This window comes from Fulvimarina endophytica, assembly GCF_003403015.1.
GTDB classification, from domain to species: domain Bacteria; phylum Pseudomonadota; class Alphaproteobacteria; order Rhizobiales; family Rhizobiaceae; genus Fulvimarina; species Fulvimarina endophytica.
The window spans coordinates 111,842-169,512 of record NZ_QURL01000006.1 but is presented as its reverse complement, the minus strand read 5'-3'; the positions used below and the strand labels follow the sequence as shown (position 1 = coordinate 169,512).

The window sequence follows — 57,671 nt, the reverse complement described above, 5'->3', positions numbered from 1 at the left end:
ACGCGTTCCTGGTCTACAACATCTCGGATGCGGCGCGTTTCCGCCAGACGGTTTCGGGCTCGATCCCGCAGGCCGAACAGCGCCTGCGCACCCGTCTCGACGCGGCCCTGCGCCGGGTCTACGGCCTTCGCGGCTTCGAGGCGGCGCTGTCGAACGAGCGCGCAGAGATGATGCGCCAGGTGCGCGACGAGATCGTGCCCGACGCGCAGACCCTCGGCATCACGGTGGACGACGTGCGCATCCGCCGCACCGACCTCACCGAGGAGGTGTCCGAACAGACCTATGAGCGCATGCAGGCCGAGCGTCTCGCCGAGGCCGAGCGCCTGCGGGCGCGCGGTCAGGTGGCGGCGCGGCAGATCCGCGCTTCGGCCGATCGCGAAGTGGTCGAGACCACGGCGGGCGCCCGGCGCGACGCGGAGATCCTGCAGGGTGAAGGCGATGCCGAGCGCACGCGCATCTTCGGCCAGGCCTTCGGCGAGGACCCCGAGTTCTTCGACTTCTACCGGTCGATGGGCGCCTATCGTCAGGCCCTGGAGAATTCCGGCACGACCCTCGTCCTGTCGCCGGATTCGGAGTTCTTCCGCTACTTCCAGAGCGACGGCCTGGGCGGCAGCTCCAATTCCGGCACGGATACGCTCCGCAACCTCGCGCCGACCTCGCAGGGCGGCGGGTCCGGCGGTGCTGCGAGCGGCGCTGCGAACACCGGCCAGTCCGGGGCCGCGTCCGGCTCCGGCTCCGGTGGTGGTGATGCAGGCGGCTCGGGCGGGCAGGCGAATGCCGCGCCCGGCCAGGGCGCGCCGGCCGCGACCGGTTCGCAGGCACCTGCTGCCGTTCAATAACTGACATCGTGAGCGCCCCCGGTCTCCATTCGGTGACCGGGGGCGCTTTTTTGTGCGGCCTTCCCCCCGCGCGCAACGCGCAACGGCGGCTCCGGCATCGGACCGAAACGTGGACCCGGTTTTCGGGCCATCCGATGCGTCGGCAGGAAACAGGAGTTTCGGACCCGATTCTGAAATCGGGTCCGAGGCTCCAAGCTGTGCGGGAGAAACTTATGCCACACTTGCACTCGAGACTTGCCGCATGAATTCTTGAGCGGCCGCGCCCGTGCGCCCGACCACAGAGGACGACGAGACCGATGACGCAACGCCTGCAGCGCCTCCTTCTGACGAGCGTCGCCCTTTGCGGCCTCGCAATCGCAGCCCCGGCCGTCGCCCAGACCGATATGGGGCAGGACAGCGGGCAGACCGAACTCCCCCCGGCGCCGCCGGAAATCCCCGCGCCGGCACCGGACGCGGCTCCGCCTTCCGACGCAGCGCCCGCCCCGGGTGAAACGCCCGCCCCGCCGGCCGCGCCATCGGCTCCGGCCCCGAACGAGGGCGCGCCCTCCGGCACCATGCCACCTGCGGCGCCCGCCGATCCGGCCCCGAGCGCTCCGCAGGTGCCCGCGCCCGAGGAGGGAGCCGGCGCTCCCGCCGCACCGGGCGAGGAGGCCCCTGCCCCGGGCACGGGCGCCGAAGAGACGCCCGTGCCGGCGCTTCCCGCACCGCCCGCCAGCGAGAACAAGACGGGTTCGCAGGCCGGCGACGTCAGCCGCGCGACCGTGACGCCGCCGACAACCCCGCAGGGGCCCCAATCGGTTTCGGCCCTCGCCGAAAGCCTGCTCGACGCGGTGGTCAACATATCGACCGCCCAGCGTGTCGAGCGTCCGGGCGGCGGCATCCCGCCTCTCGAAGCCCCCGAGGGCTCGCCTCTCCAGGACTTCTTCGACGATCTCCTGCGCGGCGACGAGGGCCCGGCCGGACGCCGGGTCCAGTCTCTCGGTTCGGGTTTCGTCATCGATCCGTCGGGGATCGTCGTCACCAACAATCACGTGATCCAGGATGCCGACGAAATCACCGTGAACTTCGCGGACGGCACGCAGCTCGAGGCCGAACTCCTCGGCCGCGATCCGAAGACCGATCTCGCCGTCCTGAAGGTCTCGGCCGACGAGCCGCTGGCCTCGGTCGCCTTCGGGGACTCGGAAGCCGTCCATATCGGCGACTGGGTGATGGCGATCGGCAATCCCTTCGGCCTCGGCGGCTCGGTGTCGATCGGCATCGTCTCGGCACGCGGGCGCAACATCAATGCCGGCCCCTACGACAATTTCATCCAGACCGACGCCGCCATCAATCGCGGCAATTCCGGCGGCCCGCTCTTCGACATGAACGGCAATGTGGTGGGCATCAACACGGCGATCATGTCGCCCACCGGCGGTTCGATCGGCATCGGCTTCTCGGTTCCCTCGAACCTCGCCCTCAACGTGGTCGATCAGCTGCGCCAGTTCGGCGAGACCCGCCGGGGCTGGCTCGGCATCCGCCTCTCGGCCGTCACCGACGACATCGCGAGCGGGCTCGGCATCGAGGGCACCAAGGGCGCCGTCGTCGTCGGCACGATCGAGGACGGGCCGTCGGCGGATGCGCTGAAGGCCGGCGACGTCATCACCGGCTTCGACGGCAAGCCGGTCGAGACCTCCCGCGACCTGCCCCGCATCGTCGCCGAGACGCCTGTCGGCAAGACGGTGGACGTCGAGATCCTGCGCAAGACCTCGCGCGAGACCGATGCCGAACCGATGACCGTGACGATCACGCTCGGCCGCCTTGAAGACGGCGAGGAGAAGCTGGCGGCGGCAGGCGGCGAGGAAGCCGGCCCCGGTGAGGAGACCGGCGACGGCGGCGCCTCCGACGACGCGACCTCCGGCGGCGATGCGCAGGCGGCACCCGTCGAGGTTCTCGGGCTGACGCTCGGGGCCCTCGATGCGGATGCACGATCGCAGTTCGGCCTCTCCGAGGACGCCGAGGGCGTTCTGATCACCGAGGTCGATCCAGGCTCCAATGCCGCCGAGAAGGGCATCGAACCCGGCATGACAATCCGCGAGGTCGCGCAGGAAGAGGTCGGCTCGGCCTCGGAGGTCGCCGACAAGCTCAGCGAGATGAAGGAAAGCGGGCGGCGCAACGCCCTTCTTCTGGTGGCCGGAACCGACGGGGACCTGCGCTTCATCGTCCTGCCGCTTGACTGACCCCTCGATCGACCCCTCCGGCACGAGGTGCGCTGCGCTCCGCGGGCGCGCCTCTTCACCGCGTTTCCGGTGCTCGCCGCGCCCCGAAAGGCGCCCTTACGTTCCAAATCGCGATTTGGTTCCTCGGCGCGAAAATAAATTCGCAGATCGCGCGAGGATCGCAATCACGGGGCCGTGAGTAGCAGGAGAGGATCGCTGGCAACCCAGCCGAACAAGCGCTTCAACCTCCTGTTTTCGCACATCATATGGCGCTGACGGCCTCCCGCCGCGATCACGCTTCCGGCGATCTCGTGGGCCCCTTGGAGCGAGCCGCCCGCCTGCCGCGTGACGAAGCTGTCACACCCCCATTCCGCAAATGGTACACGCGCATATTCCGGCTTGCTTAGGATCGCGTCCCGCGTCACCTTCACGCTCAATGGCATCCGCCATAACCAACTCGGTTCGAATGTTTTTTTTCGTTTCCGCCTCAAAGGGATAGGTTTCATGAGACGCCTTCTTCTGTCCTCCGCCGCGCTTTCCATGCTGACCGTGCCGTCGCTCGCAGCCGACGTCGTCTATGAAGAGCAGATGATGGCTCCGGCGCCGATGATGATCGAGCCGGTCGCTTCGGGCTGGACGGGTCTCTACGTCGGTGTGCAGGGTGGTGGTGCCTTCAATCCGTCGAACCCCGACAATGTCACGCTCCAGACCAACGGCTTCGCGCTGAACCGCGCCGGCGTCGTCGGCACGAACGCCGGCAACCCGACCGGTTCGCTCGGTGGCGCCTTCGGCCGCAATTACGAGTCGAGCTTCGACTCCAGCTTCGTCGGCGGTGCGCATATCGGTTACGACTACCAGATCGACCAGTTCGTCATCGGTGCCGTCGCCGACTTCAACGCGATCGACGTCAGCCGTAACTCCACGGCCGACTCCTCGACGCCGGCCTTCTACCGCACCGAGCGCAATCTCGACTTCCTCGGCACGGTCCGCGCTCGCGCCGGTTACCTGGTGACGCCGTCGACCCTTGCCTATGCCACCGGCGGTCTCGCCTATGGCAATGTCGACTACAACTTCTCCTCCGACTCCCCGGCGATCACGGCCGCCAATCCGGCCATCGTGCGTGAGGACGAGGACGATGTCGGATACGCCGTCGGCGGCGGCATGGAAGTCATGTTCACCGACAACATGTCCTTCGGCGCCGAATACCTCTACGTGAACCTCGGTGGCGGTGGCTCCACGCGCCTGGCGGGCGGCCCCTTCGCAGGTGGCGTCGGCGGCTCGACGGACTTCGTCGTGGACGACGACTTCGACTTCCACACCGTCACCGCGAAGATCTCCTACAAGTTCAAATAAGCTTCGACGAACCTCCAACGTCCAACTTCGAACCGGCATCCGAAAGGATGCCGGTTTTTTTCGTGCCTTGAAGAGCTTGCCCGGCATGGGAGAAGGACAAGATGCCCCGGAGCATCGGACCGAGGAACGGGCCCGGTTTTCGGATCATCCGATGCGCCGGCGGTAAGCCGGAGCATCGAGGCATCCGCCGCGCGGTCGGCGGAAGGACGGGGCCGGGCACAGCCGGACGAGGCCCGTCCGGCAGGAGGGAGAGAGAATGGCCGACGAGACGATCACGATCCTCGACAGGCGCAGACTGGAGCTCGGCGAAGGCCCGAGCTACGACGCGCTGACCGACACCGTTCACTGGATCGATATCCTCGGGCGCACGCTCTACGAGATGCCGATGGAGACGCGGCGCATCGCGGCCCATCCCCTGCCCCGCATGGCGAGCGAGATCCACGGCGTCGACGAGCACCGGCAGATCATGGCGATGGATGACGGTCTCTATCTGCGCGACCGGGCGAGCGGGGCCCTGGAACTGCACCTGCCGCTCGAGGCAGACGATCCGCAGACCCGGTCGAACGACGGCAATGTCCACCCTTCGGGCGCGCTCTGGATCGGCACCATGGGCCGGCGGGCCGAAACCGGCGCGGGCGCGATCTATCATTATCGCAAGGGCCGGATCACGAAGCTCTTCGGCAATATCAGCATTCCGAACGGCATCTGCTTCTCGCCCGATGGCGCGACCGGCTATTTCTGCGATACGGCCACCAATCACCTCCTGCGCGTCGCGGTCGATCCCCTGACCGGCCTGCCGACCGGCGAGCCGAACCCGTTTCATGATCAGACCGGCCAGAGCGGCCATCACGACGGAGCCTGCACGGCGAGCGACGGCACGATCTTCATCGCGTCCTGGGGCGGGAGGGCGGTGCTGGTCCTGTCGCCCGAAGGCGAGGTCGTCCGCCGGATCGATGTTCCGGCGAGCCAGCCCACCTGCCCGGCCTTCATCGGCCGCAGGGCCGACCGGATGATCCTGACGACGGCCTGGGAGCACATGACCCCGGACGAGATCTCTCTCGACGAACAGGCGGGAATGACGTTTCTGTTAAATCCCGGCGTCCTCGGCGTCGGCCTTCCCCATGTGGAGATCGCCTGAAGCGGATCTCACGGCCTTCTCTCTCTCGCCGAATGGCCTGTTCGATGCCGGGCTGGGTCCCAACCTTTGCAAGCGCGGAAGAGGGCCCCCACGGCCCTGGCATCAGGGCGTTGTTTCATGTGAAACCCCGGCCGGTTGGCCGACCGACCAGGGTTTAACGTTGCCGGTTATCCTCAAGGGTAGCCCCCGGAGGAGGACGATCAGAACTCGATCCAGTCGCCTGCCTCTTCGGCAGGAGCCGCGCTCGCATTGGCCGGTGATTTCGCCTTTGATCCCGATGTGAAGCCGCTCAACTGGCTCTGCAGTCCGTGGACAGGATTGACACCCGAGGGCGCACGGCTCTGGGGCCCGACCGCCGCAGGTCCCGAAAGGACCCGGGCAGGCGTCGCCGAAATCCGGGGCGCCGCGCCGATATCCCGGCCCCCTGCCCCGCCACTGCTGCGAACCCGGCTCACCGCAGAGCCCGAATAGGCCTGCGCGGATTGCTGGATACCGGAAATCCTGAACCGGCTCACCACGTCGGACAATTCCCCGGTCTCGTCGGCGAGCGAGCGTGCGGCGGCCGTCGCCTCTTCCACCATGGCGGCGTTCTGCTGGGTGATCTTGTCCATCTGGTCGGCCGCGCCCGAGACCTCGCGCAGGGTGATGGCCTGCTCGCGGGCCCGGCTTGCGATCGTGGCGATGAGGCTCGTCATCGAGGAGACCTCTCCGACGATCTCCTCCAGCGAGTGGCCGGAAAGCGTGACGAGTTCGACGCCCTGCTCGACCTGCTCGCGGGAGGTCGCGATGAGCTGCTTGATCTCCTTGGCCGCCTCGGCCGAGCGCTGGGCAAGGCCGCGCACTTCCTGTGCGACGACCGCGAACCCCTTGCCGGCTTCACCCGCACGGGCCGCCTCGACACCGGCGTTGAGGGCCAGAAGATTGGTCTGGAAGGCGATTTCGTCGATCACCCCGATGATCTGATTGATCTTCTGCGAGGAGGCTTCGATCCGGGACATCGCCGCAACGGCCTTTCCGGCCACCTCGCCGCCGCGCTCGGCCTTCGCACGGGCCCCGTCGGCCAGCGCCTGGGCTTGACCCGCCCCGTCCGCCGTCTGGCCGACGGCACCGCTGACATCGCCGAGCGCCGCCACGGTCTGTTCGAGGTTGGCGGCCTGCTTTTCGGTACGCTGTGCGAGATCGGACGAGGCGACGGTAATCTCCTGAAGGCCGTCGCGGATCGTGTGCACCGATCCCATCACCTTCGAGAACGCCTTCTCCAACTCGGCGACGCTCGTATTGAAGGTCTCGCGGATCGGCTCGAATTCCCGCGCCAGCGGCTCGTTCATGCGCGCCGTCAGATCGCCTTCGGCAAGCCGGGCGAAGTTCGTTTCGACGACCTCGACGAAGCTTTGCAGGGCGTGGGCCTTCTCGCTGTCGATGCCGGCCTGGCGCTCGCTGGCGAGAGCCTGCATGCGGTGGCTTTCGATCGCTTCGCTCTCGAGGCGATCGCGATCGATGGCAGCCTTGCGGAAGGTCTCGAAGACATCGGCGAGTTCGCCGATCTCGTCTCGGCGATCACCCATGTCGACGGTCGCGGAGGTATTGCCGGAGGCAAGCCGCCGCATCGCGCCGGTGACCTCGACGAGGGGCTTGGAGATGCTGCGCGCGAGCGGGAGGACACAGGCGACGAGCAGAAGGCAGGCGAGAAGCCCGACCAGGCCGGCGACCTTTGCGGCCGACATGAACTGCGCCATCAGATCGTCCACGTAGAGGCCGGCGCCGACGGTGATGTTCCAGGGCGCGAACCGCGTCGAATAGGCGAGTTTAGGGACCTCCTCGCCGCCCTTGAGACGCGGCTTGTAATAGGTGGTGAAGCCGCCGCCCTCGCCCGCACGGGCGATCATCTCGCGGATCATGTAGGTGCCACGCGTATCCTGCGCGTCCCAGGCACTCACGCCCTCGCTCTTCGGATCGGGATGCATCAACCGCTTGCCGCTCGGATCGTAGACGAAGAGATAGTCCCCCTCGCCGAAGCGGATCGAACGCAGGACGTCGAAGGCCCGCTTCTGGGCCTCGGCCGTCGTCATTTCCCCGTTCCCGGCCCTTTCGGCAAAGCCGGACAGGATGGTGAGCGCGCTCGCCACCTGGGTTTGGACGAGGTTCTCCCGTTCGGCATAAATCGCGTCGTAGAGCGTCTTGAGCTGCATGCCCATGCCGGTCAGAAGGAGGACCATGGCGATGGCGATGATCGCCATCAGCTTTCGTTGAATCGTCCAGATCATGACTGCCCCGATGAAATTTGTTTGACCGGGACCCTGACCGGATATCCTTAAGATTTGATCGACCTGCCTTACGAAATGCCTTTCCGGCGCCGTTCCGCACCTAAGACGACCGCTTTCGGGCGCGTGACCGACGGACGATCCGGGCATTTCAGACCGGGTCGGAGGCGCGGTCCTCACGTGGCAGATGACGTTCGAGAAGCGCGCGCGCGTCCACCCGTGCCTTGAGTTTCAGGCACATGAGATAGACGCCGCCGAACTTTCTCTGGAGAAAGAGCGTGTCGATCGGCGGGATCAGGTAGACCTGCCGGTCCTCGGCAAGTTTCATTCCCTCCTCCCGCATGGAGGCGAGAATCTCGTCCTTGCCGAAGTCGAACGGGCCGTCCCGCCTCAGGAGCGAGGCGGCGAGTTCGAAGAGATCGAGGATCTGCTCGTGCTGGCGGGCGGGCACGTCTTCGTTGAGGAGCCCCATCCGCATGATGGTGCGCTGCGCGGCCTTTCGGTCGGCATCGAGGGCGGCCTTAAGGAGATCGCGGCAATCGCCGACGATCGCCTCGTCGAAGGCGCGCGTCGCGCCGAAGTCGAGAAGCACGATGCGCGGCTGTGGCCCCGCCGGCTCGCGCTCGATGCGATAATTGGCAAGGTTCGGATCGGTCTGCATCAGGCGAAAGACGTAGAGCTCGCTCAGAACGAGATCGATGAGGTCGCCCGCCACGCGGTCGCGCACCGGCTGGCCCGCCGAAAACACGGTCTCGATCGGCGCGCTGTCGATATAGGTCATCGCCAGCACCTCCCGGGTCGTCAGATCCGGGTGCACCGCCGGGACGAGGAAGCGGGGATCGGTCGAAAGGAGCCGGCCGAACTCCGTGAGGCAGCGCGCCTCGCGCTCATAATCGGCCTCTTCGTTCAACTGGCGCTTGGCCTCCAGAAGAAGCGGCGAAATGTCGAGCCCGCGCGGCACGAGGCCCGTCAATCTGAGGAGCGAGGCGACATTGTCCACATCGCTGTCGATCGAGCGGACGATCCCCGGATACTGGACCTTGATCGCCAGATCCCGCCCGTCATGGGTCAGCGCCCGATGGACCTGACCGATCGAGGCGGCGGCGATCGGACGATCCTGGAAGAATTCGAAGCGCGAGCGCCAGTTTGCGCCCCAGTTGCGCGCGAGAACGGCGTCGAGTTGCGCCTTCGGCATGGGATCGGCATCGGACCGCAGTCGTCCCATGATCTCGGCAAGTTCCGGCGGCAGAAGATCGCCCGCGTCCATCGAGATCAGCTGACCGAGCTTCATCGCCGCCCCGCGCAGCTCCGAGAGCTGCTCGGTGACCTTGAGAACGTTTCGCGGCGTCAGGAGAAGATCGGAGAGGCGCGGCCTCTGTCCGCTCGCAAGCCGTCCCGCCCCTTCCAGAAGCACGTTTCCCGCAACGCCCCCGGCCATTCCGCCGAAGCGCGCCAGCCGCGAGAAGCGACCGCTCGGCACCGGGCGTTCCCGGGAGGATCGATCCTTGGGGGGCATGACCTTCGTCTCCGGCCTCTCTGGCAATGCGGGAGACATGGCGCACCCATCGGCCCGGACCATTGCGACGGACGACCGGCGCGCGCATCGGTCGCGCCGCATGCGCCGTCCTCGCGGGGCCAGTGGAGGCCTAGTACCGCGCATGAAAACGCCGGCCCTTCCGAAGGGAAGGACCGGCGCGACAGGCTTGGATCTCGCGGTCGCGGCGACGACCGCATGGCGTCTCAGGCGGCGTTGCGCCTGTCGAGATAGCCGCGCTCGACGAGAAGCTCGGCGATCTGGATCGTGTTCAGCGCCGCGCCCTTGCGCAGATTGTCGGAGACGACCCAGATGTTGAGGCCGTTGTCGAGGGTCTGGTCCTCGCGGATGCGCGAGATGAAGGTCGCGTCGTCGCCGGCCGATTCCAGCGGGGTGACGTAGCCGCCGTCCTCGCGCTTGTCGACGACGAGGCAGCCCGGTGCCTCGCGCAGGATCTCGCGGGCCTCGTCCGCCGAGATCGGGTTCTCGAACTCGATATTGACCGCTTCCGAATGGCCGACGAAGACCGGCACGCGCACGGCCGTGCAGGTGACCTTGATCTTCGGGTCGAGCATCTTCTTCGTCTCGGCCATCACCTTCCATTCCTCCTTGGTCGAGCCGTCTTCCATGAAGACGTCGATATGGGGAATGACGTTGAAGGCGATGCGCTTGGTGAACTTCCGCGCTTCCACGGGATCTGCGACGAAGACGGCACGCGACTGCTGGAAGAGCTCGTCCATTCCGTCCTTGCCGGCGCCCGAGACCGACTGGTAGGTCGAGACGACCACCCGCTTGATCTTGGCGTGGTCGTGCAGCGGCTTCAGGGCGACGACCAGCTGGGCCGTCGAGCAGTTCGGATTGGCGATGATGTTCTTCTTGGAATAGCCCTCGATCGCGTCCGGATTGACCTCCGGAACGATGAGCGGCACGTCCTGATCGTAGCGCCAGGCCGAGGAGTTATCGATGACGATGCACCCTTGCGCGCCGATCTTCGGGCTCATTTCCTTGGAGACCGAGCCGCCGGCGCTCATCAGGCACACGTCCACATCGGAAAAGTCGTAGCCTTCGAGCGCCTTCACCTTCAGCGTCTTGTCGCCGAAGGAGACCTCCTGGCCGATGGAGCGGCGCGAGGCCAGCGCGACGACGGAGTCGGCCGGGAAATTACGCTCGGCGAGGATGGAGAGCATCTCGCGCCCGACATTGCCGGTGGCGCCTGCGATGGCGACTTTGTAACCCATGGGGTTTCGACCTCTTTCGCTCTCCCCGACCCTGATCGAATACGCTTCTCCGCCACCCCGGGGGAGAAACACGGGGCGGGGCGTCAGCCAATCGACGTTTTAATCTTGGAGCGTACGGTCATGATGGGCGGTGGTATGAGGCGCAGCGCTCCGCTTGTCAATCGACGGGGACCGTTGCTTGGCGGCGGGAAGACGAAAACGGCCCCGGCGATCGCTCGCCGGGGCCGTGCAACTGACCCGAAGCCCTTCACGGCTTCGGCGACGATGTTCGCAGATCAGGCGCTCTTGCGCTTGTCGTCGTTCTCGTCGACCTCTTCGTAATCGGCATCGACCACGTCGTCGTTCGAGGCGTCCTTGGCCGCGTCCGAAGCGGCAGCCGCCTCGCTCGCCGCGTCATCGGCCTGGGAGGCTTCGTACATCGCCTGTCCGAGCTTCATCGAGGCCTGGGCGAGCGTATCGCTCTTGGCCTTGATCGTCTCCGCGTCGGCACCATCGCGCTCGAGTTCCGCCTTAAGGTCGTCGATGGCCGAACGGATCTCGTTGCGATCGTCCTCGGAGACCTTGTCACCGTATTCCGACAGGGACTTCTCGGCCGAATGGACGAGCGCCTCGCCCTGGTTCTTCGCCTCGACGGTCGCACGACGCTTCTTGTCGGCCTCGGCATTGGCCTCGGCGTCCTTCACCATCTGCTCGATATCGGCATCCGACAGACCACCCGAAGCCTGGATCGTGATCCGCTGCTCCTTGTTGGTGCCCTTGTCCTTGGCCGAGACGTTGACGATGCCGTTGGCGTCGATGTCGAAGGTGACCTCGATCTGCGGCACGCCGCGCGGTGCCGGCGGCAGGCCCTCGAGATTGAAACGGCCGAGGGACTTGTTGTCCTGTGCCATCTCGCGCTCGCCCTGGAAGACCTGGATCGTCACGGCGTTCTGGTTGTCCTCGGCCGTGGAGAAGGTCTGGGACTTCTTGGTCGGGATCGTCGTGTTGCGGTCGATCAGGCGGGTGAACACGCCGCCGAGCGTCTCGATGCCCAGCGACAGCGGGGTCACGTCGAGAAGCAGGACGTCCTTCACGTCACCCTGCAGAACGCCGGCCTGGATGGCCGCGCCCATGGCGACGACCTCGTCCGGGTTCACGCCCTTGTGGGGCTCCTTGCCGAAGAACTGCTTCACCGTCTCCTGCACCTTGGGCATGCGCGTCATGCCGCCGACGAGGACGACTTCGTCCACCTCGTTCGCGGACATGCCGGCATCCTTCAGCGCGGCCTTCATCGGGCCGACGGTGCGCTGGACGAGATCGTCGACGAGGCTCTCGAACTTGGAGCGCGTGAGCTTCATCGTCAGGTGCTTGGGACCCGACTGGTCGGCCGTGATGAACGGCAGGTTGATCTCGGTCTGGGACGCGGAGGACAGTTCGATCTTGGCCTTCTCGGCCGCTTCCTTCAGGCGCTGCAGCGCGAGCTTGTCGCCCTTCAGGTCGATGCCCTGATCCTTCTTGAACTCGGACGCGAAGTAATCGACGAGGCGCAGGTCGAAGTCCTCGCCGCCGAGGAAGGTGTCGCCGTTCGTCGACTTCACCTCGAAGACGCCGTCGCCGATCTCGAGGATCGAGACGTCGAAGGTGCCGCCGCCCAGATCGTAGACCGCGATGGTCTTGCCTTCGGTCTTGTCGAGACCGTAGGCGAGCGCAGCCGCCGTCGGCTCGTTGATGATGCGCAGGACTTCGAGACCCGCGATCTTGCCGGCATCCTTGGTCGCCTGACGCTGGGCGTCGTTGAAGTAGGCCGGGACCGTGATGACGGCCTTGTCGACCTTCTCGCCGAGATAACCTTCCGCCGTCTCCTTCATCTTCTGAAGGATCATCGCGGAGATCTGCGAGGGCGAGTACTTCTCGCCGTCCGCCTCGACCCAGGCATCGCCGTTGTCGCCCTTGACGATCTTGTAGGGGACGAGTTCCTTGTCCTTCTGCGCGGTCGGGTCGTCGTAGCGACGGCCGATCAGGCGCTTGACGGCGAACATCGTATCCGTCGGATTGGTCACCGCCTGGCGCTTGGCCGGCTGGCCGACGAGGCGCTCGCCATCGTCGGTGAAGGCGACCATGGAAGGCGTCGTGCGCGCGCCTTCGGCGTTCTCGATGACCTTCGGCGTCTTGCCGTCCATGACCGCGACGCAGGAATTCGTGGTTCCCAGGTCGATACCGATGACCTTCGCCATGTTGCAAATTCTCCTTCTTGAGCGAGCCGTCCGGCGACCCTCATACGAGGCGTACTGGTGGACAGCCCCTGTCGTTCCTTGAATGTCGTAAGGCCGTTTCGAACGTGAATGCCGCCCGGCCCGTGCGGCGTTGAGGGCTATATATGAAGCGGTTTTTGAGCCCGCAAGACGGGTGCCTCACCAAACCGTGAGGCCTCGTGATCCGGCGGTCGAATCGGCACCGAAACCGTCACGCGCCGCCCGACGGGGTCAGCCGCAGGCCGTAGACGAGGAGATCGTCGCCCTCGCCGATCGCCGGATCGATGGCGATCTCGCCGCCCTCGCGCCCGATCCCGGCCATGTCGAGGGCGAACACGAAGGGGGCGCTCGTCTGGCTGACCGTGAAGCGCTGGCGCCCGCACCGGCTCTCGCCCTCGAACAGGCAGCGCACGGTGAAGCTGCGCTCCTCGCCGTCGGGCGAACCGACGACGAGTTCGGCGCGCGCCTCCTTGCCGGCGAGCTGCGAGACGACGCCGGGCCCGACGAGAAAGCCGATCTCGCCGGTTTGCGAGCCCAGCGGCCGTGCGATCCGCACGGCAGGCGCGCCGCTCGGCGTGTCGACGGTGACCACCCGCCCGCCGTTCGGCGTCGCGATCCGGTCGATCTGGCGCCCCGAGAAGACCGAGATCCAGTCGCGGTCGGGCTGCGCATCGGCCGCGTCCGCCTCCCCTTCCGCCGCGCTTCTGGGCGCGTCCTCGCTTGCGGCGTTCATCACGAACGGGGCGAGGAGATAGATGCCGGCAAGCACCAGGAAGGCGATGAGGAACAGGATGAGGGCCGAAAGAAGGATGCCGCCGCGCCGGGTCCGGCGCTTTTCCTGTGGCCGGCGACGCGCACCCGGTCGCCAGTCCTCGGCGCTCGGCGGCGTGTGGTCGGCGGGAACCCCGCTGTCGCGCCGGGTCAGCCCGCCGATGAGGCCGGCATCGAAACCGCGCGATGGGCCCGCCCGATCGTCCGCCGGCGACGAACCGAGATCGTTGGAGAGGGCGGGCTCCTTCGACGGCGTCACCGCATCGAGACGCCCGCTCTCCTCGAAGCTCGCATCGTCCCTGCCCGCGCCGGGCGTCGGCGGCGCGAAGGCGCGCGGTTCGCGGCCGGCAGCCGAGGAGCGGAGCCCCGGCGCAGGCTCCTCTCCCCTCTCCGCCTGCCGCTGCGAACGGGGCTCGGCGCGGGCGCGCTCGTCGATCACCGGCTCCGGGAGGATCGTCTCTCCGGTGGCCTTTGGATCGCGGCTCTGGGCGCCGAGATCGGGGGCGGCATCGGATCGCCCGTCGCCGGGCTCCTGTGCATCGACCCTCGGCGTCGGTGCCGGGATCGGGACCGGTCTCGAGGCGGGCCCCGGCGCGGCGCTCGCGGTCTCGCCGGACCTGCGCTCCGGACGGGATTCGGGACCCTCGGCTCCGCGCGTCACCCCCGAAACGGTGGGACGAGGCGCCGTGGGCGAGGATGGCACGCCAGCGCCGGGGCCGGCTTCGGGTGCCGAGCGGGAGACAGGATCGGCGGATGTCTCTGCGTTGCTGTCCCTGGGACCGGCTGTGCGGGGATCGGAGGGCGCGTTCGCATCCTGCCCTGCCGCAGGGCCGGCATGATCGGCCTCGACCGCCGCGATCGCGTCGCGCAGTTCGGCGCGCCGGCGCTCGGCGACCTCGGGGCTCGCCCCGCTCGCCAGCACCTTCTCCACCGCGCGGCCCGCGGCCTCGTAGACGCTGAGGCGAAATTCGGCGTCCTGCGCCCGGCCCGCGCCAAGCGCGCGCCGGATGCTGCTCTCGATCGAACTTGCCACGACACTCTACCCCTTCCTCGATCCGCGCGTCCGCCACACGGGTATCGCCGTCATCCGGTCCATCGCCGAATCTTCCGCGCCGCCGCGCGCGTGTTTCACGGACCTCGGCGAAGAATGGATCCGTTTCAAGGCCGGGACCGGTCAGGAACACGGTCCGCCAGAGACGCAGGATATGGTCCGGCCTTCCTCTTCGCCCCAGCCCTTACCCGCAAAAGCGGCCCGACCGCTGCGCAAATTTGCGGCATTGCGGTGAGCATTGCGGGACCGGCGGGTGGGATGTGTCATTGTCGCAGGGCCCCGCATCTTGCTTCCTCCGGCCGGCTTCGCACATGCACCTAACACGTTGAACGACGGCTGAACGGCCGCCTTAACGACCGCAACGAAGACAGCCGGGACCGCGCATGGCCACTCAGTTCCAAACCAAGATCGCCCATCCCATCTCCAGTCATGGCGTGATCGGAGACATGCGGACCCTGGCGCTGGTGGCCGACGACGGCACGATCACCTTCTTCTGCCACCCCGACATCGATTCCCCGAGCCTGTTCGCCTCGCTCATCGACGAGACGAAGGGCGGGTCGTTCAAGTTCGCCGCCAAGAACGGCAGCGGCCGGTCCAATACCCGGCAGATGTATCTGCCCGATACCAACATCCTCATCACCCGCTTCCTGCACGACAGCGGCATCGGCGAGGTCTCCGATTTCATGCCGATCGACGGCACCGGTCGCATCATCCGCCGGGCCAAGGCGATCACCGCCGCGATCGATTTCGAACTCGACATGACGCCGAGGCCCGACTACGGCCGCGTGGCGGCCGAGATCGAGGAGATCGAGGGCGGCCTTTCCATCACATGGGAGGGCGAGGAGAGCCCGGTCTACATCTACGCCTCCTTCCCGCTGGAGGTGGCGGACGGGCGGATCACCGCGAAGCTGACGCTCGCGGAAGGCGATGACGCCCATATCGTCCTGTGTCCCGGCCGCAAGGACAGCCCGGTCATCGACGAGGCCTATGTCGGCGACGCCTTCAGGAAGACCCGCGATCACTGGCACAAATGGGTCAATCGCGGAAAGTATCCGATGTTCTGGCGCGAACTCGTGGTGCGCTCGGCCCTCACCCTCAAGCTGCTCACCTCGGCCAATCACGGCTCGATCGCGGCGGCGGCGACCTTCGGCCTGCCGGAGGTGCCCGGGGGCGAGCGCAACTGGGACTACCGCTATTGCTGGGTCCGGGACGCCGCCTTCACGCTCTACAGCCTCTCCCGCCTCGGCTATTACGACGAAGCGGAGAACTTCATCCACTTCCTGATGGAGCGGGCGGTGGAGGACGGCGCCCACGGCCTCCAGATCATGTACGGCATGGACGGGCGGGCCGAACTCGAGGAGACCGAACTCGATCATCTCGACGGCTATGCCGGCTCGCGCCCCGTGCGCATCGGAAACGGCGCCTACAGCCAGCTCCAGCTCGACATCTACGGCGAGTTCATGGATGCGGTCTACATCTCCACCAAGGCGCGCGGAAAGCCGGCCTACTCGGTCTGGATCAAGCTCGCGCGGATGATCGACTGGGTCTGCGAGAACTGGCGCCGCAAGGATCACGGCATCTGGGAGAGCCGGGGCGAGCCGAAGGAGTTCCTGTCCTCGCGCCTCATGTGCTGGGTCGCGCTGGATCGCGGTCTGCGCATGGCGCTGGACGAGTCCCTGCCGGCCAATATCGAGGAATGGCGCCGCGAGCGCGACGAGATCCAGAGGACCATTCTGGAGGAATTCTGGAACCCGGAGATCGGCGCCTTCACCCAGTTCAAGGGGTCGACCACGCTCGATGCGGTCGTTCTCCTGATGCCGCTCGTCAAGTTCATCAATCCGCGCGATCCCCTCTGGACCTCGACCCTGAAGGCGGTCAGGCGCGAACTCGTCCACGACTGCCTCGTCTATCGCTACAAGAACTCCGACGAGAACGACGACGGTCTCGACGGCAACGAGGGGGCCTTCACCATCTGCTCCTTCTGGTATGTGGAAGCTCTCGCGCGCACCGGCTATGTGGCGGAGGCCCGGCTTCTGTTCGAGAAGCTGCACACCTATGCCAACCATCTCGGCCTCTATTCCGAGGAGCTCTCGACGGCCGGCGACCATCTCGGGAACTTTCCTCAGGCGCTCACCCATCTATCTCTAATCTCGGCCGCGATCTGGCTCGACCGTGCCCTCAACGGCGACCGCCAGGACCCGCATCATTTCGAATTCAGCATGCTGGAAGATCCCGATGGGCTATTTTGATCTCTTCTCCCTCAAGGGCCAGACGGCCGTGGTCACCGGCGGCTCCTCCGGTATCGGCGCGGCGACGGTGAAGGTGCTCGCCGAGGCCGGCGCGAACGTCGTCATCAACTATTACGGCAGCGAGGACAGCGCGAAGGCGATCCGCGACGAGATCAACGGTGCCGGCGGCCATGCGCTCGACGTGCAGGCGGACGTTTCCAAGGAGGACGAGGTCGTTTCCCTGTTCGACGCCGCCGAGGCGGAGTTCGGCGCGGTCGACATCGTGTTCTCCAATGCCGGCCTGCAGGCCGATGCCGCGATCGGCGACATGACGGTCGAGGACTGGCGCAAGACGAGTTCCGTCATTCTCGAAGGCGGGTTCCTCGTCGGCCGCGAGGCGATCCGGCGGTTCCGCAAGAAGGGGCCTCGCCCCGAAGTCTCGCGTGCCCTCGGCAAGCTCGTCTTCGATTCCTCCGTCCATCAGGTCATCCCCTGGGCCTTCCACGCGAACTACGCCTCGGCCAAGGGCGGCCTGAAGCTTCTGATGGAATCGCTCGCCCAGGAAACCGCCTCGGAGAAGATCCGCGTGAACGCGGTCGCGCCGGGCGCGATCGCGACGGACATCAATGCGAGCGCGCGCGATACCGAGGAAAAGCGGCAAGCCATGCTGAAGCTCATTCCCTACGGCCGGATCGGCGATCCGGAGGATATCGGCCGCGCGGTCGCCTGGCTCGCCTCGGACGCCGCCGACTACGTCACCGGCCAGACGATCTTCGTCGATGGCGGCATGACGCTCTATCCGGGCTTCAAGGGCCACGGCTGAAGGCCCGACCTTAGAACCTGGATCAAGCGCTAGCGCGCAGAAGGAGAGAGTTATGGCACTCGACGGACGGGTCGCGATCGTCACCGGCGGAGCGAAGGGCATCGGCTATGCGGTGGCCCGCAAGTTCCTGCACGAAGGCGCGAAGGTCGTCATCGCCGACATCAACGATCGGGCCGGCAACGAGGCGGCCCGCGATCTCTCGGAATTCGGCGAGGTCCACTATTTCCATGCGAACGTCGCCGAGAAGCTCGACGTCCACAATCTGATCGCCTCCGCGCTGGACGCCTTCAGCGATATCGACATTCTCGTCAACAATGCCGGCATCGTGCACAAGGCGGGCTTTCTCGATCTCGATCTCGCCGATTTCCAGAAGGTGCTCGACGTCAATCTGAAGGGCGCCTTTCTGTGCGGCCAGGCGATCGCCCAGCACATGGTGGAAAAGGTCCGCCAGGGCGGCAGCGCCGGCACCATCATCAACATGTCCTCGATCAATGCCGAGTTCGCGCTGGCCGATCAGGTGGGCTATTCGGTTTCCAAGGGCGGGCTCAAGCAGCTGACCAAGGTGATGGCCCTCGCCCTCGCCCCCTACGGGATCCGGGTCAACGCCATCGGCCCGGGCTCGATCATGACCGAGCTCCTCCACACCGTCGCCGACGATCCGCAGGCCCGGAACATGATTCTGTCGCGCACCCCGCTCGGGCGCATCGGCGAGCCGAAGGAGATCGCCGCCGTCGCCGCCTTCCTCGCCTCCGACCAGGCAAGCTACGTCACCGGACAGACCGTCTATGCCGATGGCGGACGCCTCGCCCTCAACTATGTCGTCCCGGTCAGGGACGAGGACGACTGAGACGGGACGGGCACCCCCACCCTCCCGCCTGCGCCGCCCGGCCACGCGAAGCCAACGAAAGCCGATCCATGCTCAAGACCATTGCCGCCTTCGACCGCATCGGCGAGGAGAACGCCTTCGCCGTCCTCGCCCGCGCGACCCAGCTTTCGAACGAAGGCCACGACGTCATCAATCTGGGCATCGGCCAGCCCGACTTCCTTACGCCGCCGCATATCGTGGAGGCCGCCATCGAGGCGCTGAAGAAGGGCCATCACGGCTACACGCCCGCAAATGGCCTGCTTGCGACGCGCGAGGCGGTCTGCCGGCGCACCCGCACGCTCACCGGCACCGAGGTCTCGCCGGACAATGTGATGATCATGCCGGGCGGCAAGCCCACGATGTTCGCCGCCATTCTGATGTTCGGCGAGCCGGGCGCCGAGATCCTCTATCCCGATCCGGGTTTCCCGATCTATCGCTCGATGATCGAGTTCACCGGGGCGAAGCCCGTCCCGGTTCCGATCCGCGAGGAGAACGGCTTCGCGTTCTCGGCGGAGGAGACCCTGTCCCTCGTCACCGACAGGACGCGGCTCCTGATCCTCAACTCCCCCGCCAATCCGACGGGCGGCGTCACGCCGAAGGCCGAGATCGACAAGCTCGTCGCAGGTCTGGAGCGCTTCCCGAACGTCGCGATCCTGTCGGACGAGATCTACGACGTCATGACCTATGACGGCGAGGTCCACACCTCGCTTCTGACCTATCCCGAGATCCGCGACCGGCTCATCGTCCTCAACGGCTGGTCGAAGACCTGGGCGATGACGGGCTGGCGCATGGGCTGGTCGATCTGGCCGGACGGCCTGATCGGGCATGTGCGCAAGCTCGCGGTCAATTGCTGGTCCTGCGTCAATGCGCCGAGTCAGTTCGCCGGCATCGCGGCCATCGACGGGCCGCAGGAGGACGTCGCGCGGATGATGGAAGCCTTCGACCGCCGCCGGAAGCTGGTGACGGAGCGCGCCAACGCCCTGCCGGGTGTCAGCTGCACCGTGCCCAAAGGCGCGTTCTACGCCTTTCCCAACATCGCCGAGACCGGATGGAAGGCAAAGCCGCTCGCCCGCGCGCTTCTCGAAAAGGCCCATGTGGCGGTGGTCGGCGGCCCGGACTTCGGAACGCTCGGCGAAGGCTATGTGCGCATCTCCTATGCCAATTCCGAGGTGAACATCGACCGGGCCATGGACCGGATCGCGGACTTCCTGAAGGACAACGAACCGGACGCCTGAAACGGGCGGGGAGACTGACCATGGCCGGACCGCTTTCGGGCATCCGCATCGCCGATTTCACCTCGATGATCGCGGGCCCCCTCGCCACCATGATCCTCGCCGATCAGGGTGCCGACGTGATCAAGATCGAGCGACCGGAGGGCGGCGACCATTCGCGCCAGGTGGCCGACCGGCGCGGCGGCTTCTCGGCCTCCTTCCTGCAGAACAACCGCAACAAGCGCTCCGTCGCCCTCGACCTGAAGAGCGAGGCCGGCCTTCAGGCAGCCCTCGATATCGCGGCGAGCGCCGATGTGGTGGTCGAGAACTTCCGGCCGGGCGTCGCCGAGCGGATCGGCATCGGCTACGAGGCGATCCGGGCGCTGAGGCCCGATATCGTCTACGTCTCCATCGCCGGGTTCGGCTTTACCGGCGAATGGGCGAAGCGTCCGGTCTACGATCCGCTCATCCAGGCCCTGTCGGGGCTTGCGAGCGTTCAGGGCGGCGACGGTCCGCGCCCGCGCCTCGTGCGCACCATCGTTCCCGACAAGGTGACCGCGATCCAGGCCTCCCAGGCGATCACGGCGGCGCTCTTCGCCCGCGAGCGCACCGGCGAGGGCAATCATCTCACCCTCTCGATGCTCGATACGGTGGCGGCCTTCCTCTTCTCCTCCGATATGAGCGCCCACACCTTCATCGGCGAAGACGGGACTCCGGACCGCGATGCGGGCGGGATGCCGGCCGAGCGGACGGAGGCCCCGGGGCAGGCACCCGCCCCGCCCGACGACGACAAGGCGCAGAGCTTCATCGAGCTGATCTACGAGACGGCCGACGGCTTCATGGCGGTCTCGGCCCATACGGACAAGACATGGGCCGGGCTTTCGGCCGCCGTCGGCAAGCCGGAATGGCTGTACGACGCGCGGTTCTCGACCGTCGAATTGCGCGAGACGAACAAGGCGGAGCGTCTGGAACTCACCCAGTCGGCGCTTCTCGAAGACACCACGGCGAACTGGATGGCCCGCCTCAGCGAGCACGACGTTCCCTGCGCGCCCGTCCTCACGCGCGGCGAGATGATCGACCATCCGCAGGTCGTCGCCAACGGCACCGTCCTCACGATGGACCACCCGCAGGCCGGCCCGATCCGCCTCGCGGCAAGTCCGGCGCGTTTCGCGCGCACGCCGCTCGATCCGCCGAGGCCCGCCCGCCGGCTCGGCGCCGATACCCGCGCGGTGCTCGCCGAGGCCGGATATGACGAGGACCGGATCGAGGCGCTTCTGGCCGCCGGTGCCGGCGCGCAACCAGACGAGGACGCCCGATGATCGATTTCTACTATGCCCCGACCCCCAATGGCTGGAAGGTCGCCATCATGCTGGAGGAGAGCGGGCTCGACTACTCGCTGAAGCTGATGGACCTCCACGCCGGCGAGCAGTTCTCTCAAGATTTCATGGCGATCAGCCCTAATGCCAAGATGCCGGCGATCCTCGATCACGATCCGCCCGAGAGCTATGGCGGCGACCCGGTGCCGGTCTTCGAATCGGCCGAGATCCTTCTCTATCTTTCGGAGAAGTGTGGACGCTTCGCTCCCCCGGCTTCCGACAGGCGGGCACGCAAGGAACTCGGCGAATGGCTGTTCTGGCAGACCGGCAGCCAGGGACCGATGGCCGGACAGCTCAGCCATTTCAAGAACTACGCGCCGGCCGACAAGCGCGACTACGGCTTCGAGCGATATCTCGGCGAATACGACCGCAATCTCGGCGTTCTCGAAAACCGCCTCTCCGACCGTCCCTTCATCATGGGAACGGACTACACGATCGCCGACATGCAGGCCTTTCCCTGGGCCTTCATCGCAAAACCCCTCGGCGCCTCGCTCGACGAATTTCCCCGCATCGCCGACTGGCGCGGCCGCATCAAGGCACGCCCCGCCGTCCGCCGCGCCATCGACCTTGCCAAGGACCGGCAGAACAATGGCAGGCACACGGTCGAGAACGACACGGTGATGTACAATCAGAGCGCAAAGTCCCTGAAGAGCGGCGGCGCCGGCAAGGCCTGACACCGGCGGGAGGACGGGGCCGGCCCCGCCCGGTCAGTGGCGGAAATGGCGCATGCCGGTGAAGACCATGGCGACATTGTTCTCGTCGGCGGCCCGGATCACCTCCTCGTCGCGCATGGAGCCGCCCGGCTGGATGACCGCCCGCGCGCCGGCCTCGATCGCCGAGAGCAGGCCATCGGCGAAGGGGAAGAAGGCATCGGAGGCGACCACGCAGTCGCGCGTGAGCGGCTCGGCAAGGCCGGCCGCCTTCGTCGCATCCTCGGCCTTGCGCGCGGCGATGCGGGCCGAATCCACCCGGCTCATCTGGCCTGCGCCGATGCCCACGGTCGCGCCGTCCTTGGCATAGACGATGGTGTTCGACTTCACGTGCTTGGCGACACGGAAGGCGAATTTGAGATCGGCGAGCTGGGCCTGGCTCGGCTGCCGCCTGGTGACGACCCTGAGATCGAGATCGTCCACATGGCCCGCATCGCGGGACTGGACGAGAAGCCCGCCGGCGACGCTCTTGACCACGCGCCCGCCGGCGCGCGGGTCCGGCAGTCCGCCGGTGAGGAGAAGGCGAAGATTCTTCTTCGCCCGGACGATCTCGATCGCCTCCTCGTCGGCCTCGGGCGCGATGATGACTTCGGTGAAGACCTCGACGATCTCCCGCGCGCTCGCCGCATCCAGCCGGTCGTTGAGGGCGACGATGCCGCCGAAGGCCGAGACCGGATCGCAGCGCAGGGCCTTGCGATAGGCCTCGATCAGCGTGGCCCCTTCTGCGACGCCGCACGGATTGGCATGCTTTATGATCGCGACCGCTTTGGTGCGGGCCGGATCGAACTCGCCGACGAGTTCGAAGGCGGCGTCGGTGTCGTTGATGTTGTTGTAGGAAAGCGCCTTGCCCTGCACCTGCCTCGCCGTCGCAACGCCGGGTCTTGCCTCGCCGGTGCGGTAGAAGCTCGCGCTCTGATGCGGGTTCTCGCCGTAGCGCAGCGCCTCGGCGAGATCCCCTGCAATGGCGAAGCGGCGCGGGGCGGCATCGCTCAGGGTCTCGGCGAACCAGCCGGAGACCGCCGCGTCATAGGCGGCGGTGCGGGCATAGGCCCGTCCCGCCAGCATGCGGCGGAAACCGAGCGTCGTCTCGCCGGCCTCAGTGCGCAACTCGTCGAGAACGGCGGCATAATCCTGCGGATCGACGACGGTCGCCACATAGCCGTGGTTCTTGGCGCCCGCGCGGATCATGGCGGGGCCACCGATATCGATGTTCTCCACCTGGGTCGCGGTGTCCGCGCCGCTCTTCAGGGTTTCCTCGAAGGGATAGAGATTGACGACGAGAAGATCGATCGGCTGGATGCCGTGATCGGCCATGGCCCCGGCATGGCTCTCGTCGTCCCGGATCGCGAGAAGCCCGCCGTGGACGCCCGGATGCAGCGTCTTCACGCGCCCGTCCATCACCTCGGGAAAGCCCGTGAGATCGGAGACGTCGCGCACCTTAAGCCCGGCATCGGAAAGGGTCTTGCGCGTTCCGCCGGTGGAGACGAGTTCGATGCCCATGCCGGCAAGGTCGCGGGCGAAGTCGACGAGACCCGTCTTGTCGGACACGGAGATCAGAGCACGGGCGACCTTCACACGGTCCGGCAGCGGCGTCGAATTGGCTTTGACGGACATCGGCGACCCTCATCGATCTTCGCGCGCCCGATCCGTTCCGAACACCGATCGGAGGCGGCGCGTTGTTGGCTTGGCATCGGCGCATCCGAAGCCCGGCCCGCGGCCGGGCCACATGCTCCGGCTGCATCTGACTGGGGTCCTGATAGGATCGAACGGGTTCTGCCGCAATGGCGAAGGGCGATCCCCTTGGGGAAAGCGCGGCCGAAGACGTTGATCGCCGAAGGCCGGTCAGCGCGCGCCGGACCCTCGGCAGGGACGCCTCTCGCAGCCTTCGGGAAGCGGTTCGCGGCCCTCGGCGCCCCCTCCCCCCGAACCCTGGGCCGCAAGGCCGTCGAGCGTGTTCGGCAGAACGGTCACCGCATTGGTCATGCCGCCGCAGCCGGAAAGGACCAGGGAGACGATGGCGAGCGCGCATCCTGTCGCAAGAGGGCGGGCGGCGAGCGGGCGGGCGGAAGAGAGGATCGGCATGTCGTTCAGGACCTCCGGACGAGACGGGCGGCATAGAAGCCGTCCAGGCCGCCGATCTCGGCGCGCATGTCCGGCGTCGTGCGAAGATCGCCCTCGGGCGTCACCGCTTCGGCGAGTTCCGGCAGTTCGTCCCCTGAGACCGGCTCGCGCGCGAAATCGCCATGGGCGGCGAGAAAGGCCGCGACGACCTCCTCGCCCTCGATCGGATCGATCGAACAGTTGGAGAAGACCAGCTTACCGCCCGGGGCGACGAAACGGGCGGCCTCTTCCAGAAGCTTCGCCTGGAGTTCGGCGAGCCGGCGCACGTCCTCGAGCGTCTTCGTGTATCCCACATCGGGATGGCGGCGAAGGGTCCCCGTCGAGGAACAGGGCGCATCGAGGAGAACCGCCTCGAATGCGCGGTCCGCGAGCACCTCCTGGAACGGCCCGGTCAGCGTCTCGGCGTTAAGCCCCAGACGGGCAAGGTTCGCCTCCAGCCGCTTGACGCGCGACTTCGAGGCCTCGCAGGCGGTGACCGAAGCACCGGCCACGACGAGTTGGGCGGTCTTGCCGCCCGGTGCCGCGCAGAGATCGGCCGCGTTCATGCCCGCAAGATCGCCGAAGAGACGGGCGGGCAGAGCGGCGGATGCGTCCTGCACCCACCATGCGCCGTCGCCATATCCCGCAAGACCCGAGATGCTGCCCTGCGTCTCGGCATCGAGGCGGACGGTCAGAGGCGAGATCGCCGTGCCGCCGAGGCGCCCCGCCCAGTCCTCGGCATCCGATTTGACGGTGATGTCGATCGGGGCCGGAAGGCGCTGGGCCGCCGCGATGGCATTGGCGCGCGGCTTCCCATAGGCCGCGACCAGCCGCTCGTAGAGCCAGGCCGGGCAATCGGCGACGGGATCGGTCTCGACCGGGGCGGCGCCGACCTCGCGGGTCAGGCGCCGCAGGAGCGCGTTGACGAGACCCTTGAACCGGCGCGTGCGCGGATCGGCCTCCGCGGCCGCGACCGCGAGATCGACGGCGGCCGAATCCGGCACGTCGAGAAACCGGATCTGCGCCGCCGCCACGTGGAGGAGATGGTTGAGCGCCGTCGCATTGCCCGGAAGCGGGCGGTCGAGGCGCTCGGCGATCTCGGCCGAAAGGGTTCCGCGATAGCGAAGCGCCGTGACGAGGATCGCCTTGACGAGCGCCTGGTCGCGCGGCTCGAGCTGGCGCAGATGCGGATGGCCGTGATCGGGATCGGTGAGGCCGTCGAGGGAGGTCTGCTGCTCCACGACCGCCGCAAGAAGCTTGGCGGCGACCTGGCGGGCCCGCAGGCCGGGCTTTCGCGACGCCTCCTCGTCCGCCGGCGTCGGCGCGGGGCGGGTTTTCGCGCGCGGCTTGCCCTCCATGCCGCCGGCATTGTCCCGGCGCTTGCGGGCATTCTCCTTGCGAAGCCGCGCGGATCCCTCGGTCATGCTCATCAGCGCGATCCCCACGGTCCGCGGCTCGGCCCCTGGCCCTCGCCCGTCCCGGGCCGGACCCCGACCTCGGGCATGCCGCCCTGCCGAACCGGACGGGCCGGACCGCGATCGCGCCCCGCACCCATGGCCGGGGAACCCGTTACCTCATCATCGAGGCGCATGGTCCGCAGGATCTCGATACGCTCGTTGATATCGGGATGGGTGGAGAACAGACCCGCCATCTTCCGGCCGGTCAGCGGATTGACGATGAACATATGCGCCGTCGCCGGATTGCGCTCGGCGGTGTCGTTCGGAATGCGGCCCGAAGCCGCCGCCAGCTTTCCGAGAGCGGAGGCGAGCCAGTCGGGCCGGCCGCAGATTTCCGCCCCGCGCTTGTCCGCCGAATATTCGCGGGTGCGCGAGACGGCGGTCTGGACGAGAACGGCGGCGATCGGCGCGACGATGACGGCGGCAAGGACCCCGAAGATGCCGAGGGCGTTGTTGCGATTGCCGCCGAAGAACATGCCGAAATTGGCCAGCATCGAGATCGCGCCGGCGATCGTGGCGGTAACGGTCATGATCAGCGTATCGCGATTCTGCACATGGGCGAGTTCGTGCGCCATGACGCCCGCGATCTCCTCGGCGTTGAGTTGGCTGAGGAGCCCGCTCGTTGCCGCGACGGCGGCATTCTCGGGATTGCGGCCCGTGGCGAAGGCGTTGGGCTGCGGATTGTCGATGATGTAGACCTTGGGCATCGGAAGACCCGCCCGCCGGGCGAGATCCTCGACGATCCGGTAGAATTCGGGAGCCGAGCGGGCATCGACTTCGCGTGCCCGGTGCATCTTCAGCACCATCTTGTCGGCATTCCAGTAGGCGAACAGGTTCATGGCCGCCGCGATCACGAGAGCGATCATCATGCCGCCCCGGCCGCCGATCAGCAGGCCGAGCCCCATGAAAAGGGCGGTCATCGCCGCAATCAGGGCGGCCGTCTTGATCATGTTCATGGCGAAAGGACCCTTCAACGTCAAAGCTTGCCCATGCCGCTTAACGGCGGCCCGTTCCCCGTGAAATGGTTCGCGGTGGCTTTTGCTTCAAGCGACGGCTTCGAGCACCAGGGGGCGAACCCGTGTTTTCGATACGGCCGGCGCGCGACCTTCCGGGCGATGACACGATCGTGCAGCAAGGGGCGAGGGAGCCGGGCGGGACACGGGACAGTTTCGCCGGACACTTCCGAATGCGCGCCGGCCATCCTATTTGAAGCCCGCACACATTCTTGCGCAACGGGACGGCATCATGGCTGAGGACGGCACGAACGATATTCTGAACGCTCTCAAGGTTTCCAGCGAGACGAATGTCAAGGCGCTCTCGCCGGCCGCCAAACGCGCGCTCGCGGAAGCCGAGGAGAGACGGCGGGCGAACGAAGCGTTCAAGGTCGATCCGGACAGTCTCCCGCCTGAGGTCGACGGGCGAAAGTCCGGGGTGGAGCCGGTTCGTTACGGCGATTGGGAGAAGGACGGGATCGTCAGCGATTTCTGATCCCTGCCCGCGCCCGGGCACTGTCGGCGCCGGCATGCGAGGATGCGGAATACACGTTTTAGGCGTGTGAAAATTGTCCACCTCGATCGCTCGACTTTTGACGACTTCCGGTCGGGGTCGAGACGTGCCCCGTCTGCGGCGTTCTCCGAAGGCTCTTTGCGCTCGGCTCGGACGACCAGATTCCATCGTCAGCCGCAGCCCGCCGGCAAACGCCCCGGATCCCGCCCCTTGCGGATTTTTTTTGAAGGCCGCTCTTAACATCGATCGCTGTAAGGATTATTTGCCTATTCAGCACTTTGGATTTCGAGGCGATGATCCGTTTTAGACGACCGGCTTCTCTTAAAGGTTGCGCCCGCGCCGCGATCGCCGGGCTTTGCGCGCTCGCCGCGGTCACGGCCGCCGCTCCGGCGCTCGCAGGGGAGCCGCCGCGCGCGATCGACGGGCCGGTCAGCGCCGAGGTCATCAAGGTGCGCGACGGCGATACGATCGAGGTCCAGGCATTCGTCTGGCCGATGCAGTCGGTTTACGTAGCGGTGCGCATTCGCGGCATCGACGCCCCCGAAAAACGCGGTGCCTGCGAAGCCGAGAAGGCAGCGGCCGAGATCGCCACCCGGCGTCTGGAAGCTCTCGTCGCCTCCGGAACGGTGACCCTGACCGGCATCAAGGGCGACAAGTATTTCGGCCGCGTTCTGGCCGATGTCGCCACCGAGACCGAGGGCGATGTCGCCGAACGGCTTCTTCGCGACGGTCTCGTGGTCCCCTATGGAGGCGACAAGCGGCGCGACTGGTGCACCGAACTCTCCGAAAGCCCCAACGGAGCGGGTTCACGGGGCTGATCCCCGGCAGCCTCGCCCGCTCGATCCTCCGGACGTCTTCCTGAACGTCACCGACCCGGTGCCGGTGCGAAGGCAGGGATGGCGAATCTGACGACACCGTTTGCGGGCCGCCTCTTGACAGGCGGGACCGGCAACGCGGATGCCGGGTTCGGGCGTCAGGCGTCGCGCAAGCCTGTGGCAGCAAAGAAGAAACGATCCGGGTCTCGGCGTTCTCTTCCGCTTCCGCCCGCTCGCAACCTGCCGGAGAACGCCGCACCATGCTTCGACGCCTTTACGACTGGGTGATGTCGCTTGCCGCCACCCGCCATGCGGAGCGTGCGCTTGCCGCCATCTCCTTCATCGAAAGCTCGATCTTCCCGATCCCGCCCGATGTTCTCCTGATCCCGATGGTGCTGGCCAATCGGGCCCGCTGGTTCCGGATCGCCGTGGTCTGCACGGTCTCGAGCGTCCTCGGCGCCTTCCTGGGCTATGCCATCGGCTATTTCTTCTTCGAACTGATCGGCCAGCCGATCCTCCAGCTCTACGGCAAGGCCGATTCCTTCGCCGAGATGACCGCCCGTTACAACGAATGGGGCGCCTGGGCGGTTCTGTTTGCCGCCGTCACCCCCTTCCCCTTCAAGGTTTTGACGATCTTCTCGGGCGTCACGGGGCTCAATCTCGCCCTCTTCGCGCTCGTCTCGCTGATCGGGCGCGCGGCGCGCTTCTTCCTCGTCGCCTGGCTGCTCCATCGCTTCGGCGCGCCGATCCAGACCTTCATCGAGAAGCGTCTGGGTCTCCTCTTCACGCTCTTCATGATCTTCCTGATCGGCGGCTTCGCGGCGCTGCGCTTCCTCGTCTGAGGAAGCCGGCGGGGCGAGGATCGAGCCCTGCCTACCAGAGACCTACGCGACCCGCCCGGCATGGCTTCCGGCGCGTGGCGCGTGGCTCGTGGCTCGTGGCTCGTGGCTGACGACCAGCCTTCGTTTGCCGGAAATATCATAAGCAACCCGGCCTATTTTAAGCCTTGGTAAAGCAAGCTTCCCTAACGTTCATTCGCATCGATCAGCCGCCGGAACCTCAACTATCATGATGACGAGCTCGCCTGCCACCCTGCCCCAATCTGTCGCCGATATCGACGATCGGACGCTCGACGCCCTCAAGACCATTCATCCGGTGATCGAGGCCAGCCTCGACGGGGCGCTCGATCATTTCTACCGTGTCGTCAGCCAGCACGGGGCGATGAAGGCGTTCTTCTCGTCCGATCAGCAGTTGCAGGGCGCGCGCTCCAAGCAGCGCGGTCACTGGGAGGCTCTGGCAGAGGGCAAGATCGACGAGGCCCATGCCGCGCGCACGGTCCGGATCGGTCACGCCCATGTGCGTATCGGTCTCGAGCCGAAATACTTCGTCGCCGGCTATGGCTCGCTGCTCGGCAAGCTCGTTCACGATGTCGTCGCCGCCCAGTGGCCGAAGAGCGGCTTCGGTCGCGGCGTCGGCAAGTCCCAGGCGGACAAGACCGCACGGGCGGTCGAAGCCCTCATCCGCGTCGCCCTCGTCGACATGGAGATGTCGATCACGACCTATCTCGACGAGCTGACGCGCCGCGCCAGCGAGAAGGCGAGGCTCGAGCAGGAGCAGCGGGCCGCCGAGATGCGCCAGGTCGTTCTCGGCGAGGTCGGCACCGCCCTCGCGCGTCTGGCAGAAGGCGACCTGTCCCAGCCGATGGCGGGCGGTCTTCCGGCCGAGTTCGCCTCGGTCGAACACGATTTCAACAATGCGCTCGAGCGCCTGCGCGACATCGTCGGCCAGGTGAACCAGGCCGCGCAGCAGGTCGACAGCGGATCGAGCGAGATCGCGGTCGCGGCGGACGATCTCTCCCGCCGCACCGAGCAGCAGGCGGCCAGTCTCGAAGAGACCGCGGCCGCCATGCAGGAACTCGCCGGCTCCGTGAAGCACGCCGCCGACCGCGCGGGCGAGGCCGCCGGAAACGCCAAGACCTCGCGCAGCGAAGCCCAGCGGGCCGAGGAGGTCGTCGGCAAGGCGACCGCCGCCATGAACCGGATCGAAACGTCCTCCAAGGAGATCGGCATGATCATCGGGGTGATCGACGAGATCGCCTTCCAGACCAATCTTCTGGCGCTGAACGCCGGCGTCGAGGCGGCGCGCGCGGGAGAAGCCGGCAAGGGCTTCGCGGTCGTCGCCCAGGAGGTGCGCGGTCTCGCCCAGCGCTCGGCCGAAGCTGCCAAGGAGATCAAGCAGCTCATCGCCACGAGCTCCTCGGAAATCGGGATCGGTGTCGGCCTCGTCTCCGATACGAGCAGCGCCCTTCTGAAGATCGTCTCGCGCGCGGGCGAAATCGAGACCATGCTCCAGGCGATCGCCCAGAGTGCCCAGGATCAGTCCCGGGCGATCTCGGAGGTCAACGGCGCCATCTTCCAGATGGATCAGACGACCCAGCAGAATGCCGCCATGGTGGAACAGACGGCCGCGGTGGCAAAGACCCTGCGGGACGGTGCTGCCGAACTCAGCGGCCTGACATCCCAGTTCACGCTCGACCGCACGAGCGCGCTCGCCTCCGCGCCGCGAAGCAGACGCGCGGCCTGACGGGACAGGGGCCACGAGGCCCGAGGCGGACATCGTTCGGCCTCGGGTCCATCGCCTTCCGGACGCCGATCGATTCGCACGGCAGACCGGAATCGCCGATCCGGGCGACTCTTTCGAAGTCGGTTGGGACGCTAGGATGATATGCGGAAGGACCCGCTTCGCGCCGGCCCCATGGAGATCCGCTCAGCTATCGGGGCCCTGGCAGCATCCTCACTCGTCGGGCCGTTCGACCGGCTCCTTCGGCTCGAGCGGATAGCCGGCCTCCTCCCAGCCCTGCGCTCCCTCCGGCAACCAGTGGACACCGGTGAAACCGCTCGCGATCGCACGCTTGGCCGCATTGTAGCTCATCCAGCAATTGCGGTCGCAATAGATCACCACCGGCCGGGAGCGATCACCGTCGACGGCCTTGTCGAGGCCGGAGAGGAGATAGTCGCGCATGATGGGGGCGAGTTCGCCATAGCCCGTATCCGGCAGCCAGATCGATCCGGGAATGTCGTTGCGCGGCTTGGGATGCCAGTAGGTATCTGCCGGAAGGCCCTTCGGCCGGGGCGGGCGCGGCAGGACATCGACGAAGGGAACGCCTTCGTCATGGAGCTTTTTCGCTTCGGAAACGCTCACCACCGTGCCGCCAGAAAGGGTCGCGGGAACCGGCGCGCGGTAGTCGTCCATCCGGTAGCCATCGGGCTCGGGGACTGCCGCCTGCGGTGACGAGGGCGAGGTCGCAGGGCTCGCCACGGTCCCGGCCGCCTCTGCCGCACCCGGCGCCGAAGTCTGGGCGCCGACGCTCGACCAGGCGAGAAGGCCGGCGGCGAGAGCGACGCCCAGAAACGCGAAATCGGTTCTCATGGCGAAAAGCCTCCCAAACTCGCCGAAGCGGGCCCTCGATCGCCGGGATCGCGGCCGGTTGCCCGATCCCCGCAAGGTCCCGCCGTCCGGTCCGCCTGTCACCGCCTGCCGGCGGCCTTTCGAAAGACCGGGCCGCCAAACGCGGCCCGATGCCTCAATTGGTCTTCGATCCGGACGACGAGGAGCCGGCCTCGGACGGCTGCGAGCCATGCATCGCCGTGTCCCCCTTCGATCCGCTCGGCTCGATCGGCTCGTCGCCTTCGGTCAGAAGCGGCACGCCATAGGACAGAAGGATGTCGTTGATCGCCTCCTGATTGTCGCGGATCGCAACGTTCAGCTGGCGCTTCCACTGCTGGTCGGCGCTGCGCACGCCCATGGTGATCCGATAGACCATGGCCGGCCCCGCGCCCTCGTTGACCAGCGGGATGACCGTGTAATCCTTGTCGGACTGCTTGGCGTACCAGCCGGCGAGCGGGCCCCAGAGCACCGCGGCATCGATCGTTCCGGCATCGAGATCGTCGATCATCGCCTTCGCCGAATTGTCGATGCGCGTATCGACCATCAGTTGGTAGGGCTTGGCCTTGCCGATGAGACCGGCCTTGGCGAGATAGGTCGCGGGCGGCGTGCCGGCGACGATGCCGATGCGCTTGCCCTTGAGGGGCTCGTCCTCGAGCTTGGTGACGTTCGCCAGATCGCCATCCGCCGGAACCACGAGGGCATAGGCCGTGCGGTAATAGGCATTGGTGTTCTGAACGAGCTCGTCCCCTTGCGGGTAGCTCATGATGATGTCGCACAGATTGGATCCGAGCGTCATCCGCACGAAGCCCGTCGCCTGCGGGAAATAGGTGTAGGACACGGACTGGCGTCCGAGCTTTTCAGCGAGCAGTCGCGCCACCTCCTGCTCGAACCCCTCCTCCGCCTCGTTGGCGAAGGGCATGTTGTTGGGATCGGCGCAAACCCGGAAAGTCGTAGGATCGACGAGTTCGATCTCTCCGCCGAACTCCCGATCCTGGGCGGCCGCGCTTCCGGCGACGATGAGAAGGGGAAGCGCGAGCGCAAGAACGCTCGCGCGGCCGCGTTCGATGATCGAGCGAGCGCCCATCATCAGAAGCCGAGGCAGCTGTATTCGTAGTCCTTGGCCGCCTTCGACTTGTCCGACTGCTCGGGACGACCCGGCTCGCCGCGACCGACGACGCCGTCTGCACGGCCGCGAAGATAGGTGTAGATCGCGTTCAGCGAGCACATCACGTTGGGGTCCTCGCCCCAGGCCGGCATGATGGAGTTGCCCGAGGTGTTCCACTTGTTCTGCTGGCCGCCCACGATGATGCCGGCGAACTCGAAATAATCGATATTCTGGAGCGACTGGGTGAGGTCGGGGGCGAAGGAGGAGCCCATGCCGTCGGGGCCGTGGCACTGGAGGCAGTTGGCGCCGTACTTCTTGTAGCCGCGCCAGGTGTACCAGTCGGGCGTCTCGCCCGCGAAGGCATAGACGGGCTTCTCTGCGGTATCGAGCGCGAGGCCCGGATCTTCCGAGGCATCGTTCGCGTTGAAGGACGAAACTTTGTTGCCCTCTTCCTGGGTGTCCTTGGACGGATGGGCGTCCGGCTCGGGATTGGAGACATTGCCCATATCGACCGCGCCGCCCGAGGAGGCGTCGGCGGAAGATGCGGTGCCCGAGGAGGAGCTGCCCGAGGATGCGTCCGACGAGGATGCCGCTCCTGAAGACGTACCGGACGTGGCCGCATCCGACGAAGAGGACGCGCCGGCGCTGCCGGACGATCCGGCCTCGGAGGCCGCGGGCTGTTCAGCCGCGGTGTCGGCCTGGGCGAGACGCTGGGTCTCCTGGGCCTGACCTGCCGGAACGAGGGTGGTTCCCTGGGCGTAGGCGAAACCGGCGGTGGAGAGGATCAGGGTTCCGGCCAGAGCGGAGAGGGTCTTGAAGGTCATCGTTTCCTCGACTGTTACGCGAAACTGAGCCGCGATCGATCATGGTCTTTGCGAAAGGCTTCACACCTTCGGGGCGGCGCGGTTGCGAAGGCTGTCGGACCGTCCGGCGGCCACATCCCCAGTCTTCTCGAAAGTCGCCGCTCCCTGAGCGGCCCTTGAACGCCATGCCCGTCCCGGCACGTCATCGGCTGTCGGTCTTCCCGTCCTCAGCCTTCGCGACGAATGCGAGGCGGCGGACGGAGACCGGCTGAAGGCCGCGCCCCTTCCGGGACGCGGCCTTCATGAGGCCTTGGAAAACCCGCCGGCCGCGATCGTGCGGACCGGCGATGTCCCGTGCTTTAGTTCGACTGTCCGGTCGTGCTGCCCGAAGCGGCGTCGCCCGAAGACGAAGCCGAGGTCGAGGCAGGCGCTGCCGAAGCGGTCTGGTCGGGCACGGTGAAGACGGTCAGCTGACCGCCGAGAGCCGTGTAGTTCGACAGAGCCGCATAGCCGCCGACCGCGCCGAGACCGGCGTTCGGATCGGTGAGGCCGGCTGCGAGGCCGATGCCGGCCCAGCCGCCGATACCCGACAGGATACCGACATACTGCTTGCCCTGGTTCTCGTAGGTCATCACGTTGCCGATGATGCCCGACGGGGTCTTGAAGGAGTAGAGCTCGTCGCCCGTCTGGGCGTCGACCGCCTTCAGGTAACCCTCGAGGGTGCCGTAGAAGACCACGTCACCGGCGGTTGCCAGAGCACCCGACCACACCGAGAACTGCTCGGGCAGCGACCACTTGATCTCACCCGTGCCGGCGTCCCAGGCAATGAAGTTGCCCATGCCGCCATGGCTGTTCGGAGCCGGATACATCGAGAGCGTCGCGCCGACATAGGGCTGTCCGGCCGTGTAGGCGACGCGGAACGGCTCGTAGTCCATGCAGACGTGGTTGGTCGGCACGTAGAACAGGCCGGTCTTCGGCGAGAACGACGCGGGCTGCTGGTCCTTGGTTCCGAGAGCGGCCGGGCAGATGCCGGTCGTGTTCACGTCTTCGCCGTTCTGCTCGGTCGAGTACTCGGCCACGACCTGCGGACGTCCGTACTGATCGGAGTTCTTGTCCATGACGACTTCCGTCGCCCAGTTGACCGCCGGATCGTACTTCTTGGCGACCAGCAGTTCGCCGGTCTCGCGGTCCAGGGTGTAGGCGAAGCCGTTCCGGTCGAAGTGGACCAGAGCCTTGCGATCCTCGCCGTTCACCGGGATGTCCGCGAGGATCATCTCGTTGACGCCGTCGAAGTCCCACTCGTCGTGCGGGGTCATCTGGTAGACCCACTTGGCCATGCCGGTGTCGGCATCGCGGGCCATGATGGTCATCGACCACTTGTTGTCGCCCGGACGCTGCGAGGGGTTCCAGGTCGACGGGTTGCCGGTGCCGTAATAGACGAGGTTCAGGTCCGGATCGTAGGCGAACCAGCCCCAGGTGGTGCCGCCGCCGATCTGCCACTGGTCACCTTCCCAGGTGTTCAGCGAGGAGTCCTTGCCGACCGGCTTGCCGAGCGACATGGTCTTCTCGGGATCCATCAGCATTTCGTCGTCAGGACCGGTGGAATAGGCGCGCCATGCCTGCTTGCCGTCCGACAGGTTGTAGGCGGTCAGCGAACCGCGAACGCCGAACTCACCGCCGGAGATGCCGACATACACCTTGTCCTTGACGACCATCGGAGCGGCCGTTCCGGTCTCGCCCTTCGACGGATCGCCGTTCTGGACCGACCAGATCTGCTCGCCGGTATCGGCGTTGAGGGCGACGACGGAGGTGTCGGCCTGGTGCAGGATGATCATGGGCGGCGTGTCGCCCTCGCCCGGAGCATAGGCGACGCCGCGGTTCACGGTGTCGCAGCACATCACCGGAATGACGTTCGGGTCCTGCTTGGGCTCGTAGCGCCACTTGATGACGCCGTCATTGTTGAGGTCGAGCGCATAGACGATGTTCGGGAACGGCGTATGGACATACATCGTGTCGCCGACGACGAGCGGATTGCCCTCGTGGCCGCGAAGAACGCCGGTCGAGAAGGTCCAGGCCGGAACCATGGACCCGACATTGTCCTTGTTGATCTTGTCGAGCTTGGAATAACGCTGATTGGCGTAGTCGCCCGTCGGCATCACCCACTGAGCGGGATTGCTCGCAGCCTCCTGAAGCGACGAGCTGGCGCTGGCATAGCCGCCGGCAGCCAGGATCAGGCCGGAAGCAAGAGCAGCCCTGGTAAACGTTCTGAGCATCGAGTGTCCTCCCAAAGGAACCGAAGCCGGACCTCAACCGAACGCGAACGACGAACCTTGTGTCCGAAGGACGCGGCCATGCCTTGACCGGCGATGAGTGGGGACGGTTTCCGGCAGCGTGTCACGACCGCCGTTAGGGGTCTTGGTGGGCACCGTTGATCATTTACCCTACCGAGGCCTTCGAAAAGTCGCTGTGCTCCCAACACGCTGCGACTTTTGAAGCCGGAAACCATGCAACTGATGCTAGTTGCGGATTTCGCCGGACGCAAGCCGAAAACGGGACTTTTTCCTGTTGCGGTGCAGCATAAGTCGGGTCCGACGCCAGCAAATCGGGATTTCCGAAGTCGAGGATGCCAGAAATAGCTTCGAAATCTCATAGGATATTGAGTTCGTTAAGCATCTTTCTTCGCGCCCCTTAAGACCAAAGTCGTATTGGTCGCAGCCCGGCCCGAGCGACAATGGCGGAGACGAACGGTCTCGAGGACCGGGCTCGCGACGGGGATCCGAATCGATGCGCTGCCGGTCGCGCGAGGCGCCAAGGGTCTGGGTTCGGGGGTCGAGGCGATCGGATGTGATCCTTGCGATTCGCAGGAGACCCGGCCCTCGACGCCGGATGCGCCCCATCGCAGCTTTCGCACGAGCGAAGACCGGCGCGGAGCCAAATCGCCGCACCTTCGAGATCGGGGCGGCTTCGAAGCCATAGACGGGAGCCGGAGCATGACGAAGTTCACAATCGCGGCAGCCGCGACGCGGCGGCCGGTCTCGTGGAGAAGCACCCTCGCTTTATTCGCGGCGCTTCTCCTCGCCGTCCCGGCGCAGGCTGAGGACGGCAAGCCCTTCTTCACGCAGATCGCACCCGGCGTCTACGTCCATCACGGCCTGGTGGAGGAGACGACGCCGGACAATCGCGGGGACATCGCCAATCTCGGCTTCATCGTGGGCGACGAGAGCGTCGCCGTGATCGATTCGGGCGGAAGCGTCTCGGTGGGCGAGGCCGCGCTCGCGGCCCTTCGCCGGATCACCGACAAGCCGATCGCCTATCTGATCGACACGCACATGCACCCCGACCACGTCTTCGGCAATCAGGTCTTCAAGGCCGAGGGCGCCACCATCATCGGCCACGAGCGCCTGGCGCCCGCCCTCGCCGCGCGGGCGGAGTCCTATGCGATGTCGATGGCCGAACAGCTCGGAGACGAGGAGATCGCAAGGGTGACGATCACCGGACCCAGCGAGGGCGTGCCCGTCGGCGAGGAGAAGGTGATCGACCTCGGTGGCCGCGAGATCGTGCTGAGGGCCTGGGAGACCGCCCATACCGACAACGATCTCACCGTCTTCGACCGCAAGACGCGGACGCTCTTTGCCGGCGATCTTCTCTTCATGGAGCATATTCCGGTGCTCGACGGCAGCCTTCTGGGCTGGCTCGGCCAGACCGAAGCCCTGAGAGCCGTGGATGCGGAACGGGTGGTTCCCGGCCATGGACCGGTCGAGGCTCCCTGGCCGGGCGCGATCGAGCCGCAGACCGCCTATCTGGAGGCCCTCGCCCGGGACGTTCGCGCGGCCATCGCGAGGGGCGATCGGCTTCAGGATACGGCCGAGACGGCCGGCGCGAAGGAGGCGGCCAGCTTCGCGCTCGCCGACGACTATCGGCGGCGCAACGCGACCTCGGCCTTCGCCGAACTCGAATGGGAGTGAGGGGAGCGCCCGGCCGCCATGCGTCTTGCGGGGCGCCGGGCGATGAGCCACATTGATGACAAGTCACGCATGAGGTTTTCGCACGGATCGGCGGGAGGGCCGCCGGCGAAAGTCCGGCAACCGATCGGGAGGATCGTTTCATCATGATGAGAACCGACGACAGCGCAATCGGCAGGCGCATCGCGCTCGTCCGTGCAACGGGCAGATCCGCGCTCGCAGCGACCCTTCTTGCCGGCACGGCCTTGCTGTGGCCGGCCTTGGGCCTCGCCGAAACACCGGCGAAGGACCCCGCGAAAACGCAGACGGCCTCGGCCGAAGCCCCGGATTCGGCCTGGACCGAATATCTAAAGAGCGATCTCTTCGGCGACCGGCAGCTCCAGGCGGGAACCGACGTCGTTTCCCTCGACGCGCCGAACCGCGCCGCCGATCCCGCCGTCGTGCCGATGACGATCAGTCTCGATCCGACGAAGGACATCCGCAAGGTGACGCTCGTCATCGACGAGAACCCCTCGCCGGTGGCCGCAACCTTCAAGATCGCCGAAGGCTCGGGTCTCACCGAACTGTCGACGCGGGTGCGCGTCAACGCCTATACCGACGTGCATGTCGTCGCGGAGGATGCCTCGGGCAATCTCTTCGTCACGAAGCGCTTCGTGAAGGCGGCCGGCGGCTGTGCGGCGCCCGCCGCCAAGGACCCGGACGTTGCGGCGCGCGAGATGGGCAAGATGAAGCTGCGCAGCTTCGGCGCCGTGGAAGGCGAGAGCGACAAGCGCGAGGCCCAGCTTCAGATCCGCCATCCGAACAATTCGGGCCTCCAGAAGGATCAGGTGACCCTTCTCTACATTCCGGCCCATTTCATCGACGAGATCGACGTCTCGCGCGATGGAAAGACCCTGTTCACCATGACGGGCGGGATCTCCATCTCCGAGGATCCGAGCTTCCGCTTCAACTATTCGGGCGAGACCGAGAAGCCGTTCGAGGTTCGGGCGACCGATACGGACGGAAACGTCTTCGAAGAGACCTTCGAGACCGCGCCGGCCTGACCACCGGATCGTCGCCTCGCAAGACCGGACGCCGACAAGGCCCTGCGGGACGGCGGCATCGTCAGTGCCGGACAACGCACCGGCGCCGCCGAACCGCTATCGTCCCGAGGCCGGGCGCGGCATCGGGCGCCAGTCGGGCGGGGCCATCTCGAAGCTCTCGAAGCTGAAGCCCGGCGCGACGGTGCAGCCGACCAGGGTGTAGACCCCGAGACTGGTCGAGGTCTGCCACCAATTGGCCGGCACCACGAATTGCGGCCTCTGACCGCGTTCGAGATCGGGGCCGACATGGTGGGCGGACGCATCGTGGCCGTCGGGTGAGACCGTGATGACGAGCGGCGCGCCGCGATAATAATGCCAGACCTCGGCGGCATCGCGCACCCGGTGCCATTCGGAGGTCTCACCGGCCTCGAGAAGATAGTAGATCGAGGTCGAGCGGGCCCGGCCCGCATCGTCCGTCGCCGTGTCGCGAAAGGTCTCGCGATACCAGCCGCCTTCGGGATGGCGCTCGAGCCCGAGCCTCTCGATGATCGCACGAACCTCCGCGTTCACGGCGATCAGTATCCGTCGCGGGTCTTGCGGGCATGGGCGAAGACGGCGACCGGGTCCTCCCCTTCCATGCCGACGGCCTTCTGGAACTCCGCGTCGTCCGCCCGCAGGAACGGGTTCGTCCTCTTCTCGCGGCCGAGTTCGACCGGCAGGGTCGGCTTGCCGGCCGCGCGCAGATGCTCGACCTCGGTGGCCCGTTCCTTGAGCAGAAGATTGTCCGGGTCGAGCGCCAAGGCGCAGCGAACATTCGTCGCCGTATATTCGTGGCCGCAATAGAGCATGGTGTCGTCGGGCAGTTCGCGCAGGCGCTTCAGTGAATCCCACATCATCGCCGGATCGCCCTCGAACAGACGGCCGCAGCCGAGGGAGAAGAGGGCATCGGCCGCAAACAGCGCCTTTGCCTCGGGCAGGTAATAGGAGACCTCGCCCAGCGTATGTCCCGGGGTGTCGATGACCTCCACCTCGATCCCGCCGATATCGAGCCGCGCGCCGCCGCCCACCGCTTCGTCGAGGCCGGGGATCTTCGAGGCTTCCTCCTTCGGGCCGATGATCTTCGCGCCGAACCTCGCCTTCAGAGCCTCGTTCGCGTCCACATGATCGCGATGATGATGGGTGGTTAGGATGTGGGTGAGCGTCCATCCGGCTTCAGACAGGGCGTCGAGGATCGGCTTCTCCTCGGGTGCATCGATCGAAATCGTCGTCTCGCCGCGATGGACGAGCACGCCGAAATTGTCGCTGCGGCATCCGAACTGGCGGATCTCGATCTCGGACATGGCGTCTGGCTCCCGTGGGCTGAATCATGGTTTCGACGCAGATAAGCGCCGGGCCGGGCCTGCCAAGGCATGATGCGTCCGCACGGGCGAAGCACCGCATCCGCCGAACAGGGAGTACGGCTCCACGACGGCCCCGTCTCGCATGTCCCAAGTCCTCGTCTGCGGCCCATCCCGCATCCTCACCCGATACGCGCCCTGCCCCAAAGACAGGCGGGCGGCTTGCGACCTCCTGCCGCCTGCGCCATACCCTTACGCGCTTTCAACCGCGCAGCGAGGAAGGGTCCGATCACGAACGCCGACATCATCGACCTGCGCGATTTCTACGCCAGCCCGCTCGGAGTGCAGGCCGCTCGGGCGATCTCCCTCGCTTTGACGCCGATCTGGGCGCCGATCTCGGAGGAGCGGCTCGTCGCCATCGGCTATGGCACGCCGTTTCTCGACCGGTTCGCCGTCGATGCCGAGCGCGCCCTGTCCTTCATGCCCGCGCCCCAGGGAGCGGCGTGCTGGCCGCACGGATCGGCCTCGCTGACGGCGCTCGTCGGCCTCGAGAACCTGCCTCTCGGAGACGCCTCGATCGACCGGATGCTGATCGTCCACGGTCTCGAATTCGCCGAGAGCCCGGAGGCCTTCATGGAGGAGATCTGGCGCGTCCTCGCACCCGGCGGCCGGGTGATCATCGTCGCGCCGAACCGGCGCGGGGTCTGGGCGCGGTTCGAACACACGCCCTTCGGCTCGGGTCGCCCCTGGTCGCGCGGCCAGTTGCAGCGGCTCCTGCGCGGGGCGATGTTCACGCCCGCGACCTTTTCCGAAGCCCTGTTCTTTCCGCCCTTCCGCCGCCGCGCGCTCCTCTCCGTGACGACCCCGCTGGAGCGCCTCGGACGCACAGCCTGGCCCGTCTTTGCCGGGGTCGTGATGGTGGAGGCCGTCAAGCAGCTCTATCGCGGCGTGCCTGTCACCTCGCGCCAGCTCGCCCGCAAGAAGGTCGCAAAGCCCGCGCTGGTTCCCGCGGGCGCGGGTGCCGGTGCCCGCCGCTGGCCAAGCGGGAGCTGATCCCGGCCGGGGCCCGGCGCAAGATGCGACGAGCCCGATCGACCGCGTCGCTCCGGGTCGTCGTCCCGCCGGATGACCTCGTCCGAAACGTCATCCGATTTCTCGGCATCATGCTCGATACCGCCGGACGAGCGAATTGCCCGCGGGTCGATCCACACCCGGCAAGAGGCTCAGACGCCGCTCGTGCTGCCAGCGAACATTCGAAAGCGATGCTTTCACGTGTCCGCCGGCATCACTCCACCGTGACGGATTTCGCCAGATTGCGCGGCTGGTCCACATCCGTGCCCATCTGGACGGCCGTGTGGTAGGCGAGCAGCTGGAGCGGAACCGAATAGACGATCGGCGTCAGGATCTCGGGCATGTCGGGCAGGACGATGGTGTGCGCATCGTCGACGATGCCGGCCGCAGCGCCCTTGCGATCGGTCAGGAGGATGATCTCGCCGCCGCGGGCGGCGACCTCCTGGACGTTTGAAGCGGTCTTGTCGAAGCTTCGATCATGGGGCGCGATCACCACCACGGGCATCGTATCGTCGATCAGCGCGATCGGCCCGTGCTTCAGTTCGCCGGCGGCATAGCCTTCGGCATGGATATAGCTGATCTCCTTCAGCTTCAGGGCACCTTCGAGCGCGAGCGGGAAGGACAGGCCGCGCCCGAGGAAGAGCGCATGCTTCTTCGTCGCCATATGGCGCGAGAGATCCGCGATCTGCTCTTCCAGATGCAGCACCTCGTTGACGAGGCGCGGCGCCTCCTGAAGCACGCCGGTCAGCTCGAGTTCCTGCCGGGCATCGATGCGGCCCCTGTCGACGCCGGCACGGACCGCGAGCGCGGCAAGCGCCATCAGCTGGCAGGTGAAGGCCTTGGTCGAGGCGACGCCGATCTCGGGGCCGGCAAGCGTCGGCAGCACGTGGTCGGCCTCGCGGGCGATGCTCGACTCGTCCACATTGACGATCGCCGCCGTCGAAAGCCCCGTCTCCTTGGCATAGCGCAGAGAGGCGAGCGTATCGGCGGTCTCACCCGACTGGGAGACGAACAAAGCGAGATCCACGTCGTCGAGCGGGCTTTCGCGGTAGCGGAACTCGGACGCCACGTCGAGATCGCAGGCGATCCGGGCATAGCGCTCGAAGTAGTAGCGGCCGACCAGCGCTGCGTAATAGCCCGTGCCGCAGGCCGAAAGGGCGATGCGCCCGATCGAGGAGAAGTCGATCGAGGCGCCCCTCGGCAGGCGCGTGCGACCGGTGGTCAGGTCCACGAAGGAGCCGAGCGTATGGCCGATCACCTCGGGCTGCTCGTAGATCTCCTTCAGCATGAAATGGCGGTAATTGCCCTTGTCCACGTAGAGCGGCTTGCCGCTCGACCGCTTCATCACGCGCTCGGCCGGATTGCCGAACTCGTCGAAGATCGCGATCGTCTCCCGCGTCAGAACGGCGAGATCGCCCTCTTCCAGATAGCGGATGCGATCGGTGAAGGGCGACAGCGCGATGGCATCCGAGCCGAGGAAGGTCTCGCCCTCCCCCTCGCCCACGACGAGGGGCGAGCCCCGGCGCGCGCCGATGAGGAGGTTGTCCTCGCCCTTGAAGAGGATAGCGAGCGAGAAGGCGCCCTCCAGCCGTGCGAGGGCCTCCTGGACGGCCTTGCGCGGCTCGTGGCCGCGACCGAGTTCGCGCGTCACCAGATGGGCGACCGTCTCGGTATCGGTCTGGCTCTCGAAGACCGCGCCATCGGCCTCCAGTTCGGCGCGCAGGTCCCGATAGTTCTCGATGATCCCGTTATGGACGAGCGAGAGCCGCTCCGTCTGGTGCGGATGGGCATTGGTCTCGTTCGGCAGGCCATGGGTCGCCCAGCGGGTGTGGCCGATGCCGATATTGCCGTCGCAAGGCTCGGCCTTCAGCTTCTCGGCCAGGTTGACGAGCTTGCCCTCGGCGCGCAGCCGCTTGAGGTCCCCCTCGTCGAGAACCGCGATGCCGGCCGAGTCATAGCCGCGATATTCGAGCCGCTTGAGACTGTCGACCAGCCTCTCGGCGACAGGCCGGGAACTGACGATACCGATGATGCCGCACATGAGGACGCACTTCTCTTCTCGAAGGGTTCGTTGGATCGTCCGGCAGCACTCGGCAGCGCCGGCTCATTTCGCTTCCTGATAAAGAAGCTGCCGGAAAATGCACGTCACGATGCGTGTCGCGGTCTTACACCCCTTGCCGGCACCTACCGCCGGGCGATCGCCTGGCCCCTCGCGAACGGCAATGGAGAGGCGCATGATCGTTGCGGCCCGGCAACGCGTTCAGGCCGAGTTCAGCGCCGGCGGCTAAGCCGTATTTGCGACACGCGTCCTTCCTATGGCGCGTTCACGAGGCCGTTCGTCGAAAGCCGCGGCTCGACAAGATCTACTCATGCTGGAGCCTTCGAACACCATGATCCGGACCATTCTCGTCGCCCTGTCCCTTTCCGTCGCCCTCGCCGGCTGCACGACGGACCCCTATACGGGCGAGATGAAGATCTCCAACACGCTCGGCGGAGCGGGCCTCGGAACGGGCCTCGGCGCGGCCGGCGGCTATCTCGTCGCGCGCGCCACGGGACAGGACGAGGGCACCGCCGCCGCCATCGGCGCCGGCATCGGCGGCCTCGCGGGTGCCGGCATCGGCGCCTATATGGACAATCAGGAAGCCCAGCTCCGCCAGCAGCTCCAGGGCACCGGCGTCTCGGTGACGCGCGTCGGCGACCGCATCATCCTCAACATGCCCTCCAACGTCACCTTCCCGACCGACCAGGCGCAGATCCTGCCGGCCTTCTATCCGACCCTCGATTCGGTCGGGCTCGTCCTCCAGAAGTTCGACGACACGATCATCAACGTCTATGGCCACACCGACAGCCAGGGCAGCGACGGCTACAATCTGAGGCTTTCCCAGCAGCGCGCCTCCTCGGTCAGCCAGTATCTGGCGAGCCGCGGCGTCAGCCCGAACCGCCTGAACACCCAGGGTTACGGCGAGAGCCAGCCGATCGCCGACAACGCGACCGAAGCCGGCCGCGCCCGCAATCGCCGCGTCGAGGTGCAGATCTCGCCGCTCTCCACCCGCTGAGGCCAAGGGCGCCGGGGCGGCTTCCACCCACGGCGCCCGCCCCCAGCGTCCGACCCGGCAGCAGACGCCGACCGCCGGTCCCGATCGCAAGACCGGGCCCGTGCGATCTCAGAACCGCAGGCGAGGATCGGGCCGACTCTTCAAGGCTGATCGCCCCCTGCACACGTGCCGATCGTCGCACTGCCACCTCAGGCAAGGCCGCCCGGCCCAACGGGTCGAGCCTGTGACGGTTTCGTCACGATCTTTGTCGCAAATTTGCCACAAATGATTTCCGCCTCGGATCCGGTGGTTTCATTCCCTTACGGGATCGCCTCTCATGCGGGCGTAGCCTTCGAACCCCGCACAGGATCCCCAACCGATGACGATTTCTCTTCCGCGCCATCCGTCCCTGCTTCTCGCCACCTGCCTTACGGTTGCAGGTTTCGCGATCGGCCCGGCGGCGGCTCAGGAATCGCCCGGTTCCCAGGCCGACGGTTCCGGCCCCGCCCCCATCGGCACCGATCGCGGCTGGGACATCCAGGACAGCCCCTTCGATCTCAACCTGACGGTCGCAGGCACCACCGACTACGTCTCCCTTCGCGGCTTTTCGCAGACCGATCGCAATCCGGCGATCCAGGCGACGCTGGACGCCTCGCTCTACGATTTCCATGCGGGCTTCTTCACCTCGAACGTCTATTTCGGCACGCCCGAGCCGGATGTGGAATTCGATCCCTTCATCGCCTATCGTCCGAGCTTCGGCCCCTGGTCGATCGACGTGACGGCCTATTACTACTTCTATCTCGACAATGACGACCTCAACTATCCGGAGGTCTTCAACACGGTGTCCTATACCTTCGAGGACGTGGCCACCATCGGCGCGACCTTCGCCTACGCGCCGAACTATTTCGGCGACGACCGCGAAACGGGCACGTTCTACAAGGGCAGCCTCTCGGTTCCCCTGCCGAACAATTTCGAGTTCTCCGGCTCGCTCGGCTATCAGGATTTCGACAAGGGCCTCTTCGATCGCCATCTCGTCTGGGATGCGGGCGTGACCTACACCTTCGAGGACGCGTTCTCCTTCGACGTGCGCTACCACGACACCGATCTCGACGCCTCGACCCAGTGCACGGACACTTTCAAGTGCGGCTCGACGGTGGTCGGCACCCTGTCCTTCACGACGGGATGGAAGGCGCTGAACAAGCTCGCCCGCGGCAACTGAGGCGGCCGGGACCGGGACCCGGCGCCTCGCCCCACGAAAAAGCCCCGTTCCTGCCGATGCGGGAATGGGGCTCCTTCGTTCGGCCTTTCAGGGGCGGATGCGCCACCGGCCGGCGATTTGATGTCGGCTGGAACCGGAGGGTCGCCTCAAGCGACCGCCCGGTTCCATCGATCGCGAAACCGCGTTCGTCAGTAGTTGCGGCCCACATAGGCACCGCCGGCACCGCCGGCGATCGCACCGACGAGCGCGCCGCCGCTTCCACCGACCGCATCGCCGATCACGGCGCCGGACGCACCGCCGATACCGGCGCCCGCGAGGGTGCGCTGGGTGCGGCTGCAGCCGACGGAGGTTGCGAGAGCGACGGCGAGAACGGCGGTGCAGGCCAAGCGCATGGTCATGAAGTGGATCCTTCCATCTTGGGATTTCCGGGAAAGATGCCCGGTTCGCGACCGCTTTCAATAAGCGACCGGTAGTTTTCAGGAAATTGTGAGAAGGACGGAACCGGACATCGCCTGACCAAGCACCGATGCCTCCCCGAACGCCGACGTCTTCGGGAATGGACGGATCAGGCGATCGCGAACGAATGCCTCAGGCGCAATGGAATCGCGAACGCGCGGGGCCTTACGGAAAAATCCTCAGACGGCTTCCGCGATCCGCGTCAGGGTCCGCGTGAATTCCTTGGCCTGATACGGCTTGGCGAAGAAATCGACATCGATCGGCAGCGAGGACTTGTTGATGCGCGGATGCCCGGACACGACGATGATGCCCATATTCGGGAATTCGCGATGCACCCGTTCGGCCAGTTCGATGCCGTTCATGCTGCCGGGCATCTCGACATCGGTGAAGAGGACCCGAATGGACGGATGATTGCGAAGGATCTCCATCGCCTCGTCGGCATTCGACGCCTCGAGCGCCATATATCCGGCATCTTCCACGAGATCGACCGCATCCATCCGCAGGATCGGCTCGTCCTCGACGACGAGAACTTCGATGGACGAACGTGTGGGTGCGCTGGGAGCGGTCATATGCCCCTATCGCGCCAGGATTGGAAAGGTTGCAGTTAACTCACGCAACCGTGATCGTTACCCGGCAAACGATGTCTGAGCCCGCGGTTTCACTCCGCCAGATCCCGTCTTGCGGGCGAGCGCTGCGAACCAGGGCCCGGTCGGGCCGGATGGCTCCGGAAGCGGCACTGTATCGCGAACGAAGCCCGGTCCGGCCCTGCCCATCCTTGCCCCATACTTGCTTCACTGCGGACCTGCGGCTATATGGCATCGATAAGTCCCTCCTCGTGGCTGCGCGCTTCGCCCGGCCACACCTCCCAGTTCGCATTCCACCTCCGCTCCGGAGGTCATGGATCCATGCCTCGCTCCACGGCGATGCTCGCACGTCCCGAACCCGGACCGACGAGCCCCAGCCGGTCGCGATCGCCGATCCCGATGCCGAGGCCTTCAACCCTTCCCAACTCATTCGCGTTGTTTCATGAAACTCCAAGACCTTAAGAACAAAAGCGCCCCCGAACTCATCGCCTTCGCGGAGGAGAACGAGGTCGAGAACGCCTCCGTCCTGCGCAAGCAGGAGCTGATGTTCGCGATTCTCAAGCAGCTCGCCGCCCAGGACGAGGAAATCATCGGCGAAGGCGTCGTCGAGATCCTCCAGGACGGGTTCGCCTTCCTGCGCTCGCCGGACGCCAACTACCTGCCGGGACCGGACGACATCTACGTCTCGCCCTCCCAGATCCGGAAATTCCAGCTGAAGACCGGCGACACCGTCGAAGGCCCGATCCGCTCTCCGAAGGAAGGCGAGCGCTATTTCGCCCTTCTCAAGGTCAACACGATCAATTTCGACGATCCCGAGAAGATCCGGCACAAGAGCCATTTCGACAATCTGACGCCGCTCTATCCCGACGAGCGCTTCAAGATGGAGATCGGCGATCCGACCTCCAAGAAGGACATGTCGGGCCGCGTGATCGACCTCGTCGCCCCGCTCGGCAAGGGCCAGCGCGGGCTGATCGTCGCGCCGCCGCGCACCGGTAAAACGGTTCTTCTCCAGAACATCGCCCATTCGATCACGGCGAACCATCCCGAATGCTATCTCATCGTCCTGCTCATCGACGAGCGGCCGGAAGAGGTGACCGACATGCAGCGCTCGGTGCGCGGCGAGGTGGTCTCCTCCACCTTCGACGAACCGGCGCAGCGCCATGTCGCCGTCGCAGAGATGGTCATCGAGAAGGCCAAGCGCCTCGTCGAGCACGGCCGCGACGTGGTCATTCTCCTCGATTCCATCACCCGCCTCGGCAGAGCCTACAACACCACCGTTCCCTCCTCGGGCAAGGTGCTGACCGGCGGTGTCGACGCCAATGCGCTGCAGAGGCCGAAGCGCTTCTTCGGCGCGGCCCGCAATATCGAGGAAGGCGGCTCGCTCACCATCATCGCGACGGCCCTCATCGATACGGGCAGCCGCATGGACGAGGTCATCTTCGAGGAGTTCAAGGGCACCGGCAATTCCGAGATCGTGCTCGACCGCAAGGTCGCCGACAAGCGGACCTATCCGGCCATGGACATCCTGAAGTCCGGCACGCGCAAGGAGGACCTCCTCATCCAGCGCTCGGACCTGCAGAAGATCTTCGTCCTGCGCCGCATCCTCTCCCAGATGGGCACCACGGACGCGATCGAGTTCCTGAACGACAAGCTGAAGGCGACGAAGACCAATGCGGACTTCTTCGACTCCATGAACACCTGACCTTCGCGAAAGGGCCGGCGCCGCGTGCAGAAGACCGACCCCGAGGGCGCCCTGCCCGATCGCCTGTTCGCCCGCGTCTCCTATGGGGGAACGGCGTTCGCGGCGCTCGCCGCCCTCGTACCCTTCCTCTTTGCCGAAGGCGCGATCTCGCTGATCGCGCCTTCGATCTCGGGAGGGCTCGGCACCGGGAAGGACGCGGTCTCGCTTGCGAGCTATCTCGGCACCGGGGCCTATGCCTTCGGCGCGCTGATGGGCGGCGACCTCGTGCGCCGCTTTCCCCAGCGCAGCCTGTTCCTCGCCGTGCAGGCTCTCTCGACCCTCGGCTGGGCGATCCTTTCGGCCTCGCACGGGGTCTGGCTCTTCGCCCTCGCCCAGATCCTCGTCGGCTTTGCCGGCGGCGCGCTCCTCGTCATCGCCCTGCCGCCGCTTCTGCAGAAGTTTCCGGCCGGCAAGATCCCGACGAGCGCCTTCCTGGTCAATTTCGGCCTGTTCGGCGCGGTCGCGGCCGGCCCGCTCATCGGCGGTGTCGTCGCCATGGCGGAGGGGGCCGGCTGGCGCTGGTTCTTCGCGCTCTTTTCCGTCACCGGCAGCATCGCCCTCCTGGCCGCCGCCCGCCATCTGCCGGGCGGCCCGCCGAAGGAGCCGGACCGTTCCGTGGACTGGACGGCGATCGGGCTGACGCTTGCCGCGACCCTCCTGCCGTTCACGGCGATCGGGCTGATCCCCTATCAGGGGCTCCTTTCGCCCGCCGTCCTCCTGCTTCTCGTCACCGGCCTTGGCTGTTTCTGCGCCTTCGTGGTCAACCAGTACGTGGCCCGCGAACCGCTCGCGCCCATCGACGAGGCCCTCAACACCTTCTCGCTGATGGGGCTGATCGTCGCCACCATCGGCGGCGGCGTGTTCGTGACCTGCGTCTCGCTGCTGACCACCCTGCGCAAGGGGCAGGAAGGCGGCGTCCTCGAACTCGGGCTGTCCTTCTGGCCGCAGCTCCTCGGCGTCGTCGTCGCGGCCGGTCTCTTTGCCGCCGTCATCCGCACGCGAATGCTGCTTCCCTTCGTCCTGTCGGGTCTTGCCGCGATTCTCGCCGGACCGCTCCTCCTGACATTCGGGGGCCTCACCGACGACGGCCTCTTTGCCCTTTCGATCTTCGTCATCGGCTACGGCGCCGGGGCGACGGTGAGCCCGGGCCTTCTGTTTTCGGCCGTCTCGATGCCGGTGAAGCTGCTTGCCGGCGTCATCGCGATGATCGAACTCTCGCGGGCGATCGGCAATTTCCTCGCAGCCCCCATTCTCATCGACGCCTCGCGCATCGCCCATGCCTCCGCCAGTCTGGAGATGCCCGGCGCCCAGCTCGCCCTGACGGTGCTTCTCGCCATCACGAGCGCCGGCGTTCTCGCCGCCCTTCTCCTCTACGTCACCGGACGGCGCGGGCTCGTGCGGGCCGAATTCGAGCCTTGGATCGCCAACGGCAAGCCGGCCTTCGACAGCCCGAGGCTCTTTGCGAGGCTGCGCAAGTGACCCAAGATGCGGACCGTTTATTCGAAGACATGGATATGAGGACGATCGCCCGATGACCGAGACCGACCCCAAAGCCCCCCATCCGGCCGTTCGCCGCGTGGTCGAGGACGCCGCCGCCAAGGGCGTGAAGGCGAAGATCGTCCATACCGAGACGACCGCGCGCTCGGCCGAGGAGGCGGCGAGGACGCTCTCGGTCTCGGTCGGCGAAATCGTCAAGACGCTGGTCTTCAAGGGCACCGAAAGCGGTCGGGCCTACATGCTTCTCGTCTCCGGCGACAACCGCGTCGACGAGGCGGTGGTCGGCGAGGCACTCGGCGAGGGCCTGACGCGCCCCGATGCGGCCTTCGTGCGCGAGGCGACGGGCTTTGCCATCGGCGGCGTCTCCCCCTTCGGCGCGACGGGCGAGGTCACCCTCTACATGGACGAGGACCTGTTCCGCTTCTCCTCGGTCTGGGCGGCGGCCGGCACGCCGCACGACGTGTTCGAGGTGGTGCCCCTGCAATTGCGCAGCGCCACCGGCGCCCGGCTCGGCCCGGTGAAATAGGGACGGCCCGCCCCGCCCCTCTGCCTCCCGCGTTCTCAGGCATCCTCCGGCGCGCCGGAAAACGAGCCCGGGCCCCGGTTTCCGGTCGATCCTCCACCGGGACGGGGGCGATGCAGCATGCCGTCCGGGCCGAGGCGTTTCCGCCTCACCTGTGAAAGGAATATATCCATATCATAGGCATTCTTGACTCTTCCTGTTGCCTCTGGAATCCATTGGAACATATCGGGAACAACCGAATCCAATGACGCAGAGGCCGGCCGCTTTCCAAACGAGCGGCGGAAGGAGGAAGGCATGCCAGCTTGCATCTCGCGCGCACCTCTTCGAGCCCCCAGGATCGACGAGGCCTGCAGGAACCCTCGTGAAATCAGCGACCTGGAGCCGGAGGAACCCTCGGTTCTGGACACACTGCGCCATGCGGTCTCGCGGATCGAGAACAAGCCGCCCACCTGGTTTTCGGGTGTGAATCGGCAACCGGACGTCCGGCACCCGCTCGTGCGGGACGTGCCGAAGGGGTCGGAGAGCGCCGGCTCGGGGCGGGTGCGACCGAAAGACACCTATCCTAATATCACGGCCTTCCCTTCTCCCGGCAAGGCCCGGTCGCGGCAAGCGGAGGAGCCTGCCCGCCGGAAAGGTGCGGACGCCGCGATGGGGGCGGAAGAGATCGGCGACGGCGACGGCGACGATCGGGCAGTCGGGGAGGCCGGCACGGGGTCCCTGCCGCCGCGCCTTCGCATCGATGGCCGGCCGGCCACGGTCTCTCTCGGAGAGGCCGGCGTGGACGCGGCCCTCGGCGGCGGCTTTCCGGCAAGCGGCCTCAGCGAGATCCACGGCGAGGCGGTGCGCGATGCCGGCTGCCTTTCCGGCCTTGCCGCAGGCCTTGCCAGCCGGCTCGGCGCAACGCCCGGCCGGCCCGTCCTGTGGATCACCGAGCGTCCCGCCCTCCACGAGGCGGGTTTTCCCTATCCCCTCGGCTTTCACGCCTTCGCCGTGCCGGCGGGCGCGATGACCCTCGTCTGCGTGCGCCGTCTGGAGGATGCGATCTGGGCGGCGGAGGAGGCCGCGCGCTGCGCCGCTCTCTCCCTCGTCGTGCTCGAAGCCCTCGGCAATTCCCGCCAGCTCGGCCTCGAGGGCACGCGGCGGCTGCATGTGCGGGCCGAGAAGACCGGCCTGCCCCTCGTCCTCATGCGCCAGAGCGCCGAACCGCAGGCGACCGCCGCCCCGTTTCGCCTGCGCATCCGGCCCGGCCCCGCCCGTCCCGTCGGCGATCTCGCCGATCAGCCCCGCCTCATCGGCGCGCCGCTCTTCCGCCTCGCGGTCGAAAAGAACCGTTTCGCGCCGCCTTGTCTCATCGATCTCGCCTGGAGCTTCCATGACCGCTCGTTCCGCAACGCCCGATCCGTCGGCGCAGAACCGCTTCCTGGCGCTCACGATGCCCAAGCTGCCGACCGACCGGATCATCCGCGACCGGCTGGGGCGCAGCTGGCGTTCAGGCGCACCGGCTGAGAGCACGGCCGAGCCGCTGGCGCTCTACCAGAACGCGGCCAATGCCAACCGCATCACCGCCGTCTGCGAACGGGCCGAAGGTCTCGGTCTCGGCCTCGGCATCGGCCTTTCGGAAGCCCGGGCGCGGTTTCCGGCGATCGAGGCGCAGCTTGCGGACCCCGCCGCCGATCGCCGGCTGCTCGTCGCCGTCGCCGACTGGTGCGACCGCTACACCCCCCTCGTCGCCCTCGATCCGCCCTTCGGCCTGATCCTCGACATTTCCGGCTGCGCCCATCTCTTCGGCGGCGAGCGGGGGCTGATGGACGACCTCCTGGCGCGGCTCTTCGACCAGGGCTTTCTCGCGCGGGCCGCGATCGCGGGCTCGGCCGGGGCCGCGATCGCCCTTGTCGGCGTTCCGGCCGCCCCGCGCATCGTACGCTCCGGCGAGGAGCGGGCCGCCGTCGCGCAGCTTCCCGTGGGCGTGCTGCGGCTCGAAGCCGAGACCGCCGGCCTCCTCCACCGGCTGGGCCTCAAGACCATCGCCGCGCTTATGGACCAGCCGCGGGCGGGACTTGCCCGGCGCTTCGGCAAGGGCCTCCTACGCGCCCTCGACGAGGCGACGGGCCTTGCCGAGCGGCCGATCTCGCCGCGCCGGCCGGTGCCCCGGCTCATCGCCGAGCGCCGCCTGTTCGAGCCGATCGCCCTCGAGGAGGACGTCGCCCGCGTCCTCCTTGCGCTGGCGCTGCGCCTGAAGCCAGACATGGAGGCGCGCGGCATCGGTGCGCGCAATCTCGAACTGTCGCTCTTCCGGGTGGACGGCGTCGTCAACCGCGCCCGGATCGGCACGGCCCAGCCGGTGCGCGAGCCGGACGCCGTCGCGCGCCTCTTCAAGGAGCGCCTGAAAAGCCTCGGCGACGAATTCGACGCCGGCTTCGGCTACGATCTCGTCAAGCTCGCCGTCTACGAGACGGACCGGCTGGAGGCGTTCCAGACCGATCTTTCGGGCGAGGCGGGCGCCGATACGGCCTTTGCCCATCTCGTCGACCGCATCGGCGCGCGGCTCGGTCCCGGCAGCGTGTTCTGCGCGCGCGAGCGCGACAGCTGGCAGCCCGAACGGGCCTCCGGCTGGCGGCCGCTCGCGGACGGCGAGGACGGGGGCGGCTCCCGTGCCGCGGCCCCTGCGCATGGGCTCCCGCCCTCCTCCCGGGCTCTTGCGCAGGACCTGCCCGCCCGCCCCTTGCGCATGCTGGTGCGGCCCGAGCCCGTCGAGGCGAGCTTCGTCGTTCCCGACGGCGCCCCCGTCTCGTTTCGCTGGCGCCGCGCGCTCTACCGGGTGCGCCGCGCCGAGGGGCCCGAGCGCATCGCCGGCGAGTGGTGGCACGAGGACCGGCCGGCCCGGGACTATTTCCGGATCGAGGACGAGGCGGGCCGGCATTTCTGGCTGTTCCGCGAGGCCGCCCACGATACCGATCTCGATCCGGACTTCGTCATGACCACCGGGGCGAGGGCCGGCTCGCCGGCCTGGTACATGCATGGCCTCTTTCCGTGAGCGGCGCGCCTCATCTACCGGCGACGCCCTTCGCGGAGATCGGCGTCGCCAGCTGCTTCTCCTTCCTGCGCGGCGCCTCCCAGCCCGAGGAGCTGACGGTCACCGCCAAGCGGATGGGCCTGTCCGGCTTCGGCCTTGCCGACCGCAACACGGTCGCGGGCGTCGTGCGCGCCTATCAGGTGGCCAAGGAGGAGGGCCTCGCCTTTGCGCCGGGCGCACGCCTCGTCTTCTGCGACGAGACCCCGGACATCCTCGCCTATCCGCGCGACCGCACGGGATGGGGCCATCTCTGCCGCCTTCTCTCCACCGGCAATCTGCGCGCCGAGAAGGGGCGATGCGAGCTCTATCTGCCGGATCTTCTGGAATGGGGCGAGGCGATCAATCTCGCCGTCCTCGCCCCCGATGCGATCGGATGCGGCGAAGGGCCGGCGAGCGAGGCGAGACGGGAAGCCCTCGCCGCCGTTCTGGAGAAGCTCCGCGAAGCCTTTCCGGGCCGGGTGCGGCTGGCCGCGCGCTATGCCCATGACGGGCTCGACCAGCGCCGGCTCGCCCGCCTCGACAAAATCGCTTCGGCCTGCCGCACGCCGCTTCTGGCCACCAACGACGTTCTCGCCCACGCCCCGCAGCGCCGCCGGCTCGCCGATGTGATGGTCTCGATCCGCGAGCATGTGCCGCTCGAGGAGGCCGGCCGGCTCACCGCCATGAATGCCGAGCGCCACCTGAAGCCCGGCGCCGAGATGGCCCGGCTGTTTTCCGCCTGTCCCCATGCGGTCGAGGAGGCGAACCGGTTCTTCGGCGAGCTCGCCTTCGATCTCAAGAGCCTGAAATACGAGTATCCCGACGAAGCCCTCGGCCTTTCGGGCTCGCCGCGCGAGGAGCTGCGCCGCCTTTCCGAGGAAGGCGCCCGCTGGCGCTATCCGAACGGGGTTCCGCCCGAGGTCACCGCCCGCATCGAGCACGAGCTCGCGATCATCGCGACGCTCGGCTACGAGCCCTATTTCCTCACGGTCCATCACATCGTGAAATTCGCCCGCTCCAGGGGCATCCTGTGTCAGGGGCGCGGCTCGGCCGCCAATTCCGTCGTCTGCTACGTCATCGGCGTCACCGAGGTCTCGCCCGAGCGCGCCGGTCTCCTCTTCGAGCGCTTCATCTCGCCCGATCGCAAGGAGCCGCCCGATATCGACATCGATTTCGAGCACGAGCGGCGCGAGGAGGTGATCCAGTACATCTTCGAGCATTACGGCCGCGACAACGCCGCCCTCGCCGCGACCGTCATCACCTACCGGGCCCGCTCGGCCCTGCGCGAGGTCGGCAAGGCCTTTTCCCTTTCGGACGACGCCGTCTCGGCGCTGTCCGGCGCGGTCTGGGGCTATCACTCCTCCGATATCGGGGAGCGCGAGGCGAAGGCCGCCGGACTGTCGATCGAGGATCGCACGACGGCCGCCGTCCTGAAATATGCCGAGGAGATCGCCGGCTTTCCCCGCCATCTCTCCCAGCATGTGGGCGGCTTCGTCATCACGCGCGGGCGGATCGACGAGACCGTGCCGATCCTTCATTCCTCGATGGACGGGCGCACCATCATCGAATGGGACAAGGACGATATCGACGAGCTCGGCATCCTGAAGATCGATATCTTGGCACTCGGAATGCTGTCCGCCCTTCGCCGCGCCTTCGAGATGATCGAGGCCTGTTACGGCCGCTCGATCACGCTCGCGGACCTGTCCGAGGCCCAGGACGACCCGGCGACCTTCGCGATGATCCAGCGCGCCGATACGCTCGGCGTCTTCCAGATCGAGAGCCGGGCGCAGATGACCATGCTGCCCAAGCTGAAGCCGGAGTGCTTCTACGATCTCGTCATCGAGGTCGCGATCGTGCGGCCCGGCCCGATCCAGGGCGACATGGTGCACCCATACCTGCGCCGGAAGATGGGCCTCGAAAAGCCGACCTATCCCAAGCCCGAACTCGAAGCGGTGCTGAAGCGCACCCTCGGCGTGCCGCTGTTCCAGGAACAGGCGATGATGATCTCCATCGTCGCGGCCGGCTTCACCCCCACCGAGGCCGACAAGCTGCGCCGCGCCATGGCGACCTTCCGGCGGGTCGGCACCATCCATACCTTCAAGAAAAAGATGATCGAGGGCATGGTGGCGCGCGGCTACGAGGCCGAGTTCGCCGAGCGCTGCTTCAAGCAGATCGAGGGGTTCGGCGAATACGGCTTTCCCGAAAGCCACGCCGCCTCCTTCGCGCTCCTGACCTACGCCTCCTGCTGGCTGAAATGCCATTATCCGGACGTCTTCGCGGCGAGCCTCCTCAACGCCCAGCCCATGGGCTTCTACGCCCCGGCCCAGATCGTGCGCGATGCGCGCGAGCACGGCGTGTCCTTCCGGCCCGTCTCGGTCAACCATTCCCTTTGGGACCAGACACTCGAGCCGGAGGCCTTCGACCCCTCCGCCATCGCCCACAGGCACCGGGACATGCGCCCGGCCATCTGGTCGTCCCATGCGGTTCGTGTCGGCTTTCGCCAAGTGAAGGGCCTGTCGCAGGCGGAGATCGCGGTTCTGGTGGCAAAGCGGGACGAGGGCTATGATTCGGTGCGCGATGTCTGGCTGCGCACCGGATTGAAGCGCGCGGTCATCGAGCGCCTCGCCGAGGCCGACGCCTTCGCCTGTCTCGGCCTGTCCCGGCGCGATGCCCTCTGGGCGGTGCGCGCCCTCGATCCGCGCGGCGCGGCCGAGCGCCTGCCGCTCTTCGAGACCGCCTCGGCGAAGGATCTCCAGAGCGAGGCCGATGCGCGCCTGCCGCCCATGCGCCCCGGCGAGGAGGTGGTCAACGACTACCGTTTCCTCTCCCTCTCCCTGAAGGCGCATCCGATCTCCTTCGTGCGGGCGGTGCTGCGAGAGCGTCGCATCATCGAGAACCAGCGGCTCGAAACCCTGAAATCGGGCTCGCGCGTCGATGTCAGCGGCCTCGTCCTCGTGCGCCAGCGCCCGGGCTCGGCCAAGGGCGTCATCTTCATCACCATCGAGGACGAGACGGGCGTCGCCAACATCATCGTCTGGCCGAAGGTCTTCGAGCGCTTCCGCCCGCTCGTCCTCGGCGCCCGCTTCCTGCGCGTGAGAGGGCGCATGCAGAGCGATCGCGGCGTCATCCACGTGGTCGCCGAAACCCTGGAGGATCTGACGCCGCTGCTCGCCCCCGTCGCGGCGGGCGAGGAGATCGGCAAGGCGGGGATCGCGCCGGCAGACCACGTGCGCGCGCCGCTGCGCTATCACGGCAATGCCCGCAAGGGCGCGATGAGCGAGGCGGAGGCCGATGCGGCAGCGTTTGCCGCCGGCTCCCTGGCCGCCGCGATCTGCAATGCCGACGAGGTTCGCCGGCCGATCGACGATGACGCGCGCACACGGGCCTTCGTCAGGCGCCATGGCCACCGCGCCCGCACCGCGTCGATGGAGCCCGATGACGGGCGGCCCGATCACGATTCGGCGATGGTGGGACCGCCCGTTCCGCAGGATGCGCGGCTAAGCCACGGAAATGTCGTTGCCATTTTGCCGCGCGGACGAAACTTCCACTAAGGGAGGGGCTTTCGGGGACTTCCCCGATCGCTCACGATCCATAAATTCGCCGTGAGATCGAAGAGAGGTCGAGCCAGAATTCGACCGGTCATCGGCCTTCCGCCCGCCCGACGACCCGTTCCGCCCATCCACCGATCCGCTCCGACCATCCGCCGACAGAAGGGGACTTCGATGCCGCAAGGACGGCTCCGCCGAAATGGCCCTGCCGCCGGCTCCCCGCCGCGCCACCATGCCCCGCGCCGCTCGCCCGTTCTGCGGGCCTTCAGTCTCGCCGGTCTCCTCGCGCTCCTCTCGGCCTGCACCGGTCCCCAGTCGACGCTGACCGGCGCGGGCTCGGAAGCGGCACAGGTCGAGACCCTGTTCTGGGTCATGCTGGTCGGCGCCGTCCTCATCTGGGTCTTCACCATCGGCCTGTCGATCTACGCGACCCGGGTCCATCCCGAGCGGCACAGCGAGAAGACCGGAACCCGGCTCATCCTGTGGGGCGGCGTCGCCTTTCCGGTCGTCGTCCTCACCGCGCTCCTCGTCTACGGGTTGAAGCTGATGCCCGAATTTCGCGCCGAGGCGAACGGGCCGACCATCGCGGTCTCGGGCGAACGCTTCTGGTTCCGCGTCGCCTACGGGGTCGAGGGCGAGCCCGGCGTCGTCAAGAGCCTGCCGCCGGGGGGCGTCGAGAGCGCCAACGAGATCTGGCTGCCGGTGGGCGTGCGCTCGGCGATCCTTCTCGGCAGCCCGGACGTCGTCCATTCCTTCTGGGTGCCCTCGATCGCGGGCAAGATGGACATGATCCCCGGCCGCGTGAACCGCCTCGTGATCGAGCCGGTCAAGGAAGGCGTCTATAACGGGGTCTGCACCGAATTCTGCGGCGATGCCCACGGCCAGATGGGCTTCCGGGTCGTCGTCGTCTCGCCCGGGGACTACGAGGCCTATGTGGCGGCCCAGAGCCAGCCTGCCGCAGTCACCTCCGGTCCCGGCTTCGAGGCCTTCATGGAGAACGGCTGCGATGCCTGCCATGCGGTGCGCGGCACGGAGGCCGACGGATCGGTCGGCCCGGATCTGACCCATCTGGGCTCCCGCCTCACCATCGCGGCGGGCATTCTCGACAACACGCCCGAGAACCTCGTGCGCTTCATCAGCGCGACCGAGCACGTCAAGCAGGGCGTCGAGATGCCGGCCTACGGCATGGTGCCGAACGAAGAAATCGCCGCGATCGCGGCCTGGCTGGAGCAGCTGAAATGAGCAATGCCCAGATCGAGGCCGCACGCGTCGGCACATTCGACCTCTCGGACCCCGCAACGCCCAACTATCCCGATCCGCCGCCGATCCAGACGATCGGCGCGAGCCATGTGGACCAGGAGGACCCGGCCGTGCGCGAGGCCCAGGCCAAGCGCCTGATCTGGGTCTGGGAGGCGCCGAAGGGCTGGAAATACTGGTCGGCCGTCAACAACACGGAAGTCGGCGTCTGGTACACCTCCACCGCCTTCATCTTCATGCTGTTCGCCGGCGTTCTCGGCCTCATGGTGCGCGTCCAGCTCGCCGTGCCCGACAACGACTTCCTGACCGC

Annotated in this window: 45 protein-coding genes (2 of these 45 running past the window's edge); 27 read left to right on the top strand and 18 right to left on the bottom strand. The window is 66.9% G+C overall.

What is annotated here, in order from left to right; genetic code table 11:
* From hflC to DYI37_RS15330, 4 genes are all read left to right on the top strand, one after another.
* Positions 1–839 carry the 3' portion of a protease modulator HflC gene (hflC, locus tag DYI37_RS15350; protein WP_116684138.1) on the top strand. The gene continues 268 nt to the left of window position 1, outside the view, so the window shows 839 of its 1,107 coding nt (coding positions 269–1,107); its start codon lies off the left edge, out of view; its stop codon occupies positions 837–839.
* A gap of 296 nt (positions 840–1,135) precedes the next feature.
* Complete coding sequence (locus tag DYI37_RS15345; RefSeq protein ID WP_116684137.1) at positions 1,136–3,055, top strand: Do family serine endopeptidase; 1,920 nt, start codon at positions 1,136–1,138, stop codon at positions 3,053–3,055.
* Positions 3,056–3,538: 483 nt separating this feature from the next.
* Complete coding sequence (locus DYI37_RS15335) at positions 3,539–4,387, top strand: outer membrane protein (protein WP_116684135.1); 849 nt, start codon at positions 3,539–3,541, stop codon at positions 4,385–4,387.
* Positions 4,388–4,643: 256 nt separating this feature from the next.
* Complete coding sequence (locus tag DYI37_RS15330; protein ID WP_116684134.1) at positions 4,644–5,525, top strand: SMP-30/gluconolactonase/LRE family protein; 882 nt, start codon at positions 4,644–4,646, stop codon at positions 5,523–5,525.
* Positions 5,526–5,725: 200 nt separating this feature from the next.
* Here DYI37_RS15330 and DYI37_RS15325 read toward each other — a convergent pair whose 3' ends face one another.
* The 5 genes from DYI37_RS15325 to DYI37_RS15305 all read right to left on the bottom strand — a co-directional run bounded on the left by DYI37_RS15325 (position 5,726) and on the right by DYI37_RS15305 (position 14,593).
* A complete protein-coding gene (locus DYI37_RS15325; RefSeq protein ID WP_158555190.1) occupies positions 5,726–7,762 on the bottom strand; it encodes a methyl-accepting chemotaxis protein in 2,037 nt (678 codons plus the stop codon).
* Between the two features lie 175 nt (positions 7,763–7,937).
* Positions 7,938–9,302, bottom strand: a complete 1,365-nt coding sequence (locus DYI37_RS15320; RefSeq protein WP_116684132.1) for an ABC1 kinase family protein — start codon at positions 9,300–9,302, stop codon at positions 7,938–7,940.
* Between the two features lie 224 nt (positions 9,303–9,526).
* On the bottom strand, positions 9,527–10,558 hold the full coding sequence (locus DYI37_RS15315; protein WP_116684131.1) for an aspartate-semialdehyde dehydrogenase: 1,032 nt from the start codon (positions 10,556–10,558) through the stop codon (positions 9,527–9,529).
* 275 nt (positions 10,559–10,833) lie between these two features.
* Complete coding sequence (gene dnaK / locus DYI37_RS15310; RefSeq protein WP_116684130.1) at positions 10,834–12,771, bottom strand: molecular chaperone DnaK; 1,938 nt, start codon at positions 12,769–12,771, stop codon at positions 10,834–10,836.
* A 229-nt stretch (positions 12,772–13,000) separates the two neighbouring features.
* Positions 13,001–14,593, bottom strand: coding sequence for a hypothetical protein (locus tag DYI37_RS15305; RefSeq protein ID WP_116684129.1), 1,593 nt, complete (start codon positions 14,591–14,593; stop codon positions 13,001–13,003).
* 401 nt (positions 14,594–14,994) lie between these two features.
* Between DYI37_RS15305 and DYI37_RS15300 the strand changes: the two genes are divergently transcribed.
* The 6 genes from DYI37_RS15300 (at position 14,995) to DYI37_RS15275 (ending at position 21,788) form a co-directional block, all read left to right on the top strand.
* Positions 14,995–16,860, top strand: a complete 1,866-nt coding sequence (locus DYI37_RS15300) for a glycoside hydrolase family 15 protein (RefSeq protein ID WP_245413948.1) — start codon at positions 14,995–14,997, stop codon at positions 16,858–16,860.
* Positions 16,847–17,662 (top strand): SDR family oxidoreductase, encoded by an 816-nt coding sequence (locus tag DYI37_RS15295; RefSeq protein ID WP_116684128.1) that lies wholly within the window; start codon positions 16,847–16,849, stop codon positions 17,660–17,662. Before DYI37_RS15300 ends, DYI37_RS15295 begins: the two co-directional genes overlap by 14 nt.
* A gap of 52 nt (positions 17,663–17,714) precedes the next feature.
* Positions 17,715–18,509, top strand: a complete 795-nt coding sequence (locus DYI37_RS15290) for an SDR family NAD(P)-dependent oxidoreductase (RefSeq protein ID WP_116684127.1) — start codon at positions 17,715–17,717, stop codon at positions 18,507–18,509.
* Between the two features lie 68 nt (positions 18,510–18,577).
* Entirely contained in the window at positions 18,578–19,762 is a 1,185-nt protein-coding gene (locus DYI37_RS15285) for a pyridoxal phosphate-dependent aminotransferase (RefSeq protein ID WP_116684126.1), read from the top strand.
* A gap of 20 nt (positions 19,763–19,782) precedes the next feature.
* The gene (locus tag DYI37_RS15280) at positions 19,783–21,057 is read left to right on the top strand and encodes a CaiB/BaiF CoA transferase family protein (RefSeq protein WP_116684125.1); all 1,275 of its coding nucleotides are present in this window, start codon (positions 19,783–19,785) and stop codon (positions 21,055–21,057) included.
* Positions 21,054–21,788, top strand: a complete 735-nt coding sequence (locus DYI37_RS15275; protein WP_116684124.1) for a glutathione S-transferase C-terminal domain-containing protein — start codon at positions 21,054–21,056, stop codon at positions 21,786–21,788. The genes DYI37_RS15280 and DYI37_RS15275 overlap by 4 nt, the downstream gene beginning before the upstream one ends.
* Positions 21,789–21,821: 33 nt before the next feature.
* On the opposite strand, the gene purH is transcribed toward DYI37_RS15275, so the two are convergent.
* The 4 genes from purH to htpX all read right to left on the bottom strand — a co-directional run bounded on the left by purH (position 21,822) and on the right by htpX (position 26,337).
* On the bottom strand, positions 21,822–23,438 hold the full coding sequence (purH, locus tag DYI37_RS15270; protein ID WP_116684123.1) for a bifunctional phosphoribosylaminoimidazolecarboxamide formyltransferase/IMP cyclohydrolase: 1,617 nt from the start codon (positions 23,436–23,438) through the stop codon (positions 21,822–21,824).
* Between the two features lie 228 nt (positions 23,439–23,666).
* On the bottom strand, positions 23,667–23,906 hold the full coding sequence (locus tag DYI37_RS15265) for a hypothetical protein (RefSeq protein ID WP_116684122.1): 240 nt from the start codon (positions 23,904–23,906) through the stop codon (positions 23,667–23,669).
* A 5-nt stretch (positions 23,907–23,911) separates the two neighbouring features.
* Positions 23,912–25,348, bottom strand: a complete 1,437-nt coding sequence (locus tag DYI37_RS15260; RefSeq protein ID WP_425365055.1) for an RsmB/NOP family class I SAM-dependent RNA methyltransferase — start codon at positions 25,346–25,348, stop codon at positions 23,912–23,914.
* Positions 25,349–25,353: 5 nt separating this feature from the next.
* Entirely contained in the window at positions 25,354–26,337 is a 984-nt protein-coding gene (gene htpX, locus DYI37_RS15255; protein WP_116684121.1) for a zinc metalloprotease HtpX, read from the bottom strand.
* 289 nt (positions 26,338–26,626) lie between these two features.
* Between htpX and DYI37_RS15250 the strand changes: the two genes are divergently transcribed.
* The 4 genes from DYI37_RS15250 (at position 26,627) to DYI37_RS15235 (ending at position 30,285) form a co-directional block, all read left to right on the top strand.
* Complete coding sequence (locus DYI37_RS15250; protein WP_116684120.1) at positions 26,627–26,869, top strand: DUF1674 domain-containing protein; 243 nt, start codon at positions 26,627–26,629, stop codon at positions 26,867–26,869.
* Positions 26,870–27,180: 311 nt separating this feature from the next.
* On the top strand, positions 27,181–27,705 hold the full coding sequence (locus DYI37_RS15245) for a thermonuclease family protein (RefSeq protein WP_116684225.1): 525 nt from the start codon (positions 27,181–27,183) through the stop codon (positions 27,703–27,705).
* A gap of 257 nt (positions 27,706–27,962) precedes the next feature.
* Positions 27,963–28,544: a YqaA family protein gene (locus DYI37_RS15240; RefSeq protein WP_116684119.1), complete on the top strand. Its 582-nt coding sequence runs from the start codon at positions 27,963–27,965 to the stop codon at positions 28,542–28,544.
* A gap of 226 nt (positions 28,545–28,770) precedes the next feature.
* On the top strand, positions 28,771–30,285 hold the full coding sequence (locus DYI37_RS15235; protein ID WP_116684118.1) for a methyl-accepting chemotaxis protein: 1,515 nt from the start codon (positions 28,771–28,773) through the stop codon (positions 30,283–30,285).
* Positions 30,286–30,495: 210 nt separating this feature from the next.
* Here the strand turns inward: DYI37_RS15235 and DYI37_RS15230 are convergent, their stop codons facing one another.
* From DYI37_RS15230 to DYI37_RS15215, 4 genes are all read right to left on the bottom strand, one after another.
* A complete protein-coding gene (locus tag DYI37_RS15230) occupies positions 30,496–31,131 on the bottom strand; it encodes a PQQ-dependent catabolism-associated CXXCW motif protein (RefSeq protein ID WP_116684117.1) in 636 nt (211 codons plus the stop codon).
* A gap of 154 nt (positions 31,132–31,285) precedes the next feature.
* Positions 31,286–32,233, bottom strand: a complete 948-nt coding sequence (locus tag DYI37_RS15225) for a substrate-binding domain-containing protein (RefSeq protein WP_116684116.1) — start codon at positions 32,231–32,233, stop codon at positions 31,286–31,288.
* A gap of 2 nt (positions 32,234–32,235) precedes the next feature.
* Entirely contained in the window at positions 32,236–33,078 is an 843-nt protein-coding gene (locus DYI37_RS20335; RefSeq protein WP_245413946.1) for a cytochrome c family protein, read from the bottom strand.
* Positions 33,079–33,416: 338 nt separating this feature from the next.
* Complete coding sequence (locus DYI37_RS15215; RefSeq protein WP_116684115.1) at positions 33,417–35,330, bottom strand: methanol/ethanol family PQQ-dependent dehydrogenase; 1,914 nt, start codon at positions 35,328–35,330, stop codon at positions 33,417–33,419.
* Positions 35,331–36,047: 717 nt separating this feature from the next.
* Here DYI37_RS15215 and DYI37_RS15210 point away from each other — a divergent pair.
* Complete coding sequence (locus tag DYI37_RS15210; protein ID WP_116684114.1) at positions 36,048–37,022, top strand: quinoprotein relay system zinc metallohydrolase 2; 975 nt, start codon at positions 36,048–36,050, stop codon at positions 37,020–37,022.
* A 143-nt stretch (positions 37,023–37,165) separates the two neighbouring features.
* Positions 37,166–38,062, top strand: coding sequence for a quinoprotein dehydrogenase-associated SoxYZ-like carrier (locus tag DYI37_RS15205; RefSeq protein ID WP_245413945.1), 897 nt, complete (start codon positions 37,166–37,168; stop codon positions 38,060–38,062).
* Positions 38,063–38,158: 96 nt separating this feature from the next.
* Here the strand turns inward: DYI37_RS15205 and DYI37_RS15200 are convergent, their stop codons facing one another.
* On the bottom strand, positions 38,159–38,611 hold the full coding sequence (locus tag DYI37_RS15200) for a cupin domain-containing protein (RefSeq protein WP_116684113.1): 453 nt from the start codon (positions 38,609–38,611) through the stop codon (positions 38,159–38,161).
* Positions 38,612–38,616: 5 nt separating this feature from the next.
* Entirely contained in the window at positions 38,617–39,381 is a 765-nt protein-coding gene (gene gloB, locus DYI37_RS15195; protein ID WP_116684112.1) for a hydroxyacylglutathione hydrolase, read from the bottom strand.
* Between the two features lie 285 nt (positions 39,382–39,666).
* Between gloB and DYI37_RS15190 the strand changes: the two genes are divergently transcribed.
* Positions 39,667–40,431, top strand: a complete 765-nt coding sequence (locus tag DYI37_RS15190) for a class I SAM-dependent methyltransferase (protein ID WP_116684222.1) — start codon at positions 39,667–39,669, stop codon at positions 40,429–40,431.
* 232 nt (positions 40,432–40,663) lie between these two features.
* Here DYI37_RS15190 and glmS read toward each other — a convergent pair whose 3' ends face one another.
* A complete protein-coding gene (gene glmS / locus DYI37_RS15185; protein ID WP_116684111.1) occupies positions 40,664–42,490 on the bottom strand; it encodes a glutamine--fructose-6-phosphate transaminase (isomerizing) in 1,827 nt (608 codons plus the stop codon).
* A gap of 349 nt (positions 42,491–42,839) precedes the next feature.
* Here glmS and DYI37_RS15180 point away from each other — a divergent pair, with 349 nt between their 5' ends.
* Together DYI37_RS15180 and DYI37_RS15175 are read left to right on the top strand one after the other, a co-directional pair.
* A complete protein-coding gene (locus tag DYI37_RS15180) occupies positions 42,840–43,505 on the top strand; it encodes a YiaD family glycine zipper/OmpA-like lipoprotein (RefSeq protein ID WP_116684221.1) in 666 nt (221 codons plus the stop codon).
* 358 nt (positions 43,506–43,863) lie between these two features.
* The gene (locus DYI37_RS15175; protein ID WP_116684110.1) at positions 43,864–44,703 is read left to right on the top strand and encodes a TorF family putative porin; all 840 of its coding nucleotides are present in this window, start codon (positions 43,864–43,866) and stop codon (positions 44,701–44,703) included.
* Between the two features lie 188 nt (positions 44,704–44,891).
* Here the strand turns inward: DYI37_RS15175 and DYI37_RS15170 are convergent, their stop codons facing one another.
* Entirely contained in the window at positions 44,892–45,101 is a 210-nt protein-coding gene (locus DYI37_RS15170) for a YMGG-like glycine zipper-containing protein (RefSeq protein ID WP_199520173.1), read from the bottom strand.
* 237 nt (positions 45,102–45,338) lie between these two features.
* Positions 45,339–45,728, bottom strand: coding sequence for a response regulator (locus DYI37_RS15165; protein ID WP_116684109.1), 390 nt, complete (start codon positions 45,726–45,728; stop codon positions 45,339–45,341).
* Positions 45,729–46,185: 457 nt separating this feature from the next.
* Between DYI37_RS15165 and rho the strand changes: the two genes are divergently transcribed.
* The 8 genes from rho to ctaD form a co-directional block, all read left to right on the top strand.
* The gene (gene rho / locus DYI37_RS15160) at positions 46,186–47,445 is read left to right on the top strand and encodes a transcription termination factor Rho (RefSeq protein ID WP_116684108.1); all 1,260 of its coding nucleotides are present in this window, start codon (positions 46,186–46,188) and stop codon (positions 47,443–47,445) included.
* A 24-nt stretch (positions 47,446–47,469) separates the two neighbouring features.
* Complete coding sequence (locus DYI37_RS15155) at positions 47,470–48,963, top strand: MFS transporter (protein WP_116684107.1); 1,494 nt, start codon at positions 47,470–47,472, stop codon at positions 48,961–48,963.
* A gap of 52 nt (positions 48,964–49,015) precedes the next feature.
* Positions 49,016–49,507 (top strand): YbaK/EbsC family protein, encoded by a 492-nt coding sequence (locus DYI37_RS15150; protein ID WP_116684106.1) that lies wholly within the window; start codon positions 49,016–49,018, stop codon positions 49,505–49,507.
* A gap of 645 nt (positions 49,508–50,152) precedes the next feature.
* Positions 50,153–51,010, top strand: coding sequence for a hypothetical protein (locus DYI37_RS15145; protein WP_245413944.1), 858 nt, complete (start codon positions 50,153–50,155; stop codon positions 51,008–51,010).
* The gene (locus DYI37_RS15140) at positions 50,937–52,538 is read left to right on the top strand and encodes a DNA polymerase Y family protein (protein WP_245413956.1); all 1,602 of its coding nucleotides are present in this window, start codon (positions 50,937–50,939) and stop codon (positions 52,536–52,538) included. Before DYI37_RS15145 ends, DYI37_RS15140 begins: the two co-directional genes overlap by 74 nt.
* Entirely contained in the window at positions 52,535–56,107 is a 3,573-nt protein-coding gene (locus tag DYI37_RS15135) for an error-prone DNA polymerase (protein WP_116684105.1), read from the top strand. The genes DYI37_RS15140 and DYI37_RS15135 overlap by 4 nt, the downstream gene beginning before the upstream one ends.
* 171 nt (positions 56,108–56,278) lie before the next feature.
* Positions 56,279–57,346: a cytochrome c oxidase subunit II gene (locus DYI37_RS15130; RefSeq protein ID WP_116684104.1), complete on the top strand. Its 1,068-nt coding sequence runs from the start codon at positions 56,279–56,281 to the stop codon at positions 57,344–57,346.
* A protein-coding gene (gene ctaD, locus DYI37_RS15125; RefSeq protein ID WP_245413943.1) for a cytochrome c oxidase subunit I crosses the window boundary here: on the top strand, positions 57,343–57,671 show its 5' portion. 2,296 nt of this gene lie beyond the right edge of the window; the window shows 329 of its 2,625 coding nt (coding positions 1–329); it begins with the start codon at positions 57,343–57,345; its stop codon lies beyond the right edge, outside the window. Before DYI37_RS15130 ends, ctaD begins: the two co-directional genes overlap by 4 nt.

Excerpts from the sequence above, each read along its gene's own strand:
- DYI37_RS15280 (WP_116684125.1), top strand. The coding sequence starts at position 19,783 with ATGGCCGGACCGCTTTCGGGCATCCGCATCGCCGATTTCACCTCGATG.
- DYI37_RS15225 (WP_116684116.1), bottom strand. The coding sequence starts at position 32,233 with ATGGGCGCTCGCTCGATCATCGAACGCGGCCGCGCGAGCGTTCTTGCG.
- DYI37_RS15210 (WP_116684114.1), top strand. The coding sequence starts at position 36,048 with ATGACGAAGTTCACAATCGCGGCAGCCGCGACGCGGCGGCCGGTCTCG.
- DYI37_RS15175 (WP_116684110.1), top strand. The coding sequence starts at position 43,864 with ATGACGATTTCTCTTCCGCGCCATCCGTCCCTGCTTCTCGCCACCTGC.
- DYI37_RS15335 (WP_116684135.1), top strand. The coding sequence starts at position 3,539 with ATGAGACGCCTTCTTCTGTCCTCCGCCGCGCTTTCCATGCTGACCGTG.
- DYI37_RS15290 (WP_116684127.1), top strand. The coding sequence starts at position 17,715 with ATGGCACTCGACGGACGGGTCGCGATCGTCACCGGCGGAGCGAAGGGC.
- DYI37_RS15295 (WP_116684128.1), top strand. The coding sequence starts at position 16,847 with ATGGGCTATTTTGATCTCTTCTCCCTCAAGGGCCAGACGGCCGTGGTC.
- DYI37_RS15215 (WP_116684115.1), bottom strand. The coding sequence starts at position 35,330 with ATGCTCAGAACGTTTACCAGGGCTGCTCTTGCTTCCGGCCTGATCCTG.
- DYI37_RS15230 (WP_116684117.1), bottom strand. The coding sequence starts at position 31,131 with ATGAGAACCGATTTCGCGTTTCTGGGCGTCGCTCTCGCCGCCGGCCTT.
- DYI37_RS15260 (WP_425365055.1), bottom strand. The coding sequence starts at position 25,348 with ATGACCGAGGGATCCGCGCGGCTTCGCAAGGAGAATGCCCGCAAGCGC.
- DYI37_RS15275 (WP_116684124.1), top strand. The coding sequence starts at position 21,054 with ATGATCGATTTCTACTATGCCCCGACCCCCAATGGCTGGAAGGTCGCC.
- DYI37_RS15150 (WP_116684106.1), top strand. The coding sequence starts at position 49,016 with ATGACCGAGACCGACCCCAAAGCCCCCCATCCGGCCGTTCGCCGCGTG.
- DYI37_RS15245 (WP_116684225.1), top strand. The coding sequence starts at position 27,181 with ATGATCCGTTTTAGACGACCGGCTTCTCTTAAAGGTTGCGCCCGCGCC.
- DYI37_RS20335 (WP_245413946.1), bottom strand. The coding sequence starts at position 33,078 with ATGACCTTCAAGACCCTCTCCGCTCTGGCCGGAACCCTGATCCTCTCC.
- DYI37_RS15320 (WP_116684132.1), bottom strand. The coding sequence starts at position 9,302 with ATGCCCCCCAAGGATCGATCCTCCCGGGAACGCCCGGTGCCGAGCGGT.
- DYI37_RS15330 (WP_116684134.1), top strand. The coding sequence starts at position 4,644 with ATGGCCGACGAGACGATCACGATCCTCGACAGGCGCAGACTGGAGCTC.
- DYI37_RS15240 (WP_116684119.1), top strand. The coding sequence starts at position 27,963 with ATGCTTCGACGCCTTTACGACTGGGTGATGTCGCTTGCCGCCACCCGC.
- DYI37_RS15140 (WP_245413956.1), top strand. The coding sequence starts at position 50,937 with ATGCCCAAGCTGCCGACCGACCGGATCATCCGCGACCGGCTGGGGCGC.
- purH (WP_116684123.1), bottom strand. The coding sequence starts at position 23,438 with ATGTCCGTCAAAGCCAATTCGACGCCGCTGCCGGACCGTGTGAAGGTC.
- DYI37_RS15165 (WP_116684109.1), bottom strand. The coding sequence starts at position 45,728 with ATGACCGCTCCCAGCGCACCCACACGTTCGTCCATCGAAGTTCTCGTC.
- DYI37_RS15265 (WP_116684122.1), bottom strand. The coding sequence starts at position 23,906 with ATGCCGATCCTCTCTTCCGCCCGCCCGCTCGCCGCCCGCCCTCTTGCG.
- DYI37_RS15345 (WP_116684137.1), top strand. The coding sequence starts at position 1,136 with ATGACGCAACGCCTGCAGCGCCTCCTTCTGACGAGCGTCGCCCTTTGC.
- DYI37_RS15180 (WP_116684221.1), top strand. The coding sequence starts at position 42,840 with ATGATCCGGACCATTCTCGTCGCCCTGTCCCTTTCCGTCGCCCTCGCC.
- DYI37_RS15300 (WP_245413948.1), top strand. The coding sequence starts at position 14,995 with ATGGCCACTCAGTTCCAAACCAAGATCGCCCATCCCATCTCCAGTCAT.
- htpX (WP_116684121.1), bottom strand. The coding sequence starts at position 26,337 with ATGAACATGATCAAGACGGCCGCCCTGATTGCGGCGATGACCGCCCTT.
- DYI37_RS15315 (WP_116684131.1), bottom strand. The coding sequence starts at position 10,558 with ATGGGTTACAAAGTCGCCATCGCAGGCGCCACCGGCAATGTCGGGCGC.
- DYI37_RS15205 (WP_245413945.1), top strand. The coding sequence starts at position 37,166 with ATGATGAGAACCGACGACAGCGCAATCGGCAGGCGCATCGCGCTCGTC.
- DYI37_RS15130 (WP_116684104.1), top strand. The coding sequence starts at position 56,279 with ATGCCGCAAGGACGGCTCCGCCGAAATGGCCCTGCCGCCGGCTCCCCG.
- dnaK (WP_116684130.1), bottom strand. The coding sequence starts at position 12,771 with ATGGCGAAGGTCATCGGTATCGACCTGGGAACCACGAATTCCTGCGTC.
- DYI37_RS15325 (WP_158555190.1), bottom strand. The coding sequence starts at position 7,762 with ATGGCGATCATCGCCATCGCCATGGTCCTCCTTCTGACCGGCATGGGC.
- glmS (WP_116684111.1), bottom strand. The coding sequence starts at position 42,490 with ATGTGCGGCATCATCGGTATCGTCAGTTCCCGGCCTGTCGCCGAGAGG.
- DYI37_RS15145 (WP_245413944.1), top strand. The coding sequence starts at position 50,153 with ATGGGGGCGGAAGAGATCGGCGACGGCGACGGCGACGATCGGGCAGTC.
- gloB (WP_116684112.1), bottom strand. The coding sequence starts at position 39,381 with ATGTCCGAGATCGAGATCCGCCAGTTCGGATGCCGCAGCGACAATTTC.
- DYI37_RS15170 (WP_199520173.1), bottom strand. The coding sequence starts at position 45,101 with ATGACCATGCGCTTGGCCTGCACCGCCGTTCTCGCCGTCGCTCTCGCA.
- rho (WP_116684108.1), top strand. The coding sequence starts at position 46,186 with ATGAAACTCCAAGACCTTAAGAACAAAAGCGCCCCCGAACTCATCGCC.
- DYI37_RS15250 (WP_116684120.1), top strand. The coding sequence starts at position 26,627 with ATGGCTGAGGACGGCACGAACGATATTCTGAACGCTCTCAAGGTTTCC.
- DYI37_RS15235 (WP_116684118.1), top strand. The coding sequence starts at position 28,771 with ATGATGACGAGCTCGCCTGCCACCCTGCCCCAATCTGTCGCCGATATC.
- DYI37_RS15285 (WP_116684126.1), top strand. The coding sequence starts at position 18,578 with ATGCTCAAGACCATTGCCGCCTTCGACCGCATCGGCGAGGAGAACGCC.